This is a genomic window from Pseudoclavibacter helvolus, from assembly GCF_014191305.1.
Taxonomy (GTDB): domain Bacteria; phylum Actinomycetota; class Actinomycetes; order Actinomycetales; family Microbacteriaceae; genus Pseudoclavibacter; species Pseudoclavibacter helvolus.
The window spans coordinates 115344-172269 of sequence record NZ_JACHWJ010000001.1 but is presented as its reverse complement, the minus strand read 5'-3'; the positions used below and the strand labels follow the sequence as shown (position 1 = coordinate 172269).

At 66.6% G+C, this 56926-nt stretch carries 53 protein-coding genes (2 of these 53 only partly in view); 15 read left to right on the top strand and 38 right to left on the bottom strand.

The genetic code is table 11. The annotated features are described in order from the left end of the window. Positions 1-226, bottom strand: partial view of a tRNA (adenosine(37)-N6)-dimethylallyltransferase MiaA gene (gene miaA / locus FHX72_RS00730; RefSeq protein ID WP_183623914.1) — the start only. Its footprint begins 692 nt before the window's first position; the window shows 226 of its 918 coding nt (coding positions 1-226); it begins with the start codon at positions 224-226; its stop codon lies off the left edge, out of view. Then, entirely contained in the window at positions 223-1746 is a 1524-nt protein-coding gene (gene miaB / locus FHX72_RS00725; protein WP_183622442.1) for a tRNA (N6-isopentenyl adenosine(37)-C2)-methylthiotransferase MiaB, read from the bottom strand. Before miaB ends, miaA begins: the two co-directional genes overlap by 4 nt. A gap of 67 nt (positions 1747-1813) precedes the next feature. Between miaB and FHX72_RS00720 the strand changes: the two genes are divergently transcribed. Then, positions 1814-2755 (top strand): hypothetical protein, encoded by a 942-nt coding sequence (locus FHX72_RS00720; protein ID WP_183622440.1) that lies wholly within the window; start codon positions 1814-1816, stop codon positions 2753-2755. On the opposite strand, the gene FHX72_RS00715 is transcribed toward FHX72_RS00720, so the two are convergent. The 10 genes from FHX72_RS00715 to lepA form a co-directional block, all read right to left on the bottom strand. Beyond that, positions 2717-3421 (bottom strand): regulatory protein RecX, encoded by a 705-nt coding sequence (locus tag FHX72_RS00715; protein ID WP_167349094.1) that lies wholly within the window; start codon positions 3419-3421, stop codon positions 2717-2719. The two genes, FHX72_RS00720 and FHX72_RS00715, sit on opposite strands and share 39 nt — an antisense overlap. Before the next feature lie 185 nt (positions 3422-3606). Then, a complete protein-coding gene (gene recA, locus FHX72_RS00710; protein WP_068481172.1) occupies positions 3607-4686 on the bottom strand; it encodes a recombinase RecA in 1080 nt (359 codons plus the stop codon). Positions 4687-4944: 258 nt separating this feature from the next. Then, entirely contained in the window at positions 4945-5175 is a 231-nt protein-coding gene (locus FHX72_RS00705) for a DUF3046 domain-containing protein (RefSeq protein WP_068481405.1), read from the bottom strand. Positions 5176-5269: 94 nt separating this feature from the next. After that, positions 5270-5581, bottom strand: a complete 312-nt coding sequence (locus tag FHX72_RS00700; RefSeq protein WP_068493112.1) for a helix-turn-helix domain-containing protein — start codon at positions 5579-5581, stop codon at positions 5270-5272. A gap of 170 nt (positions 5582-5751) precedes the next feature. Then, entirely contained in the window at positions 5752-6291 is a 540-nt protein-coding gene (locus FHX72_RS00695) for a CinA family protein (RefSeq protein WP_082775395.1), read from the bottom strand. Beyond that, complete coding sequence (gene pgsA, locus FHX72_RS00690; protein ID WP_068481178.1) at positions 6288-6920, bottom strand: CDP-diacylglycerol--glycerol-3-phosphate 3-phosphatidyltransferase; 633 nt, start codon at positions 6918-6920, stop codon at positions 6288-6290. The genes FHX72_RS00695 and pgsA overlap by 4 nt, the downstream gene beginning before the upstream one ends. Positions 6921-6934: 14 nt before the next feature. Then, on the bottom strand, positions 6935-9787 hold the full coding sequence (locus FHX72_RS00685) for an FtsK/SpoIIIE family DNA translocase (RefSeq protein WP_183622438.1): 2853 nt from the start codon (positions 9785-9787) through the stop codon (positions 6935-6937). A gap of 85 nt (positions 9788-9872) precedes the next feature. Continuing rightward, complete coding sequence (locus tag FHX72_RS00680) at positions 9873-11546, bottom strand: ribonuclease J (protein ID WP_183622436.1); 1674 nt, start codon at positions 11544-11546, stop codon at positions 9873-9875. Between the two features lie 47 nt (positions 11547-11593). Then, positions 11594-12568: a 4-hydroxy-tetrahydrodipicolinate synthase gene (dapA, locus tag FHX72_RS00675; RefSeq protein ID WP_068481187.1), complete on the bottom strand. Its 975-nt coding sequence runs from the start codon at positions 12566-12568 to the stop codon at positions 11594-11596. A gap of 46 nt (positions 12569-12614) precedes the next feature. Then, positions 12615-14459 carry a translation elongation factor 4 gene (gene lepA, locus FHX72_RS00670; protein ID WP_104286130.1) on the bottom strand — a complete coding sequence of 615 codons (1845 nt, stop codon included), beginning with the start codon at positions 14457-14459 and terminating at the stop codon, positions 12615-12617. A gap of 109 nt (positions 14460-14568) precedes the next feature. On the opposite strand from lepA, the gene FHX72_RS00665 reads away from it, so the two are divergent. The 3 genes from FHX72_RS00665 to FHX72_RS00655 all read left to right on the top strand — a co-directional run bounded on the left by FHX72_RS00665 (position 14569) and on the right by FHX72_RS00655 (position 17174). After that, positions 14569-16170, top strand: coding sequence for an ABC-F family ATP-binding cassette domain-containing protein (locus tag FHX72_RS00665; protein ID WP_068493105.1), 1602 nt, complete (start codon positions 14569-14571; stop codon positions 16168-16170). A gap of 142 nt (positions 16171-16312) precedes the next feature. Further along, positions 16313-16573, top strand: coding sequence for a 30S ribosomal protein S20 (gene rpsT / locus FHX72_RS00660; RefSeq protein ID WP_068493103.1), 261 nt, complete (start codon positions 16313-16315; stop codon positions 16571-16573). 10 nt (positions 16574-16583) lie between these two features. Further along, entirely contained in the window at positions 16584-17174 is a 591-nt protein-coding gene (locus tag FHX72_RS00655) for a DUF1697 domain-containing protein (RefSeq protein ID WP_082805588.1), read from the top strand. Between the two features lie 133 nt (positions 17175-17307). On the opposite strand, the gene holA is transcribed toward FHX72_RS00655, so the two are convergent. From holA to FHX72_RS00615, 8 genes are all read right to left on the bottom strand, one after another. After that, on the bottom strand, positions 17308-18321 hold the full coding sequence (holA, locus tag FHX72_RS00650; protein WP_082805587.1) for a DNA polymerase III subunit delta: 1014 nt from the start codon (positions 18319-18321) through the stop codon (positions 17308-17310). Further along, positions 18231-20804, bottom strand: a complete 2574-nt coding sequence (locus FHX72_RS00645; protein WP_183622433.1) for a ComEC/Rec2 family competence protein — start codon at positions 20802-20804, stop codon at positions 18231-18233. Before FHX72_RS00645 ends, holA begins: the two co-directional genes overlap by 91 nt. After that, positions 20801-21475: a ComEA family DNA-binding protein gene (locus FHX72_RS00640; RefSeq protein WP_338109984.1), complete on the bottom strand. Its 675-nt coding sequence runs from the start codon at positions 21473-21475 to the stop codon at positions 20801-20803. Before FHX72_RS00640 ends, FHX72_RS00645 begins: the two co-directional genes overlap by 4 nt. A 465-nt stretch (positions 21476-21940) precedes the next feature. Then, positions 21941-24490 (bottom strand): leucine--tRNA ligase, encoded by a 2550-nt coding sequence (gene leuS / locus FHX72_RS00635; RefSeq protein WP_183622431.1) that lies wholly within the window; start codon positions 24488-24490, stop codon positions 21941-21943. Positions 24491-24637: 147 nt separating this feature from the next. Further along, on the bottom strand, positions 24638-26317 hold the full coding sequence (gene cydC, locus FHX72_RS00630) for a thiol reductant ABC exporter subunit CydC (RefSeq protein WP_183622430.1): 1680 nt from the start codon (positions 26315-26317) through the stop codon (positions 24638-24640). Then, a complete protein-coding gene (cydD, locus tag FHX72_RS00625) occupies positions 26314-27984 on the bottom strand; it encodes a thiol reductant ABC exporter subunit CydD (RefSeq protein ID WP_068481213.1) in 1671 nt (556 codons plus the stop codon). The genes cydC and cydD overlap by 4 nt, the downstream gene beginning before the upstream one ends. A 3-nt stretch (positions 27985-27987) precedes the next feature. Next, positions 27988-29016 (bottom strand): cytochrome d ubiquinol oxidase subunit II, encoded by a 1029-nt coding sequence (gene cydB, locus FHX72_RS00620; protein WP_068481216.1) that lies wholly within the window; start codon positions 29014-29016, stop codon positions 27988-27990. Then, complete coding sequence (locus FHX72_RS00615; protein WP_068481219.1) at positions 29016-30443, bottom strand: cytochrome ubiquinol oxidase subunit I; 1428 nt, start codon at positions 30441-30443, stop codon at positions 29016-29018. Before FHX72_RS00615 ends, cydB begins: the two co-directional genes overlap by 1 nt. Positions 30444-30692: 249 nt before the next feature. Here FHX72_RS00615 and FHX72_RS00610 point away from each other — a divergent pair, with 249 nt between their 5' ends. Together FHX72_RS00610 and FHX72_RS00605 are read left to right on the top strand one after the other, a co-directional pair. Further along, positions 30693-31433, top strand: a complete 741-nt coding sequence (locus tag FHX72_RS00610; protein WP_183622428.1) for a DedA family protein — start codon at positions 30693-30695, stop codon at positions 31431-31433. Positions 31434-31437: 4 nt separating this feature from the next. Beyond that, positions 31438-32586, top strand: coding sequence for an App1 family protein (locus FHX72_RS00605; protein ID WP_235812744.1), 1149 nt, complete (start codon positions 31438-31440; stop codon positions 32584-32586). 8 nt (positions 32587-32594) lie between these two features. Here the strand turns inward: FHX72_RS00605 and FHX72_RS00600 are convergent, their stop codons facing one another. Both FHX72_RS00600 and FHX72_RS00595 read right to left on the bottom strand, forming a co-directional pair. Next, positions 32595-33101 (bottom strand): HtaA domain-containing protein, encoded by a 507-nt coding sequence (locus FHX72_RS00600; RefSeq protein ID WP_068481226.1) that lies wholly within the window; start codon positions 33099-33101, stop codon positions 32595-32597. 53 nt (positions 33102-33154) lie between these two features. Next, entirely contained in the window at positions 33155-34084 is a 930-nt protein-coding gene (locus FHX72_RS00595; RefSeq protein WP_183622426.1) for an AEC family transporter, read from the bottom strand. Positions 34085-34334: 250 nt separating this feature from the next. Between FHX72_RS00595 and FHX72_RS00590 the strand changes: the two genes are divergently transcribed. Next, on the top strand, positions 34335-34679 hold the full coding sequence (locus FHX72_RS00590) for a histone-like nucleoid-structuring protein Lsr2 (protein ID WP_183622424.1): 345 nt from the start codon (positions 34335-34337) through the stop codon (positions 34677-34679). A gap of 116 nt (positions 34680-34795) precedes the next feature. Here FHX72_RS00590 and FHX72_RS00585 read toward each other — a convergent pair whose 3' ends face one another. From FHX72_RS00585 to FHX72_RS00550, 8 genes are all read right to left on the bottom strand, one after another. After that, entirely contained in the window at positions 34796-35638 is an 843-nt protein-coding gene (locus FHX72_RS00585) for a universal stress protein (protein ID WP_183622422.1), read from the bottom strand. A gap of 31 nt (positions 35639-35669) precedes the next feature. Beyond that, entirely contained in the window at positions 35670-36842 is a 1173-nt protein-coding gene (locus tag FHX72_RS00580; protein ID WP_068481236.1) for a hydroxymethylglutaryl-CoA synthase, read from the bottom strand. Positions 36843-36868: 26 nt separating this feature from the next. Then, on the bottom strand, positions 36869-37915 hold the full coding sequence (locus tag FHX72_RS00575) for a hydroxymethylglutaryl-CoA reductase (protein WP_183622420.1): 1047 nt from the start codon (positions 37913-37915) through the stop codon (positions 36869-36871). Further along, positions 37912-38997: a type 2 isopentenyl-diphosphate Delta-isomerase gene (fni, locus tag FHX72_RS00570; RefSeq protein WP_068493086.1), complete on the bottom strand. Its 1086-nt coding sequence runs from the start codon at positions 38995-38997 to the stop codon at positions 37912-37914. The genes FHX72_RS00575 and fni overlap by 4 nt, the downstream gene beginning before the upstream one ends. Next, complete coding sequence (locus tag FHX72_RS00565; protein ID WP_068493084.1) at positions 38990-40078, bottom strand: phosphomevalonate kinase; 1089 nt, start codon at positions 40076-40078, stop codon at positions 38990-38992. The genes fni and FHX72_RS00565 overlap by 8 nt, the downstream gene beginning before the upstream one ends. Beyond that, positions 40075-41064 carry a diphosphomevalonate decarboxylase gene (gene mvaD / locus FHX72_RS00560; protein WP_282856185.1) on the bottom strand — a complete coding sequence of 330 codons (990 nt, stop codon included), beginning with the start codon at positions 41062-41064 and terminating at the stop codon, positions 40075-40077. Before mvaD ends, FHX72_RS00565 begins: the two co-directional genes overlap by 4 nt. Beyond that, positions 41061-42008, bottom strand: a complete 948-nt coding sequence (gene mvk, locus FHX72_RS00555; protein ID WP_167349095.1) for a mevalonate kinase — start codon at positions 42006-42008, stop codon at positions 41061-41063. The genes mvaD and mvk overlap by 4 nt, the downstream gene beginning before the upstream one ends. Before the next feature lie 144 nt (positions 42009-42152). Next, positions 42153-42563: a VOC family protein gene (locus FHX72_RS00550; protein WP_183622416.1), complete on the bottom strand. Its 411-nt coding sequence runs from the start codon at positions 42561-42563 to the stop codon at positions 42153-42155. Between the two features lie 113 nt (positions 42564-42676). Between FHX72_RS00550 and FHX72_RS00545 the strand changes: the two genes are divergently transcribed. Further along, positions 42677-43105 carry a YdeI/OmpD-associated family protein gene (locus FHX72_RS00545; protein WP_183622414.1) on the top strand — a complete coding sequence of 143 codons (429 nt, stop codon included), beginning with the start codon at positions 42677-42679 and terminating at the stop codon, positions 43103-43105. 35 nt (positions 43106-43140) lie between these two features. Here FHX72_RS00545 and FHX72_RS00540 read toward each other — a convergent pair whose 3' ends face one another. After that, on the bottom strand, positions 43141-43713 hold the full coding sequence (locus FHX72_RS00540) for a TetR/AcrR family transcriptional regulator (RefSeq protein ID WP_183622412.1): 573 nt from the start codon (positions 43711-43713) through the stop codon (positions 43141-43143). A 70-nt stretch (positions 43714-43783) separates the two neighbouring features. On the opposite strand from FHX72_RS00540, the gene FHX72_RS00535 reads away from it, so the two are divergent. After that, entirely contained in the window at positions 43784-44377 is a 594-nt protein-coding gene (locus FHX72_RS00535; protein ID WP_183622411.1) for an NAD(P)H-dependent oxidoreductase, read from the top strand. Here the strand turns inward: FHX72_RS00535 and FHX72_RS00530 are convergent. After that, positions 44341-47109, bottom strand: a complete 2769-nt coding sequence (locus tag FHX72_RS00530) for a phosphatidylglycerol lysyltransferase domain-containing protein (RefSeq protein ID WP_183622409.1) — start codon at positions 47107-47109, stop codon at positions 44341-44343. The genes FHX72_RS00535 and FHX72_RS00530 overlap by 37 nt on opposite strands. A gap of 231 nt (positions 47110-47340) precedes the next feature. Beyond that, positions 47341-48235, bottom strand: a protein-coding gene (locus FHX72_RS00525; protein WP_183622407.1) for an IS5 family transposase whose coding sequence is annotated in 2 segments (ribosomal slippage) — positions 47341-47883 and positions 47885-48235 — 894 coding nt in all. Because the reading frame shifts where the segments join, the coding sequence is not laid out codon by codon here. Between the two features lie 111 nt (positions 48236-48346). Here FHX72_RS00525 and FHX72_RS00520 point away from each other — a divergent pair. The 3 genes from FHX72_RS00520 to FHX72_RS00510 all read left to right on the top strand — a co-directional run bounded on the left by FHX72_RS00520 (position 48347) and on the right by FHX72_RS00510 (position 50293). Then, the gene (locus FHX72_RS00520) at positions 48347-49147 is read left to right on the top strand and encodes an ABC transporter permease (RefSeq protein ID WP_183622405.1); all 801 of its coding nucleotides are present in this window, start codon (positions 48347-48349) and stop codon (positions 49145-49147) included. Then, positions 49144-49908, top strand: a complete 765-nt coding sequence (locus tag FHX72_RS00515) for a 4'-phosphopantetheinyl transferase family protein (protein ID WP_183622403.1) — start codon at positions 49144-49146, stop codon at positions 49906-49908. Before FHX72_RS00520 ends, FHX72_RS00515 begins: the two co-directional genes overlap by 4 nt. Before the next feature lie 115 nt (positions 49909-50023). Next, entirely contained in the window at positions 50024-50293 is a 270-nt protein-coding gene (locus FHX72_RS00510; protein ID WP_208596787.1) for an acylphosphatase, read from the top strand. 39 nt (positions 50294-50332) lie between these two features. On the opposite strand, the gene FHX72_RS00505 is transcribed toward FHX72_RS00510, so the two are convergent. Further along, entirely contained in the window at positions 50333-50986 is a 654-nt protein-coding gene (locus FHX72_RS00505; RefSeq protein ID WP_183622401.1) for a TetR/AcrR family transcriptional regulator, read from the bottom strand. 71 nt (positions 50987-51057) lie between these two features. Between FHX72_RS00505 and FHX72_RS00500 the strand changes: the two genes are divergently transcribed. After that, positions 51058-52011: an NAD(P)-dependent alcohol dehydrogenase gene (locus FHX72_RS00500; RefSeq protein ID WP_183622400.1), complete on the top strand. Its 954-nt coding sequence runs from the start codon at positions 51058-51060 to the stop codon at positions 52009-52011. 38 nt (positions 52012-52049) lie between these two features. Here the strand turns inward: FHX72_RS00500 and FHX72_RS00495 are convergent, their stop codons facing one another. Then, the gene (locus tag FHX72_RS00495; protein WP_167349097.1) at positions 52050-52814 is read right to left on the bottom strand and encodes a DUF1345 domain-containing protein; all 765 of its coding nucleotides are present in this window, start codon (positions 52812-52814) and stop codon (positions 52050-52052) included. A 541-nt stretch (positions 52815-53355) separates the two neighbouring features. Here FHX72_RS00495 and FHX72_RS00490 point away from each other — a divergent pair. Together FHX72_RS00490 and FHX72_RS00485 are read left to right on the top strand one after the other, a co-directional pair. After that, positions 53356-54381 (top strand): PDDEXK family nuclease, encoded by a 1026-nt coding sequence (locus FHX72_RS00490; protein WP_017885399.1) that lies wholly within the window; start codon positions 53356-53358, stop codon positions 54379-54381. A 96-nt stretch (positions 54382-54477) separates the two neighbouring features. After that, positions 54478-54831, top strand: coding sequence for a hypothetical protein (locus tag FHX72_RS00485; protein ID WP_152424352.1), 354 nt, complete (start codon positions 54478-54480; stop codon positions 54829-54831). A 252-nt stretch (positions 54832-55083) separates the two neighbouring features. On the opposite strand, the gene FHX72_RS00480 is transcribed toward FHX72_RS00485, so the two are convergent. The 3 genes in view from FHX72_RS00480 to FHX72_RS00470 are tightly spaced (each overlapping or abutting the next) and all read right to left on the bottom strand, a layout consistent with a single transcriptional unit that may run on beyond the window. Next, positions 55084-56016, bottom strand: coding sequence for a sce7725 family protein (locus FHX72_RS00480; RefSeq protein WP_183622398.1), 933 nt, complete (start codon positions 56014-56016; stop codon positions 55084-55086). After that, entirely contained in the window at positions 56009-56878 is an 870-nt protein-coding gene (locus FHX72_RS00475; RefSeq protein ID WP_152424354.1) for a sce7726 family protein, read from the bottom strand. Before FHX72_RS00475 ends, FHX72_RS00480 begins: the two co-directional genes overlap by 8 nt. Beyond that, positions 56875-56926, bottom strand: the 3' end of a protein-coding gene (locus FHX72_RS00470) for an SIR2 family protein (protein ID WP_183622396.1). Its footprint extends 1487 nt past the window's final position; the window shows 52 of its 1539 coding nt (coding positions 1488-1539); its start codon lies off the right edge, out of view — the gene reads right to left on this strand; the stop codon is at positions 56875-56877. Before FHX72_RS00470 ends, FHX72_RS00475 begins: the two co-directional genes overlap by 4 nt.

The following is a 56926-nucleotide window of genomic DNA, read 5'->3' as shown; positions in this document are numbered from 1 at the left end:
CATCCTCGTCGACATCGAGGACATCGAGGAGGTGGTGCGGCACTTCCTCGCGTTCGTCCTCAGCGAGTTTCGCCGTGCCGACGTCCATCCCCCTGTACAGCTGCATGGCGTCAGCATTGATGATCTGCGCCCCACGCCCTGATGTTCGAAGCCGGGATGCGACGTCAAGCGAGAGCTGAGACTTCCCCGTTCCCGTCGCTCCCCCGATGGCGATGAACACCCTCAGCCCCGCCGGAGCGTCGGGAGGCCAAGGGATACGCGAGCAGGGGCGCCCCCTGGTGCTGGCACCGCGCAACTCTCCGCGAGGGAGCGGTCCCAGGCATCCCCTGCCCGAGTCCGACGGATATCGAGGTGCGGCGACTGGGCGTCGGCCACGAGATGGAACGAGGCCGCTGCAGTGATCGCCGCGGTGACCACGTCGCCGGGGCGCGGACGATCTGCCCCGTCTGGCACCGAGAAGTGCACGAGCCTGTTGTCCTCGGATCGTCCCGACATCCGGTGCGTCGCGTCGTCCTTCTTGCCTTCAGCTGCGCTCACCAGAATTCGCTGTACCGAGCCGACAAGCTTCTCGTTCTCTTCGCGGCTGATCCGGTCCTGCAGCTTCATGAGCCGTTCGTAGCGCTCCTGAACAACGGCCTTCGGCACCTGGTCCGGCATCGTCGCGGCAGGCGTCCCCGGCCGAATCGAGTATTGGAACGTGAACGCGCTCGCGAACCGGGAGGCCTCGACAACGCGCATGGTCTCCGCGAAGTCCTCTTCTGTCTCCCCCGGGAAGCCGACGATGATGTCCGTCGTGATGGCCGCCTGCGGCATCTGCTCCCTGACGCTGTCGAGGATGCCGAGGAACTTCGTGCTGCGGTAGGAGCGCCTCATGGCTTTGAGGATGCGGTCTGAGCCCGACTGCAGGGGCATGTGCAGCTGCGGCATGACGTTGGGCGTCTCTGCCATGGCGTCGATGACGTCTTGCGTGAAGGCGGCCGGGTGCGGGCTCGTGAAGCGCACGCGTTCGAGGCCCTCTATGGCACCGGCCGCGCGCAGCAGCTTGCTGAACGCCTGCCGGTCTCCGAACTCGACGCCGTAGGAGTTGACGTTCTGCCCGAGAAGCGTGACCTCGATGGCTCCGTCGTCGACGAGCGCACGGATCTCACCGAGCACGTCTCCTGGCCTGCGGTCCTTCTCCTTGCCTCGGAGTGACGGCACGATGCAGAACGTGCAGGTGTTGTTGCACCCCACCGAGATCGACACCCACCCGGAATAGGTCGAGTCTCGCTTCGTCGGCAGCGTCGAGGGGAAGACGTCGAGTGATTCCAGAATCTCGAGCTGTGCTTCGTCGTTGTGGCGCGCGCGTTCGAGCAGGCTGGGGAGGGCTCCCATGTTGTGGGTGCCGAAGACCACGTCAACCCAGGGTGCCTTCTCCAGGATGGTGCCCCGGTCCTTCTGGGCGAGGCACCCTCCGACAGCGATCTGCATGCCTTCGTGCTCGCGCTTGATCGCGGCGAGCTGACCCAGATTGCCGTACAGCCGGTTGTCGGCGTTCTCGCGCACGGCGCAGGTGTTGATGACAACGATGTCGGGTTCACCGCCGTCTGCCGCGACGTAGCCGGCGGCGCGGAGCGAGCCTGACATGCGCTCGGAGTCATGGACGTTCATCTGACAGCCGAGTGTGCGCACCTCGTAGGTTCGTGGTGACCCGTCTGGCTTCAGTGCCGCTGGAGAGGACGCGATGGGTGTGGCTGTCTCGCTCATGATCCGCCAATTCTACGTTCGCTTCACGAGGGGGCACTCCCACCGCTACGCTGGCGGGATGCGAGCCATGACCACTGATGACGGCGTCACGCCGGCGACTTCTCTTGCTCTTCAGCGAGGTCTGCTGCAGACCGATGGCGGCCGCGTCGAGGCGCACGGGGCACGCGTGGCGTCGATCTCCGCGCCGAGCGGCGCACTCTATGTGGGCCCGGCCGGTGGCGAGAACGGCGTAGACGGCCTCGTGTTGAGGGTCGGCGGCGGCCTGTTGGCTGCGACGACGACGTTGGTCTCGGATGACTCTGGCGCGTCCCGACTCGAGGCTCTGACGATCTCCACGAACGACGAGCCGGAGCGGTGGCGCGATGCGCCAAGGGACGAGTCGTACTGGCATTCGCTGCCCAGCGAGCTTCAGGGCGAAGTACCGGTCGTGGAACCGCGCCACGGGGTGCTGATCGTCTGCGACGCTGGCTTGCGTGACCAGTACCGGCAGAGCGACTTCGCGTGGGATCGGTGGGTCGAGGAAGTGGTGGCCCCGACATCCGCTGCAAGCGGTCAGGCCGTGGTCGCCGTTCCGTTCGCAGGCCGGTCCGAGTCGCTGCTTACGCTCGCGTCGAGCGCATTCCCATCGGGTGCCGCGCTGTTCGCCGGCTTCGACGCGAATCTGCAGATTGCGGCCCTGCATCTGGCTCCCGTTGCTGAGCGTGAGCAGGAGGCCGCGATTGTCGGCGTTCGTCGGGCCCGCGCCGCGCTCAGGGACGGCCACCCCACAGCCGCGGCGGCGCTGGCTATGGCCGCCATCTCTGCGCTCGAAGCAGAACGCGACCTGCGTGCTGCAGGTCGCGTCGGCTTCGTGCTCGCCGAGGCGCACGACCGCGCCGGTGCTCCTACTGCGGCGCGGCGAGCCCTCGAGGAGGCGCTGGTCCGACTCGAAGTGACTCGCGATGTCGAGGGGCAGCGCGTTGCGCTGGCCCTACTCGACGGGAGTGGCGCCGAAAAACACGCCGGTTGACCCGCTCGATGGCCGACTGCTCGGCCTCGAACTGCCGTTGACCGCTTCGCGTGCTGCCGTGAAGGCGACCCCGGAGGAATAACCACGCCTCGAGAGGAACCCGGCGATCCGCCGGATCGCGGCGTCCGGCTCCACGCCCTTGACACGCCGCGCGCGCTCGACGGCGAGCTCCTTGGCCCGCTCGAGCTCGTCGTCTCGGTCAACCTCAGCAAGCACTTCCTGCATCGCCTCGGCCGAGATGTGGCGGTCACGGAGCGCCCGCTCGACTCCCTGAATCCCCGACCGCTTCTTGTCTCGTGACTTGTGCACGACGAGCTCGGCGAGGCGGAGGTCGTCGAGGTAGCCGAGCTCGGTGCACCGGTCGATGACTTGCTCGATCTCGTCGTCGTCGAGCCGGAGGGACTCCTCGTACTCGGCGGCTTCGTCCGTGCCGTCCTCGGGGGCCTGCGCCCCCTTGGGGTCCTCGCCTCGCCAGTCGCGGAGCAGGCGACGTGCCTCTTCCGTCGACCGGTCGCTGCGAGCAAGCGCACGGACCAGCGTCTCCTGCGCTTCGCTGACGAGTCGCTCTCGCGATTCCGCGTCCATCCCAGCGGGCACGACGGCCGTGAAAGCCTGTGTCTCGCCTTGCCCGCCGGGGATGGATACGAGTCTTGGGCTGCCGCTCACCGCGCGGCACCGGGCTTCCGGCCGCTCCGCACCCGGAGCGACCGATTCCGGAAGCTCAGTGCTCGTCGCCGTTTCGCCAGCAGCTGCGCCAGCGCTAGCGTCAGGCCCAGCGTGAGCGCCCACTGATCGAGGACGCCCCGCGGGTGACGCGCCGAACAGGGGCGTCACCGGAGCGAGCTCCTCGGTCATGCGCCGCGCCGCTGAGCGACCTTCGCCTCGGCTACGGGCGAAACGGGTGCCTCAACGGACTCCGGCGCGGCCTCGGCAGGCTGGCCCACACCGAGCTTGGCGAGGATCTTCCGCTCGATTTCCTCGGCGATCTCAGGGTGCTGGATGAGGAAGTTACGCGCGTTCTCCTTGCCCTGCCCGAGCTGGTCACCCTCGTAGGTGTACCAAGCGCCCGACTTGCGCACGAGCCCGTGCTCAACTCCGAAGTCGATGAGCGAGCCCTCGCGGGAGATGCCAACGCCGTAGAGGATGTCAAACTCGGCCTGCTTGAAGGGCGGGGCCATCTTGTTCTTGACCACCTTGACGCGTGTGCGGTTGCCGACGGCTTCCGTGCCGTCCTTGAGCGTCTCGATGCGGCGAATGTCAAGGCGGACCGAAGCGTAGAACTTCAGTGCCTTTCCACCAGCGGTCGTCTCGGGGCTGCCGAAGAAGACGCCGATCTTCTCGCGAAGCTGGTTGATGAAGATCGCGGTGGTCTTCGTCTGGCTGAGGCCACCGGTGAGCTTACGGAGTGCCTGGGACATGAGGCGCGCCTGGAGACCGACGTGGCTGTCGCCCATCTCGCCCTCGATCTCGGCCTTGGGCACGAGTGCCGCGACGGAGTCGATGACAACCAGGTCGACGGAGCCAGATCGGATCAGCATGTCCGTGATCTCCAGCGCCTGCTCACCCGTGTCGGGCTGGGCAACGAGGAGTGCGTCGATGTCGACACCGAGCTTCTTCGCGTACTCCGGGTCGAGCGCGTGCTCAGCGTCGATGAAGGCAGCGATACCGCCGGCACGCTGCGCGTTCGCGATGGCGTGGAGCGTCAGCGTCGTCTTACCCGACGACTCAGGGCCGTAGATCTCGACGATGCGACCGCGCGGGAGTCCGCCAATGCCAAGAGCCACGTCGAGCGCGACGGACCCGGTTGGAATCGTCTCGACTGGGGCGCGCTCGTCGCTTCCGAGGCGCATGACCGACCCCTTGCCGAACTGGCGGTCGATCTGGGCGAGTGCGGCGTCAAGTGCTTTTTCGCGGTCTGCTGGGTTTGGCATGGTGATGGTCCTCTCGGAACGTGGCGGTCGCCTCTCGGCTGTCGCGCGCTGATGGAGAGCGCTGACGACAAGGCGGATCGGCTTCCTTGGCTACTCGACATTCACGGTAGAGGCGACCACCGACATTCGATGATCGAGCCTCTTCACCTGTGGACAAGTCTCCGAGGAGTCCGACGTGGACACCCTACGCGCTTAGAACACGACTTCGAACATTCGTCAGGCGTGTCGGACGAAGATACGAGTCCGCGACGCCCGAACTCAGCCTCGAGTGCGAGGGTCGATCGTGCCGACGCCGTGTCGCCTCGACTCGGGAACACCCGTATCCACGCAGAGCGCGACCCAGATCTCGCGTGGCTCAACGCCGTCATCAAGCGCCTGCTGCGCCGTACGGTCGCCGATCGCGCCGAGCACGAGATCTCGCATCAGCGAGCGCCCGTAGGCGTCACCGAATTCATCGACCACGGCCCTGTCGAATTCGCTCTTGCGCATCCCCCAAGCGTACGCCGACGGCGCCGCAGCTGATGCTGCTGCGGCGCCGTCGGCCACTCCTCTAGACGAAGGGCAAGCGTATGAAACCGTCTCGCTAACGCGTGACGAGCGGCTTGCGCATTCCGAGCAGGAGGTCGTCCGGAACCGTGTCCGGGATGCTCGTGTCGAAGCGTTCATGGACGGCCAGGCGGTCGCCCACTTCGCGATAGATGGTTGAGAGGGGGGTCTCGAGGGCTTCGGCCACCGAAGCGAGGATCTCGCTCGAGGCTTCCTTCTGCCCGCGCTCGACCTCACTCAGGTACCCGAGTGCAACCGAGGCGCGACCCGCGACCTGCCGGAGCGTGTGCCCCTTGCGCAGGCGCACATCGCGCAGGACTTCACCGATCTCTTGACGCGCTAGGACCATAGCGGGGTCCTCCTTACTGCCGTGTGCCAAGAACTGTAACTTACGAGACTTCGTGGAGACTTCGTCACGCTGAGAACAACCAAGCAAACATCGATGGTATTCCTGAAAGAAAGCCGAATGTTGAGGCGATTCGACTCAACCTTCGAAGCGGCTCGGTTCACGATACCGGGTCAGTGTTCCGCGAGCATTTCCAGCACATTGTGAACGGCCGCCTCAACGGTCGCCCCTCGCACACGCTGGCGACTCCCAGCGGGGTCATCGAGCCGCACCAACGATGAGAAGTCGAGCTCGATGACCTTGTCGCCGAAGAGCGAGGAGATGCCGACGAACACGAGACCAGGCGCTCGTCCCGCCTGCGCCTGCGGCCCGGCCACACCCGTGGTCGAGAGTCCGATATCGAGGCGCTCACCGCGCTCGGACGAGAGGGCGGTCCTGATTCCGAGCGCCATGGCCGCGGCGACGTCTGGGTCGACGGGGCCTCGCTCGGCGAGGAGGTCTTCGTCAACGCCGAGCAAGGTGTGCTTGAGCTCAGTCCGGTACGCGACGATTCCGCCAGCGAGGGACGCGGAGATGCCCGGGATCTTGACGAACTCGGCGACGAGAGCTCCGCCGGTGAGCGACTCCGCGACGCCGATACTCAGGCCAGCTTCCAGGAGCACACGCCCCAGCTCGACGGTCTGTGGGAGTGCTGGGGTGATTCCGCCGGTCATCGCTGGGTGCTCCCGTCGTCGGCCCGAAGCCCGGGCGCCTGCTTCTTCTGTGGGCGGTAAGCCTCCCACAGGTAGTCGATTCCCGACCACACGGTGAGGATGAAGGCCGCGGACATCAGGACGATGTTGAGCCAGTGCACCCAGTCCCCGAAGACGACCCAGAGTGGCAGGAGGGCCAGCGAGATCGCGATGGCCTGAACGAGCGTCTTGAGCTTGCCGCCTCGCCCAGCGGGGAGGACACGCTTCTTGGCCACTGCGAGGCGCCAGAAGGTGATGCCGAGCTCGCGCACGAGGATGATGATTGTGACCCACCATGGGAGCTCGCCGAGCACCGAGAGCATGACAAGGGCCGTCCCAGTGAGGGCCTTGTCGGCGATCGGGTCGAGCAGCTTGCCGAGGTCGGTGATCAGGTTCCGACTGCGCGCGATGTGCCCGTCGAGGCTATCTGTCGCGATGGCCACGATGAACAGCACAGCCGCCGCCCACCGCCACGGGCCGTCGCTGTTGCCATCGAGCAAGAGGAACCAGACAAACACTGGCACGAGCAGTATGCGCGCGATCGTGATGAGGTTCGGCACGCACCAGTTGCTCACCGGCCCGTCGCCACCGCGGAGTATTCGACCGGTCATCGTGTTGCCTCTCGCTAGTCGCGCCCTGTCAGACCCCAGGCGTCTTCGTCGCCGCTCTCGCCTTCGACTTCTTCCAGGCCATCGTATTGGGCGGCGACGGCGTCGAAGGACGCGGCCATACCGTCGTGCTCTGCAACCGGAGCCGCGCTTGGCGCCTGGGCGCTCGCAGCCGGGTCCTGACCGCGGATGCGCGCGAGCACGCCGGGAAGCTCCTCGGCCGTGACCAGCACGTCGCGAGCCTTGGATCCCTCGGAGGGCCCGACGATCTCGCGCGACTCCATGAGGTCCATGAGGCGCCCTGCTTTGGCGAAGCCGACGCGCAGCTTGCGCTGCAGCATGGAGGTCGAGCCGAACTGAGAGTTCACGACGAGTTCAGCCGCGGCGAGCAGAAGCTCGAGGTCGTCGCCGATGTCGGCGTCGATCTCTTTCTTCTCCACGACCTGCGCGACGTCGGCCCGGTACTCGGGCTGCGCCTGGCGCTTGACGTGGGCCACGATCTCCGTGATCTCCTTGTCATTGACCCAGGCGCCCTGCACGCGGGCGGCCTTGTTCGCTCCCGAAGGCAGGAAGAGCGCGTCTCCCTGGCCGATGAGCGACTCAGCACCGACCTGGTCGAGAATGACGCGTGAGTCGGTGGAGCTCGTTACGGCGAACGCGAGACGGCTCGGCACGTTGGCCTTGATGAGGCCCGTGACGACGTCGACGCTCGGGCGCTGGGTCGCGAGCACGAGGTGGATTCCGGCGGCGCGCGCGAGCTGCGTGATCCGCACGATCGAGTCTTCGACGTCGCGCGGCGCGACCATCATGAGCTCTGCGAGCTCATCAACCACAACCAGCAGGTACGGGTATGGCTTGAGCTTCCGCTTCGACCCCTCAGGCAGGATGATGCCGCCGGAGCGGATCGCCGCATTGAAGTCGTCGACGTGGCGGTAGCCGAAGCTCTCCAGGTCGTCGTAGCGCATCTCCATCTCCTTCACGACCCACTGCAGCGCCTCGGCTGCCTTCTTGGGGTTCGTGATGATGGGTGTGATGAGGTGCGGGACGCCGCTATACGGGGTGAGCTCGACTCGCTTCGGGTCGACGAGCACCATGCGAACCTCCGCGGGCGTCGCCCGCATGAGGAGGGAGACGATCATCGAGTTCACGAAGCTCGACTTACCGGCTCCGGTGGCACCGGCGACCAGGAGGTGGGGCATCTTCGCGAGGTTGGCGAGCACGAACCCGCCCTCGACGTCCTTGCCGACGCCGATCGTCATGGGGTGGCGGGCAGCGATCGACTCTGGCGACTGCAGCACGTCGCCGAGCGACACCACCTCTCGGTCGGAGTTGGGGATCTCGACCCCGATCGCGCTCTTGCCTGGAATCGGCGAGAGGATGCGCACCTGGTTGCTCTTGACCGCGTACGCGATGTTGTTCGAGAGCTGGGTGACCCGCTCGACCTTGACGCCCGGCGCGACCTCGACCTCGTAGCGGGTGACCGTCGGACCCCGCGAGAACCCGGTGACCTTCGCATCCACCTTGAACTGGGCGAAGGTGGAGTTGAGCGCCTCGACGATGAGGTCGTTCGCCTCGGTGCGGGCCAGTGCAGGCGCACCGCGCGAGAGCATCGTCTGGACGGGGAGGCTGTAGCCCTGTCCTGATGCGTCCGCGTCGCGGGAGTCCCACTGCTCGCCCTCGTCTTCGGCCGCTGCAGGAGAAACGTCAGCAGAAGGCGCCGCAACGGGCGCCGACGCCGGAGCGGCCGAAGCGCCGAAGAGATCGGCGAACTCGTCGGGATCGGTCGGCGAGGAGTCGTCCTGGATGCCCGTGGCGGAGAACAGCGTCGGCTCGGCGACATCGATGACGTCGGTGGCGTCGTCCATCCGGAGTCCCGGGAGTACGGCCGTGGGCTGCGGACCCGTGACGATGTTGTCCGGGTCCTCCGAGGTGAGTCCCCGCAGCACGGTTGTCGTCGCTTCCGGGTCGATGCGGTGGTGCTCGTGCTTCTTGGTGTCAGTGACCGCCGTGTCGTACGGCTGTTCTTCGTAGTCGACGTCCTCTTCGCGCCCGGATTCGTTGCGACGCCACCAGGGCAGACGCTCCGACTCTGCTGCACGGCCGCGGTCGTCGTCGCCGAGCAGGCTCTCGTCGTCGCCGCCGGCCGCTTTGTTCGGCTTGGCCGAGCGAACGTGGGCGGCGGACTCCTCGTCGATGCCGAACATCCATGCCCACAGCTCGCGAAGTCGGGAGACGACCTTGTGTGGCGGGGTCTTGGTGATGATGAAGATGGAGAGCAGCACGAGCAGCCCGGCGACGATAGCCGCGCCGATCGGGGTGATGACAAGCCCGAGGGTTCCCCCGAGCAGCCAGCCGAAGACTCCCCCGCCGAGTGCAAGAGCAGGCATGCCGTTGGCCGGGTCTGGATTTCCGGCGATGACGTGGCAGATCGCCGAGCTCGAAACGAGCCCGAGGAAGAGGCCGACGCCGATGCGACCGTTGTCGCTCACCGAAGACGGGTGCCTGAAGAGCCACAAGGCGAAGAAGGCGAGCACAACGGGGAGCGCGTAGGAGACGCGTCCGAACAACCCACCGAACGTGAAGTCGTTGAGGCCCATCGCAACATTGTTGCCAGGGAAGAACCAGACGACGACGCCACCGATGACCGCGAGGAGGAACAGCAGGAACGGGAATCCGTCACGCCGCTGGTCTTTCTCCAGCGTCTCCGGTCCGAGCGCGCGGGCGGTCTGGCCTGCGACATTCGCCGCGGCCATCCAGGCCCTCGTCGCGATGCCGGGCTTCTCGGTCTCCGCCGGAGCCTTCGCGGCTGCCGCGCTCGCCCGCTTCTTGGGCGCGGGGGTTCGCTTGGTGTTGGACGGAGTTGTGGCCATGGTGCCCAAGGTACCTGCGGCCACCGACAGGATCGAGGATGACGCCCCGAGAGCCGCCGAGATCGACGGCCCTCGAGGTCGAGTGTCAGGCTTCGATGACCACCGGGATGATCATCGGGTGACGACGGTGCTTCGTGTTGACCCAGCGGCCGATCGTGCGTCGCACGACCTGCGAGAGCTGGTAGGAGTTCGAGTTGCCCGCCTCGACAGCTTCCTTGAGCGCCTTCTGGATGCCAGGGATGATGTCATCGAAGACGGCCTCATCCGGTGCGAACCCACGCGCGTGGATCTCTGGGCCGACGAGGATGTTGCCCGTCGCAGCCTCGACCACGGTGAAGATGGAGATGAATCCCTCTTCCGCGAGGATCCGGCGGTCCTTGAGGTCAGCATCGGTGATCGTGCCGACAGTCGAGCCGTCGACGTAGATGAAGCCGATGTCGAGCTGCGCGACCTGGCGTGCGATGCCATCCTTCATGTCGATGACGGCACCGTTCTCGACGACAAGCACGTTCTCGTCGGCGATGCCCGACTTCTTCGCGATCTCGGCGTTGGCGACGAGGTGGCGGATCTCACCGTGGACGGGCATGACCTGTCGTGGCTGCAGGATGTTGTAGCAGTAGAGCAGCTCGCCCGCGGCGGCGTGACCCGAGACGTGGACGTTGGCGTTGGCCTTGTGCACGACGTTCGCCCCGAGCTTGATGAGCGCGTTGATGACGCGGAACACCGAGTTCTCGTTGCCCGGGATGAGGCTCGAGGCGAGGATGACGGTGTCGTCCTCCCCCACCTCGATGGCGTGCGTCTTCGACGCGATGCGGCTGAGGACTGCCATCGGCTCGCCCTGCGAGCCCGTCGACATGAAGACGATCTGGTCGTCCGGGAGCTTCAGCGCCTTCTTGTGGTCGATGAGCACACCCTGCGGCACGTTGAGGTAGCCGAGCTCGGATGCGATGCCCATGTTGCGCACCATCGAGCGCCCCATGAGCGCGACGCGACGACCGTTGGCCGCTGCCGCGTCGATGACCTGCTGCACACGGTGCACGTGGCTCGAGAAGCTCGCCACGACGACCTTGCCCTTGGTCCGGGAGATGACGTCCTCGATGACCGGGCCAATGTTGCGCTCCGTCGGCGTGAAGCCGGGAACCTCAGCGTTGGTCGAGTCGGCCATGAAGAGGTCGATGCCCTCCTCGCCGAGGCGCGCGAACGCGCGGAGGTCGGTGAGGCGGCCGTCGAGCGGCAGCTGGTCCATCTTGAAGTCACCCGTGTGGAGCACGGTGCCGGCGTCCGTCGTGATGTGGACGGCGAGCGCATCCGGGATCGAGTGGTTGACGGCCACGAACTCGAGCGAGAACGGGCCGAGTTCCTCGACCTGTCCTTCCGCCACCGTGAGCGTGTACGGCTTGATGCGGTGCTCCTTGAGCTTCGCCTCGACGAGCGCGAGGGTCAGCGTGGAGCCGATGAGCGGGATGTCCGGCTTGAGTCGGAGGATGTACGGCACTGCTCCGATGTGGTCCTCGTGGCCGTGGGTCAGCACGATGCCGACGACGTCGTCCAGACGAGCGCGGATCGAGTCGAAGTCGGGGAGGATGAGGTCGACGCCCGGCTGGGTCTCTTCGGGGAAGAGCACACCGCAGTCGACGATGAGGATCTTGCCGTCGATCTCGAAGGTGGCCATGTTGCGGCCGACCTCGCCGAGGCCACCGAGCGGGATGATCCGCATGGAGCCTGCAGCGAGCTTGGGAAGGTGTTCGGACTTTGTCATATGTGCCTTAGGGATTCAGCGTTGCCGCTGGTGAGGTGAGGGTCGAGTCAGCGGGTTGTGCCTGGGATGCGCGGGAGCGCACCACCCGCGGCCGCGTTGCGGTCAGGCCGGAAGTTCGTGAAGCTCGCGCCTTCGACGTCGCGAACCAGGTCGAGCTCGTCCTCGATGAGGGCGGCTTCCCACTCCTCCGGTCCGACAAGCGGGAGCCGGACACGTGGGGACTGGATGCGGCCGAGGCCGTGCAGGATGTACTTGGTCGCCACGGTGCCTGGCACGTGGGTCATGGTCGCCCGAACGAGCGGCTCGAGGCGCTTATGCGCATCCGTCGCCGTGCGGAGGTCGCCCGCGTTGACCGCGTCGACCATCATGCGGTACGGCTGCGACGCGATGTTCGCAGTCACGCCGATGAGGCCGGTTGCGCCGATCGAGAGGAGCGGCAGCGTGTTGGCGTCATCGCCCGAGAAGTAGAGCAGCTCGGTCTGGTTGAGCACACGCGACACCTGCGCGAGGTCGCCCTTGGCGTCCTTCACGGCGATGATGTTCGGGTGCTTCGCGAGGCGCAGGATCGTCTCGTACGTGATCGGGATGCCGGTGCGGCCAGGGATGTCGTAGAGGATGAGCGGCAGATCGGTCGCGTCGGCGATCATGCGGAAGTGCGTGAGCACACCGGCCTGCGTCGGCTTGTTGTAGTACGGGGTGACGGCCATGACGCCGTCCGCACCTGCATCCGCCGACTGCTTCGCGAGCTGGATGGCATGCGCCGTCTCGTTCGACGGGCCGCCGGTGATGATCTTGGCGCGCCCTGCCGAGACCTCCTTGCCGACCACGACGAGCTTGAGCTTCTCGGCGTCGGTGAGGGTTGACGTCTCACCGGTCGTGCCGGTGACGACGATGCCGTCAGCACCCGCCGAGATGACGTCGTCGATGTGCTTCTCGACGCCCGCCCAGTCGACTTCTCCGTCGTGCGTCATCGGGGTTACGAGCGCGACCAGCACCTGGCCGAAAGGGTTGTCCTGTTCCATCACGTCTCTCAGGCTACTTCCACTAGGTAAAGACTGCTTCTGCTTGCTACTTTTTCTTCTCTACATCGCCGCTCAGCGCGGCGATAAACGCTTCCTGCGGCACTTCCACGCGACCGACCATCTTCATTCGCTTCTTGCCGGCCTTCTGCTTCTCGAGGAGCTTGCGCTTGCGCGAGATGTCGCCGCCGTAGCACTTCGCGAGCACGTCCTTGCGGATGGCACGGATGGTCTCGCGGGCGATGATGCGCGCACCGATCGCTGCCTGGATCGGCACCTCGAACTGCTGGCGCGGGATGAGCTTGCGAAGACGCTCGGTCATGAGCAGACCGTACGCGTACGCCTTGTCCTTGTGGATGACGGCGCTGAAGGCGTCGACGCGCTCGCCCTGCAGGAGGATGTCGACCTTCACGAGATCGGCGACCTGGTCGCCCATCGGCTCGTAGTCGAGGGACGCGTACCCCTGCGTCCGGCTCTTGAGCTGGTCGAAGAAGTCGAACACGATCTCGCCGAGCGGCATCGAGTAGCGGAGTTCGACGCGCTCCTCGCTCAGGTAGTCCATGCTGATGAGCGTCCCGCGCTTGCTCTCGCAGAGCTCCATGATCTTGCCGACATAGTCCTTCGGCGCGAGGATCGCAGCGCGCATCATCGGCTCGCGTACCTCGAGGATCTTGCCCTCCGGGTACTCGCTCGGGTTCGTGACCGTGTGCAGCTGCTTGTCCTCCGTCTTCACCTCGTAGACGACCGACGGCGCGGTCGTGATGAGGTCGAGGTCGAACTCGCGCATGAGGCGCTCGGTGACGATCTCGAGGTGCAGGAGGCCGAGGAAGCCGACCCGGAAGCCGAAGCCGAGGGCAACGGACGTCTCTGGCTCGTAGTTCAGGGCGGCGTCGGAGAGCTTGAGCTTGTCGAGCGCCTCACGCAGCTCCGGGTAGTCGCCGGCATCGATCGGGTAGAGGCCCGAGAAGACCATGGGCTTCGGCTCGGTGTAGCCAGGCAGCGGGTCCTCGGATGGGCGGGTGCTGCCCGTGACGGTGTCGCCCACCTTCGAGAGGCGCACGTCCTTCACTCCCGTGATGAGGTAGCCGACCTCGCCGACGCCAAGGCCCTTGGCCACGGTCGGCTCCGGCGACGAGACACCGATCTCGAGCATCTCGTGGGTCGAGCCGGTCGACATCATCTTGATCTTGTCGCGCGCCTTGAGCTCGCCATCGACGACGCGGACGTAGGTGACGACGCCGCGGTAGGCGTCGTAGACCGAGTCGAAGATCATCGCGCGAGCAGGCGCATCCGCGACCCCGACCGGGGCAGGGATGCGCTCGACCACACGGTCGAGGAGCTCCTCGACCCCCATGCCCGTCTTGCCGCTGACCCGGAGTACATCGTCGGGGTCGCCACCGATGAGGTTCGCGATCTCGGCGGCGAAGCGGTCGGGGTCAGCCGCGGGCAGGTCGATCTTGTTGAGGACCGGGATGATCTCGAGGTCGTTCTCCATCGCGAGGTACAGGTTCGCGAGCGTCTGGGCTTCGATGCCCTGAGCCGCGTCCACCAGCAGGATGGCGCCCTCGCAGGCGGCGAGCGAACGCGAGACCTCGTAGGAGAAGTCGACGTGGCCGGGCGTGTCGATCATGTTGAGCGCGTACGTGTCGCCCTCGACGGCCCACGGCATGCGGACGGCCTGGCTCTTGATCGTGATGCCGCGCTCGCGCTCGATGTCCATGCGGTCGAGGTACTGTGCACGCATGGCGCGCTCGTCGACGGAGCCCGTGAGCTGCAGCATCCGGTCGGCCAGGGTGGACTTGCCGTGGTCGATGTGAGCGATGATGCAGAAATTGCGGATCCGGGCGGGGTCGGTCTGAGCCGGCTCGAGCGGAGTGGAGGCGCGTGGTGACATGGTGTCGCCTATTCTCCCATGAGCCGCGAGCTGAGCGTTCATCGCTCGGTGCCCGAGAGCGCAGCCACCACACGCACCGCCGGAGAACGGCCCAGGAAGGCACAACTGCATGAGTCTCATCCGCCTCAACGACGTCGAGGTCGGCTTCGGCCCCTCCCCCGTACTCAAGGAGGTCTTCCTCACGCTCGACCGGGGCGACCGGGTCGGGCTCATCGGACAGAACGGCTCGGGCAAGTCCACGCTGCTGAAGCTCATCCTCGAGCAGGTGTCGCCCGACACCGGAACCGTGTCGATCGACGACGGTGTGCGCATCGGCTACTTCTCGCAGTTCTCCGAACTCGACGGATCGGCCACGATCCTGGAGACGCTCGAGACGCTGTTCTCGCACGTCCACGAGATGGAGGCGGAGCTCGCCGAGATCGACGCCGCCATCGCCGCCGAACCGGACGCCGGCACGCTCGACCGCCTCATCCTTCGCCAGTCCGAGCTCTTCGAGGAGATGGACCGCGCGGACGGCTGGGACTACAAGCGCCACATCGACACCGCACTCACGAAGCTCGGCTTCAACGACGCCCACAGGACGAGCCCCATCGAGAAGCTCTCCGGCGGCTGGCGCAACCGCGCGGCCCTCGCCAAGCTCCTCCTCGAGCAGCCAGACGTGCTCCTCCTCGACGAGCCCACGAACTTCCTCGACGTAGCCGGCGTCGAATGGCTCGAGACCTGGTTCCGCTCGTTCCGCGGCGCCGCGATCATCGTCTCGCACGACCGCACGTTCCTGGATGCTGTTGTCACGCGCATCCTCGAGGTCGAGAATCTGCACCTGCACGAGTACCCGGGCGACTTCGGCGAGTACGTGATCCAGAAGCAGTTCAGGCTCAAGACGCTGCAGGCGCAGTTCGTGCACGAGGCCGAGCTGCTCGCATTCGAGGCTGAAGGCATCTCCGACCGCCGCGAGGCAGCGAAGGCGGGCGGCAACGGGCTCGGCAAGCGACTCTCGAGCATCAAGAAAAAGCGGGCGCCTCGTCCCGTCGACGAGATCGTCACCGAGATCTACGGCTCGCTGCACGTGAAGGACGTGCTCGCTCGCGTCTCGGGCCTCGGCAAGAGCTACGGCGAGCGCACGCTGTTCGACGACGTCACCTTCGAGGTGCACCGCGGCGACCGCATCGCCGTCATCGGCCCGAACGGCAGCGGCAAGTCGACGCTCCTGCGGGTCCTGACGGGCGAGGAGAAAGCCGACATCGGCCGCGTCGACTGGCCGAACGGCGTCAAGGTCGTGTCCTACAACCAGGTGCTCGCCGAGCTCGACGAGTCGGACACCGTCTCGCATTCGGTGAACGCCATGCCGGACAGCATCGCGCTCCGAGCCACGAAGAAGTCCGTCGCCCGCTTCCTCAGCATGTTCCGCTTCAGCGAGGCTGAACTGAAGTCCCGCATCGGGACCCTCTCAGGCGGCCAGCGGGCCAGGGTAGCGATGGCCCAGTGCCTGCTGTCTGGCGCATCCGTACTCGTGCTCGACGAGCCGACGAACCACCTCGACCTGCCGAGCACGCAGGTTATGGAGCGCGCGCTTGTGCACTTCCCCGGCGCCGTGATCGTCGTCAGCCACGACCGGTTCTTCATCGAGAAGGTCGCCACCGGTACCGTCGTCTTCGGCACGAACGTGGATGCGCCTGCCGAGCTCGAGATCACCATCGCGGATTCGGTATAAAACGCTGCCGGGTACCGACCTCGCCTGAAGCCTGGTAGAGTTTCTGTTTGGCTTACGCGTCGCCCACTCGGCGCGGATTGGCGGCACGGCCCTCTTCCGTGCGGCACCGTTCCAGTACACCTTCCTGTAAGAAAGAAGCAACGTGGCAAATATCAAGTCGCAGATCAAGCGCATCGGCACCAACCGCAAGGCGACCGAGCGCAACCGCGCCTACAAGAGCGAACTCCGCACGGCTATCCGTCGCGTTCGTTCGGCTGTCTCCGAGGGCAACAAGGAGCAGGCTGAGCTCGCGCTCACCTTCGCTGCCAAGAAGCTCGACAAGGCCGTCTCCAAGGGCGTCATCCACAAGAACCAGGCAGCGAACCGCAAGTCGGCTATCGCCAAGACGGTCGCAGCGCTCTAAGCCTCCCGTCATGCCGACATCGACCCCCGCGTCCTCTCCCGAGGTGCGGGGGTCGATTCGTCGTATCGCGCTCCTGCAGAGCATCAACCTCGGGCAGCATCGCAAGTTGCCGATGGCCGACCTCAAGGTCGCGCTCGAGGCCGCAGGGCACACGAATCTCGCGACGGTGCTGCAGACGGGCAACGTGCTGTTCGACGCGCCGGCCCAGGTCACGAACGCCGAGCTCGAGACGGAGCTCCGAGCAGAGATGGCAGCAGCCTTCGACCTCGACGTCCCCACCCTCGTGCGTGACGCCGACGAGTGGCGGGCGGTTGTCGAGCTGGACCCGTTCCGGGAGCTCGACCCGCACTCGAGCCGCTACGTCGTCGTGTTCTGCGCCGAGCCGCCGGAGGAACGCGTGGTTGCCGCACTCGACGGCGTCGACCTCGAGGAGGATCGCTGGGCCGTGCACGGTCGCGAAATCTACGTCTCCTGCCCGAACGGGCAGATCCAGTCGCCCGTGCTGCAGCGCCTCGGCCGCCCGAAGAGCTCTGACAAGTCGAGCGGACCGGCGACGGTCCGCACCTGGGGCACCGTCCTGCGGGTCGCCGCGAAGCTCTAGGCTCTCGGTGTCACCGCGTCCTCCGTGCCCGTGACCCGGTGGCCAACTTGCGTGATCAGAAGCGCTCCACGCGACGCTGATAGCCCGCGGGTGCCGTTCCATCACGGAAGTTGGCCAGGGCGCGCGGCTGAAGTCAGACGTCGCGGAGGGCGATGCAGCGCAGCATGCGCTCGACGGCAAACTGCGGGTCCTTGCCTGCGCCCTTGACGGCGTGATCGGTCTCGGCGACGAGCGTGATGGCGCGGCCGAGCGACGCGTCGTCCCAGTCGCGCAACTCGCGGCGGGCCTGCCCGACCTGCCAGGGCGAGGCACCTGCTCGGCTCGCGATCTGCGCGTCCGAGCCGCTGAGGCCCTGCACCTTCGCCATGATGCGGAGCTTCGAGGCGACGGCCGACACGATGGGCACCGGGTGGAGTCCCGTCGAGAAGCCGTGCCGCACGAGAGCGAGGGCGTCGCGGACGCGGCCGGCGAGCGCCGCATCCGCGATCTTGAAGCCCGTCGTCTCGACGCGGCCGCCGAAGTATTTGTCGACGTGCTCATCGGTGATGGTGTCGCTCGTGACGGTCAGCAGCTGCCGCGCGGCGCCGATGAGCTCGGCGAGGTCGGTGTTGAAGGCCGCGACGAGCAGCGCGGCCGCCTGCGGTTCGATGCGCCTGCCCGCGTTGCGGACCTCGGCGACGACGACGTCGACGAGTTCGCTCGGTTTGGGTTTCTGGCAGTCGATCTCAATGGCGACGTCCTTGGCCGCGCGCACGGCGTCGAGCAACTTCTTGCCGCGGACTCCCCCGCCATGCCTGAGGACGAGCGTTGCGCCCTCGACGGGCATCTTCGTGTAGTCGACGACGTCGGCGATGAGCGCGTCCGTGCACTGCTGCACGCCGCGGATGATGACAAGCCTCGGCTCGAAGAACAGCGACGGGCTGACGAGTGTGGTGAGGTGGCCGCTCGAGTACCCGGATGCGTCGATCTCGGTGATCTCGAGGTCCGGTGACTCGGCGCGGAGTACGTCACGCAGCCTCGTGATCGCAGTCTCCGCGAAGTAGTCCTCCGGACCGCTCACGAGCACGATGCCCGCCGGCCGCACTTCCCGATGGGTGAGGACGGGGATCGCCCTCTTGGGGGTGCTCGCCCGTTTCGCCTGTGCCATGTGGCAATGCTAGCGATGACTGGGGCGTCGGGCTGGCCGCCATCCTCAGCGCCGATCACGATGGTGCCGAGCTCGTCGGTGCGCAGCGCCCGCGTACCGGCCTCTGCGAGCATCCCGAGGGCCGCGTCTGTCGGGTGTCCGTAGCCGTTATCGGCGCCAACCGAGACGAGCCCGAGCGACGCCCCGAGTTCCTGGTACAGCCGCGCGCTCTGGTCGCGCGAGCCGTGGTGCGCCATCTTCACGACGTCGGCCCGGAGATGCGGATGCTCGCGCAGCAGGTCCCGTTGGGCTTCCTCCCCGAGGTCGCCGAGCGCCGCAAGCGACAAGCACGCTGACACACACGACACGGCAGGCTCGAGAATTGTCACGAGGCTCCCATCATTGCCGCCGATGCTTGCCGGCTCCCCCGCGGGGCCACGCTTCGGCCACAGGGCACTCCAGCTGAGGTCGCCGAGCGTCCAGGAGTCTCCGCTCGCGGCGAAGTGCACCTGCGCCCCGGTGGCGCGAAGATCGTCCACCAGGGGTTCCCCTCGGGCTTCGCTCGTATCCGGCACGACAAGGGCCGCGACGCCAACGCCGGACTCCACCATCGCCATCGCCGCCCCGGTGTGGTCCAAGTCGAAGTGCGAGAGCGCAAGAAGCGTGAGGTGGTCGACGCCGAGCGTGTCGAGGCAGGCAAGCAGAGCCTCCGGCTCCGCACCCGTGTCGATGAGAGCTGCGCCCGCGCTTGTGCGAACGAGCAGCGCGTCCCCTTGCCCGATATCGCACGCCGCGTATCGCCAGTCGTTCGGGATGCTCCGCCTGAGGTACACGGCTTGACCGACGAGGGTGCCGAGGTAGGCGACCAGCGCGACGCAGAGCAGTACCGCGAGCCACGTCCTCCAGCGTCGAATCAGCACGACAAGCGCTACGACCGCGATGAGGCAGAGGACTGCGCCCAGGAGGCCTCCCACCCACGGCAGCAGAGCCCCGGGCCAATCGCTGACGGACGCCGCGACGAGCCCGATCCACTGCGCAGGGAGCCAAGCCAGCCACAGGAGTGCGTGCCCGAGCCACGGCGCGGCTCCGAGGAGCAGGCAGCCGACGAGGCCGACCAGCGTCGCGACGGGCGCGGCTGGTGCCGCAAGGACGTTCGCGACAATCCCGTAGAGGGGCAACTCCGGTGCAAGGAGCAGGAGCACAGGCTGGCAAGCGAGCTGCGCCGCGGCCGGCACCGCGAGGAACAACGCGACCGGTCGCGGCATGAAGCGCGCGAGGCGATCGCCGATGGGGTTCGCGAGCGTGAGGAGGCCGAGCGTCGCGAGCACCGACAGGGCGAAGCCGTAGTCGCGACTGCGCCAGGGGTCGCCGACCAGCACCACAAGCACCGCGAGCGAGAGGAGAGCCAGCCCACTCGCTCGTCGGGACGTGGCCTCGAGCGCCAGCACGACCGCAGCCATGATGCTCGCTCTGATCACGCTCCCCTCCGGAGTCACCAGCGCCACGAAGGCCGCGAGCAGCACAGAGGCGAGCGCGAGGCGAACCCCGCGCCGCGCACCGAGCAGGCGCCCGATCACAAGCACCGCCGCGACCACGACGGCGCAGTTCGCCCCGGAGACGGCGGTGAGGTGCGTGAGCGCTGAGGTCTTCATCTGCTTGTCGAGCTCTGGCGTCACGAGCCGAGTGTCGCCGACCGCGAGGCCGGGCAGCAGCTGCGCGCCGGGCCCCGGCAGCTCTTTCGCTGCTTCCACGAAGGCGTCCCGAGCCCCAGCCGTGACGCCGAGGAGGCCGCCCGGGGCCCCGACAACCTGCGCCGGCTCCTCGAGGAAGAGCATGGCAGCAACGCTGTCCCCGGACTCGGCCGGGCCGAGTTCGCCCGCGAGGACAACCCGGGAGCCGATCCCAGGGATGGCCCCGCCCGCTTCGGCCGTCGGACTCAGGTGGCCGAAGACCAGCAACGACGCGCCGCCACCTCCTGGCACACCTTCGATCTCGAACGCGTCGAGGCGCACCTCGAAGTGCGGCGGCTCTTCGAGCTGCGCCCCAGACCACCCACGGCCTTCGTCGTCCCCCACTTCCGCGACGGCACTCTCCCCCACGAGGGTAGTCAGCGTGCCGGTCGCTCGCACCGAAGCGCCCTCAGCCGACGCCGCGAGGAGCGCCGCTGGTGCCCTGACCGGGAGCTGCGCACCCGCGGTGACGGCCACGAGGCCCCCTGCCGCGCAGAGGACGGCGAGGGTTGCCAGCACACCGCCCACTCGGGTCGCGGGCCGTTGGCGGGCGACGATGGCGCCAGCGAGCAGGGCAAGGGCAAGCACCGACCCTGCGACCGCGAACCCCCAGGCAGACTCGGGGTAGGTCACGCACAGCCAGGCGACGCCCCAGGCGCCACACGCGGCAGGGACGAGGCGAGCATCGCTCATCCCAAGGCGCTCGGCCGCTCGGGGCGGCAGGAGCTCGGTGCCACGCCCGGCGACCGCATCACGAGCGCTGCCCCCGCTCACACTGTGACCAGGTCGACGAGGCCCTCGTACGTCGCGTCCCCCACCCCCGCGACCTCCTTGAGGTCCTCGACAGAGCTGAACCCGCCGTTCTGCTCTCGGTAGTCGATGATGCGCGAGGACATCGCGGGCCCAATGCGCGGCAGTTCTTCGAGCTCAACCGCAGTCGCCGTGTTGAGGTTCACGAGCCCGCCCGCCGCGGATGCTCCCCCGGCGCCCGGCGGGGCGCCTCCCGTCGCGACGGGCGCGGTCGGAAGCTCGCCGACGCGTGGGACCCGCAGCTGCTCGCCGTCGACCAGTGTGCGGGCCATGTTGAGGAGCGAGGGGTCGGCGTCAGCCGCGAGGCCCCCAGCCGCGGCGATGCCGTCAACCACGCGTGCACCAGGGGAAACCTCGTAGACACCAGGGTTTGCAACCGCCCCGACAACGTGGACAAGCAGCGTCGCGCTGCTCGTGGCCGCTCCCTCTGCGGGCGCTTGCCTCGAGTCGAGCTCGATGCCCGCCGTCGGGGAACCCTCTCCGATGGCACCGAGGCTCGGCGTCGGACGGAAGGCCGCGATCGCAATCGCGGTCGCGAGCACCGCGAGCACCAGCACGACGGCGGCCCCGACCCCGATCCGCACGCGCGGTCGGGGCGGACGTTCGAAGAGGTCGGCCAGCTCGGATTCGGACACCCTCGGACGCTACGACGGCACGCGCATCCGCTGGCCCGCGAAGTCGCCTCCTGTGGAGAGCGACTCTCACGCGAGGCCGGTGACAACAGAGTGGGCCCTCAACAGCCAACAACCAACACCCAACGCCCGAAAACTGACACCCGAAAACCGAAATCTGGCGTCCTTCAACCGACAATGCCGCTTAAGCCGTCGATCGTCAGTCTCGGGATGGCTTTCTCACTTCGGGATGGGTTGCAACCCATCCCGAAGTGAGAAAGCCATCCCGAAACGAGAGAAGAAGCCAGACGGAGGAAGAAGGCAGGAGGAAGACGTCGAGCAGCGCCTACGCGAGCACACACGCGCACGCGCACGGACGCGGGCGCAGACGCCGGTGCACGCGCCAACGCGAACGCTGACGCCCACGCAAATGCAAACGCGCCCCGCTCTTGGAGCGGGGCGCGTCTGCGTGTGGGCGGCTGGCTGAGGCTAGCCCTTGACGGCGATGTTGACGAGCTTCGGGGCGCGCACGATGATCTTGACGATCTCCCGCCCGTCGAGTGCGGCCTGAACCTTCGGTGACGAGATCGCGAGCTGCTCGAGCGACGCCTCGTCGATGGTCGGCGGCACGTCGAGGCGGTGCCTGACCTTGCCGTTGATCTGCACGACCGCCGTCACCTGGTCCTGTGTGAGCAGCGAGCGAGCCGCAGTGGGCCACTTGACGTGCGAGATGCTGCCCTCGTGGCCGAGTCGCCCCCACATGTCCTCCGCGGTGTGCGGCGCGTACATGTCGAGGACAACCGCGATGGCCTCTGCAGCCTCGCGCACGGCGGGGTCGGCTGGACCTGCGCCAGAGTCGATGGCCTTGCGCGTCGCGTTCGTGAGCTCCATGAGGCGCGCGATGACGACGTTGAACTTGAAGCCGCTCGCGAGCTGCGGGATGTCGGCGAGGAAGCGGTGCGTCTCGCGGCGCAGTCCCCGGTCGCCCTCTCCGAAGTCGACGCCCACTGGGCTCGTGACCTCGCCGGAGATGCGCCAGGCACGTGCCAGGAACTTGCCGGAACCGGCCACGGACACGTCCGCCCAGTCGACGTCGTCCTCCGGCGGGCTCGCGAAGAGCATCGTCAGACGAACGGCGTCGACACCGTACTGGTCGAGCTCCGCCGAGAGGCTGACGACGTTGCCCTTCGACTTCGACATCTTCTTGCCGTCCATGACGACCATGCCCTGGTTGAGCAGCGCCGAGAACGGCTCCGTGAAGTCGACGTGGCCGAGGTCGTACAGCACCTTCGTGATGAAGCGCGCGTAGAGGAGGTGCAGGATGGCGTGCTCGACGCCGCCCACGTACTGGTCAACTGGCGCCCAACTCGAGGCGGTCTTCTCGTCAAACGCCGCCGTCTCGTTGTTGGGCGACAGGAAGCGCAGGAAGTACCAGGAGCTGTCGACGAACGTGTCCATCGTGTCGGTGTCGCGCAGCATCGGCTCGCCCGTCTCCGGGTCGACCGTGTTCACCCAGTCGGAGGCACCACCGAGCGGCGACGCACCCTTCGGGCGCAGGTCGAGGCCCTCGGCCTCCGGCAGGCGCACGGGCAACTGGTCGAGCGGGACCGGCACTTCCTTGCCACCCTCACCGTGGAGGATCGGGATGGGGGTACCCCAGTAGCGCTGGCGGGAGATGAGCCAGTCGCGCAGTCGGTAGTTCTTCGCGGCGCGACCCGTGCCCCGCTCGTCGAGGAGCTCGATGGCGGCCTGGATGCCGGAGCGCTTCGAGAGCCCGTCAAGTGGTCCCGAGTTCGTGAGACGCCCGTCGCCCGACAGCGCCACGCCGGTCTTGGCGGGGTGCAGGTCCTCGAACTCTGGCATCGACCCGTCTTCGGGGATGATCGGGATGACGCCGGTGACGGCCTGGGTGACGTCGACGACCACCTTGACCGGCAGGTCAAAGGCGCGCGCGAAGTCGAGGTCGCGCTGGTCGTGGGCGGGCACGGCCATGATCGCGCCGGTGCCGTAGTCGGCCAGCACGTAGTCGGCTGCCCAGATCGGCAGTCGCTCGCCGCTCAGCGGGTTGATGGCGAAGCGGCCGAGGTCAACGCCCGTCTTCGGACGGTCGCTCGACTGGCGGTCGATGGAGTCGAGGGCGCGAGTGTCCGCGAGGTACGTCGCGAAGCGTTCGCGCACCTCGTCGCTGGCGCCCTCGGCCAGCTCGGACGCCAGGTCGGAGTCTGGAGCGACGACCATGAAGGTCGCGCCGTAGAGCGTGTCTGGCCGCGTCGTGAAGACCGTGACGGGAGCATCGCGGCCTTCGACGACGAAGTCGACGTCTGCACCGAGCGAGCGCCCGATCCAGTTGCGCTGCATCGTGATGACCTTCTGCGGCCAGTGCCCCTCGAGCTGGTTGAGGTCGTCGATGAGACGGTCGGCGTAGTCGGTGATCTTGAAGTACCACTGGTTGAGCTTCTTCTTCACGACGATCGCGTCGCAGCGCTCGCAGTGGCCGTCGATGACCTGCTCGTTGGCGAGCACCGTCTGGTCGTTCGGGCACCAGTTGACGTCGGAGTACTTTCGGTACGCGAGGCCCCGCTCGTACATCTGCAGGAACAGCCACTGGTTCCAGCGGTAGTACTCAGGGTCGGAGGTGTGGATGACGCGGTCCCAGTCGAAGGACGCCGCGTAGCGCTTCATGGACGCGCGCTGCTGCGCGATGTTCTCGTACGTCCAGTCCTTGGGGTCACCACCGTTCTTGATGGCGGCGTTCTCGGCGGGCAGGCCGAAGGAGTCCCAGCCGATGGGGTGCAGGACGTTGAAGCCCTGGTGGCGCCAGTAGCGTGCGACGGCGTCGCCGAGCGCGTACTGCTCGGCATGGCCCATGTGCAGGTCGCCGGACGGGTACGGGAACATGTCGAGGACGTACTTGCGGGGGCGGTCGTCACCCTCGAGGTTCGTCGCGAAAGGCTGAAGCTGGTCCCACTCAGCCGACCACTTCGCTTCGAGAGCCTTGAAGTCGTATTCCTGGGGCTCAGCGCCTGTCGCTTCGGTCACAGATTTCCTCTTCCAATTTCTTGCAGGTTGCTCGGCGGTGGATAGGTCTCACCGCGTCGCCTTGCTGCACGGAGGGCGGACCCGCCGCATTCGACGGGCATCTTCGCGAAGCACGGGGCTCTTCGCGTTCCACACCAACGCCCAAGACTACTCGCCGCCGAGGCGAAGCGCGCGTGTGACGAGCGCCGGGTCGACGGGGGTGTGCGAGATGATCACGACCGATCGTTCGGCACCGGATGCATCAAGCAGCTCCGCGACCAGTTGGTCGGCGAGCCCAGGGTCGACATTGGCCGTTGGTTCGTCGAGCACCAGCACAGGGAAGCCCGCGAGGAGGCCCCTCGCGAGGGCGATGCGCTGTGCCTGTCCGCCAGAGACGAGGGAGCCGTGTTCGCCCACTCTGGCCTCGAGTCCACCTCGCTCGTCGAGCCACGACCCAAGCCCGACGCGGCCGAGCACCGCTTCGAGTTCACCGTCTTCGGCGTCTGGCTTCGCGAAGAGCAGATTCTGTCTGATGCTCTCGTCGAAGATATGGGGCCGCTGCTCGATGAGTCCGACGGCTGCGCGCACCTGTGCCGGCGCAAAGTCCTTCGCCTCGACACCGTTGAGCCGGTAGGACCCTTCGTAGTCGAGGAACCGCACGAGCACGTTCGCGAGCGTCGTCTTACCCGCGCCCGATTCTCCTTCGACAAGCAGTCGGTCGCCGGGTGCCAGCTCGAGGGAGATGCCCCGGATCGCAGGTTCGACCGCGCCCGGCCAGGAGGCGGAGACGTTGTCGAGGGTCAGCGTTACGGGCCGACTCACGTCGGCGCGCTGTGCGGGCAAGGGCTGGGCGTCTGGCAGGCTGCTCGGCGCTTCTCCGGGGGCGACGTCGGCGACGCGGGCCGCACTGGCCCGAACCTGGCGCCATGCCGCTACCGCCTGGGGCACCTGGGCGAAGATCTCGAACAGCGCCATCGGCACCAGCGCGATGAGCGTGAGCATGGGCGCAAGCAGGCTGCCGTCGACCGTCGGGTTGATGCCCACGGCGAGCGCACCGGCGGTCGCGAGCCCAGAGAAGAGCATCACGAGTCCCGCGACGGCTCCGCTCCCCCTGGCCCTGGCGACGAGTGCGTCGCGCAGCCTCGCATCGGCGGCATCGACCTCGGCCAGCTTCGCGCCGAGCGCTCCGTAGGCTTCGAGCGTCTCGAAGTTGGAGACGGTCTCGTAGATGCGGTCGTTGAGGGCCGCGCGCAGAGGGGCCGCCTCGCGATCGGCGCGCCCCGAGATCGCGAGGTTGGTCGTCGTGGCGACGATGCCGGCAATCACAAGGCAGATGGCGAGCACGATCGCAGCCGGTGCGCTCACGAGCCAGATGCCGATGACGGAGAGCGCGGATGTGAGCCCAGCGATGATGAGCGGTTGCGCGACGCGCAGCGGCAGGAACTGCAGCTCGTCGACGTCGCTCACGAGCCTGGTCAGGAGGTCGCCGCGGCGATGCGTGGCGAGCCCGGCAGGGGCGAGCGGGATGAGTCGTTCGAGGACGCCGACTCGCAACTCCGCGAGCTGCCGGAATGAGGCGTCGTGCCCGAGGAGTCGCTCGACGTAGCGGAAGACGGCCCGCCCGATAGCAAACGCGCGGACCCCGACGATGGCGATGCCAAGCAGCAGGATGTGGATGATCTCCGATGCCCGCGTGAGCAGATAGGCACTCGTCGCCAAGAGGGCTACCGCGCAGATGGCGCTGAGCAGCCCGATGGCGATCGACGGCCACAGGCGTCTGGCGGAGGGCATCGCGAGACGGAGGATGCGGCGCTCATCGGCGGATGGTCGTTCCTGGATTCGGGTCATGCGCGTGCCACCGCCTCGAGCCGCTCGATCGTGTGCACGGAGTCGGCGGACGCGACGAGCGCGCGCCTGTGGCTGACGACGAGGACAACGCGGCCTTCGTCGGCGAGGCTCCGGAAGGCGTCCGCGATTCGCCGCTCGGTCTCGGCGTCGAGTGCTGAACTCGGCTCGTCGAAGAGCACGACTGGGCAATCCAGTCGCCGCGCGCGCAGGAGCGTGCGCGCGAGGGCCACGCGCTGGGACTGCCCGCCGGACAGCCCAGCGCCCGCGACACCGAGCATCCGCTCGCCGTGGAGCGACTCGAGGCCGGCAGCGGTCAGGGCTGCGCGCACTTCATCTTGGCTCGCATCCGGTTGTCCGAGCGCCACGTTCTCGGCGACGGTTCCCTCGATCAGCGACGGGGATTGGCCCATCCAGGCGATGGCCGCCCTTCGGGACTCACCGCCCAGCTGCTCACCGCCGATCGTCACGGATCCCTCGGACTCGACGGCGCCGCGCGCGACCGCCAGCAGGGTCGACTTGCCTGCACCGGACGGGCCGACGATCGCCGTCACTTCGCCGGCGGGGGCGCCGAGGCTGTAGTCGAGCAGGACCGGCCGTCCTTCGTATCCGACCGTCACGTGACGTAATTCGAGGCCTCCATCGGTTCCGCCTGCGCGCTCGGGTGCTTCGGTCGAGCGGCCGGTCGCGAGCACCTGTGGATCCCGCGGCGCCTCCTCAGCCGCTTCGATGACCGAGAACACATCTTCCGAGGCCGCTACGCCATCCGCGGCCGCGTGGAACTGCGCGCCGACTTGCCGCAACGGCAGGTAGACCTCGGGAGCGAGCAGCAGCACGAACAGCCCGACCTCGAGCGTCATGTCGCGGTTGATGAGCTGGATGCCGATGGTGACCGCGATGAGGGCGACGGACAGGCTCGCGAGCAACTCGAGCGCGAACCCGGACATGAACGAGAGCCGTAGGACCTTCATGGTCGCGACCCTGTAGTCGTCGGTGACGCGGCGGATGCGCGCGGGCTGCCGCTGCGCTCTGCCGAAGATCTTCAGCGTCGAGAGGCCCTCGACAACTTCCAGGAACCCCGTGGCGAGCGTCGACAGTGCAGTCCACTGCCGCTGCTGCACCTTTTCAGTCGCCCAGCCGATGAGGATCATGAAGATCGGGATGAGGGGCAAGGTGATGATGACCGTGATGGCCGACGGGAGGTCCCACATCGCCATGACGACGATGAGCACGGGTGTCGCGATCGCCGTCAGGATGAGCTGCGGCAGGTACTTCGCGAAGTAGGTGTCGAGCGCACCGAGCCCAGGCCCAGCGAGCGTCGTCAGCCGCGCACTCGACGTGCCCGCGAGCCAGGCGGGGCCGAGCTTCGCGACCGAGGCGAGCAGCTTCGAGCGGAGTTCGCTCTTGACCTTGGCAGCGGCTCGCGCCGAGATGGCCTCCATACCCCAGGTCGCAGCGCTGCGCACCGCGATCACCGCGAGCAGCGCGCCGAACCACGGGAGCAGGTCTTCAACGCGTTCGCCGGCGATGGCCGACACGATGAGGTGCGTGACCAGCCAGGCGAAGCCGATGATGGACGCTGTCTGCACCGCGCCGAGCGCCGCGCCGAGCACGAAGAAGCTTCGTGCCGACGCGGCGTGGCTGAGGAGTCGGGGGTCGAGAGGTTTCACGTGTTAGGCGGCGACGGCCGCTGGCTCCTCGTGTGCGTCACCGATGATCGTCTTCCGGCTGATGCGCTTGCGGAAGACCCAGAAGGTCCACGCCTGGTAGGCGAGCACAAACGGGACGATGATGAGCGCCGCCCAGCTCATGATGCCGAGCGTGTAGTCGCTCGATGAGCCGTTCGTGATCGTTAGGGGGTTCGACGGGTCGAGCGTGTTCGGCAGCAGGTTCGGGAAGAGCGACGCGAAGAGCGTCAGCACAGCCGCGGCAACCGTGATGGCACCGAGCGCGAAGGCGATGCCGTCGCGTCGCAGCAGAGTGGTCGCATAGGAGCCGACAAACGCGAGGACCGCGAGCAGCGCGAGGATGAGCCCCGCGACCGAGAAGTGGGCGGCAACCGTCCAGCCGAGGAACGCGATGGCGAGCACCGCGACCACCACGCCGACCTTGAGCGCCAGGGATCGTGCACGGTCGCGAATGTCACCTTCGGTCTTCCGAGTGATGAACACCAGCCCATGGTAGAAGAACAGCGTGAGCGTGGTGAGCCCACCGAGAAGCGCGTACGGGTTCAGCAGGTCGAAGAACGAGCCGATGTAGTTGAAGTTTTCGTCGAGCGCGAGGCCCTGCGTGATGTTGGCGAACGCGACACCCCACAGGAGAGCCGGGACTGCAGACCCGACGAAGATCATCCAGTCGAACCACCTGGTCCATTCGACGCCCTTGCCCTGGTGGCGGTACTCGAACGAAACCCCTCGAACGATGAGCGCCAGCAGGATGAGCAGCAAGGGCAGGTAGAAGCCGGAGAAGATCGTGGCGTACCACTCGGGGAAGGACGCGAAGAGCGCGGCCCCTGCGACGATGACCCAGGTTTCGTTGAGGTCCCAGATCGGACCGATCGTGTTGATGAGCACGCGACGGTCGGTGTCGTCCTTGCCGATGAAGGGAAGGGCGATGCCGACGCCGAAGTCGAAGCCATCAAGCACGAAGTACCCGACGAAGAAGAAGGCGACGATCCAGAACCAGAGGACGGGCAGATCCATCAGTAGACGCTCGCTTTCACCTTGACGTCGGCAACGTCGTCGACGGTGCCATCTGCGTTGGAATCGAAACTTGGTGGGTCCTCCTGCGCTGCCTTCAGGAGCAGCTTGACCTCGACAACCGCGAGGATCGCGTAGACAAGCGTGAAGGCGACGAGGGAGATCAGCACGCTGAGCCCGCTCACGTTCGGCGACACCCCCGCCTCGGTCTTGAGCAGACCGAAGACGAGCCAGGGCTGGCGGCCCATCTCGGTGAAGATCCAGCCCACCGTGATGCCGAGCGTGGGGAACAGCACCGTGAGGATCGTGACGTTCCACATCCACTTCTTCGGCGGGTTCTTGGCCTTCTTGCGCGTGACCCAGAGACCGGCAACCGCGACGGCGATGGAGGCCATGCCGAAGCCCATCATCCAGCGGAAGGCCCAGTAGGTGACCCAGATGACCGGTGCGTAGTCGCCGGGCCCGTAGAGCGCGGTGTACTGCGCCTGCAGGTCGTTGATGCCCTCGACCGTACCGTCGAAGGTGTGCGTCGACAGGAACGACAGGAGGTACGGGATGCGGATGGAGAAGAGTTCTGAGGAGCCGTCCGGCGTTCCCCACGTGAAGATCGAGAAGGATGCGTTCGCGCCTGTGGCGGTCGTGTAGAGGGCTTCTGCGGCAGCCATCTTCATGGGCTGCGCCTCGACCATCGCGAGGCCGAGCTGGTCACCGCTGAGCATCGTGCCGACGCCGCCGACCAGCATGAACCAGAGGCCGAATTTCAGGGCGGGCTGCATGACGTCGTGGTTCTGGTCACGCTTGAGGTGCCAGGCCGCGGTCGCGATGATGATGGCCGCCCCGACCATGAGAGACGCGAAGATCGTGTGCGGGAGGGCCGCCATTGCTACCGGGTTGGTGAGGACCGCACCGAAGTCGACGAGCTCGGCCCTTCCGTTGGCCTCGTTCATCTCGTAGCCGACCGGGTTCTGCATGAACGCGTTGGCGGCGAGGATGAAGTAGGCGGAAGTCCAGGTGCCGATCATCGTCAGCCAGATGGTGGCGAGGTGCAGCTTCGGTGGCAGCTTGTCCCAGCCGAAGATCCAGAGGCCGATGAAGGTCGCTTCCAGGAAGAACGCGACGAGCCCCTCGAACGCGAGCGGAGCCCCGAAGACGTCACCGACGAACCGCGAGTAGTCGGACCAGTTCATGCCGAACTGGAACTCCTGCACGATGCCCGTGACGACGCCCATGGCGAAGTTGATGAGGAACATCTTGCCGAACAGCTTCGTCAGGCGAAGGTACGTCACCTTGCCAGTGCGCACCCAGGCGGTCTGCCAGATCGCGATGGCGAGAACGAGCCCGAGCGTGACGGGCACGAAGAGGAAGTGGTAGACGGTCGTGACACCGAACTGCCATCGCGCAAGAATGAGTGGATCCAGCAGGGCGTCCACGAGGCCTCCTGATGCGTCTGGGGTGGGCGCGAGGCCCCGGAATCGCAGCGCGATTCCTGAGCCCAATGCTACGCCGCTGCGACTACTACATCGTGTCGAATAGGCCACCCTTAGTTAGCAGAGTTTCGTACTCAGACCAGGCTTTTCTACATAATGTAGTGCGTGTAACGAAATGATAACGGAGCAGAATCCCCAGGGACACCAAAGTTCGGGCCATAGAGTCTCGGTCATGGATGCGGGGAACAGAGCATGAACGAGCTGATCGAGACTGCGCTCCAGTACATCGAATCCGTGCCACCCGTCTGGCGGATCGTGCTGGTCGGCGTCGCAATCCTGCTCGAGACGAGCGTGCTCATCGGGCTCATCGTGCCTGGCGAGACCGTCCTCCTGGCCCTCAGCACCGGCATCGACGCGCCCCTCCCCTGGGTACTGACGATCGCCGCATCGATCATCGGAGCCCTCCTCGGGGAATCCTTCGGCTTCTGGCTCGGTCACACGTTCGGCCCTCGCATCCACGCCTCCCGCGTCGGCCGATGGCTCGGCGACGAGCGCTGGCAACGCGCCGAACTCCTCATCCAGCGCCGTGGCGGCCCGGCCGTCCTCATCTCACGCTTCCTGCCGGTGCTCCACTCGCTCGTGCCGCTCACGGCTGGCATGGCCGGCATGCCATACCGGCGCTTCCTCGCGTGGACCATTCCCGCGTGCGTCATCTGGTCCACGGCCTACGTCAGCGCCGCGGCAGGGGCCTCTGCGGGCTTCCGCGAGCTCTCTTCGTCGCTGCACTGGGCGGGCTATCTCTTCGTCGGCATCATCGTGGCCTTCCTCTTCATCATGTGGCTCGTGAAGCGCTCGATCGGGAAGGTCATGAACCGCGACCTCGACGAGGCAACCGCCAGCGCCCAGGCCGAGCGGACAGGCGCAGACCAGAGCGACTCGGCCAGCCGAGGCGCCGACAGCACAGACGCCGAGACCGCCGGCGTGCGAGGATGAGCGGGTGACGCCGACCTCCGACGCCCAGTCTCCGCTCGAACGCTGGCTCCTTGGGCTCAGGCCTGTGCGAGCCGTGATTGCGAACGCCTTCCGAATCGAGGACCGCGTCCGCCTCGTGCGCGTCAAGCTGGTCCGAAAGCGCGGCTATCTCACGGTCCTTGAGCCGTACACGGGATACGGGACCACGACGTGGGTTCGCGCGCTCGCGCGGGTCCACATGGCGCCCCCAGGCAACCGACGGAGATTCAGCCTCTCCCGACTCCTGCGCCGCAAGCGGCGCGAGTCCGTCGTGCGCGGGTGGCGCAGTTTCGCGCGGGTCTCTGCGGGCAACGTGCCAGCGACGGTCATCATCGACGGCGTCAGGCACCCAGTCAAGGCCGACCGAGGCGGCATCGTGGATATCAACCTGCCGGCGAACCTCGCGCCTGGGTGGAACACGATCACGTTCGAGAGCTTCGATCGGCAGACCAGCGAGGCCCCTGTCTTCATCGTCGCCGATGACCAGCGCGTCGGCCTCCTCTCCGACATCGACGACACGGTCATGGTGACGGCACTCCCCCGCCCCATGCTCGCGGCTTGGAACACCTTCGTGCTCGACGTGCATGCCCGCACGCCGACGCCAGGCATGAACGTGCTGTCAGAGCGCATCCTGACCTCCTTCGGGCGCAGCGAGACGCCGGTCGTCTACCTTTCGACAGGGCCATGGAACGTGGCTCCGACGCTCGCGCGTTTCCTCGGACGCAATCTCTACCCGGCAGGACCGCTGCTTCTCACCGACTGGGGACCAACGCCCGAGCGCATCTTCAGGTCAGGGCTCGAGCACAAGGTCTCGAACCTCGACCGCCTCGCGCGCGAATTCCCCGACATCAAGTGGATCCTGGTCGGCGACGACGGCCAGCACGACGAGCAGATCTACGGCGAGTTCACGAGCCGCCATCCTGACCGGGTGCTCGCCATCGCCATCAGGCAGTTGTCGACGAGCGAGGCTGTACTCGCCGGCGGGCGTGCCGCGAGTGCTCACTGGCGCAAGAACGCGCCAGTGCCGTGGGTCTACGCTCCTGACGGCGCGGGACTCGCAAAACAACTTACCGAGGGCGGGATCCTCCCCGACCTCACCCAGGCGCCCGACAGGGCCCCGGACGAGACCCGCTAGCCCCCTGGCTAGGCGCGCTCTTCGCGCGGCGACTGCGCTCGACCGAGGGCAAGCGTGAAGTTCAACGAGTCCATCTCCGAGTACGGGCGGTACATGCCGTTGAAGACCTGAGACCCGGCCGGAGTGAGAATCACGCGCACCCCCAGCCACTCGGCGACGTCGTCACGCACGAGCGGCGTGCCGATCTCGCAGCTCGCGAAGTCGATGGGTGCGCCGTCCAGGCCTTGCACAACAAGCCGCGCGTCTTCGCCGTCGAAGACGAGCTGCGGATTGCGGAACGTCACGTCGAGCATGCCACCGTGGCCCGTCAACCGGACGGCGCCGACGAAGCTCGCGCTCCCCACAGGCGCGTCTCCTGCAAGCCACGCTGAGTCTGCGACACCGCGCGGGTAGCCGAACTCCTCGTCGTCGACAAATGCGCCGCCCTGCATGTGCACATCGCCGCCAGAGCGACGAACGTACTCGACGAAGGACGACTTGATCGGCCATCGCAGTTCCCCGCGCCAGAGCTCCATGTCTCAAAGTTAGCCCGCCTCGAATTCGAAGCGCCAGCGGCAATCGCCCCGCGTTACTTCGAAAGGAGCACGGATACGACGAAGATGACGGGCACCGACAGGAACGTGGTGGCCAGGATCGTCTCCCGCGCGACGCGCATCCCGACCCCGTAGTTGCTCGCGTAGGTAAAGACGTTCTGCGCTGATGGGAGCGCCGCCGTCACGACGACGATGAGCAGGGCGGCACCATCGAGCCCGAAAAGCCAGGCGCCGATGAGCCACGCGAGGGCCGGATGCACGAACACCTTGAGGACGGTCGCGACGATCGCAGGCGCCCGGTCCGGTTCGCGGAAAGGGATCGCGTTGCCCCACAGCGACATGCCGAACGCGAGGAGCATCGCAGGGACGCTCATGCCGCCGAGCAGCTCGAGTGGGTCGAGGAGGAACGGTGGGATCGTGATGCCGAGCGCGCTCACAGCGATACCGCCGAGCGCGCCAATGACGATGGGGTTCTTGAACGGCCGCAGCACGATCTGCCACCACCGGAGCCTGGGCGCGTCCGCGTCTCTGGACGCGATGTCGAGCAGCGTCATGAAGATCGGCCCCATGATGAGCTGCTGTCCGAGCATGACGGGCGCGACCAACGTCGCGTCTCCGAGCACGTAGACGGCGATCGGGATGCCGAGGTTGCCCGCGTTGACGTAGCTCGCCGCCATCGCCCCGGAGGTCGTGGTCGCGAGACCCCATTTGCGGAGCGCACCGACCGCGCCATAGATGAGCGCAACGGCGGTCATTGCAATCGCGGTCACGACGAACTGACTCGAATAGAGCACTTCAAGGTGCGCGTCGGCCATGAGCGTGAAGAGCAACGCGGGGGTTGCAACGTTGAATGCCAGCTTCGACAGCCCGGTCTGCCCCGCCTGGCCGAGCACGCCGCTGCGTGCCAGGAACACTCCCACCGTAACGATGACGGCGATGACCGCGAATCCCTGGAGCACATTCATAGCTGTCGTGATCGTATCCTGCCCATCGACGCCGACTTCCGCCTGCAAAGCCCTTCGCCAACCATCCAACCAATTGGAACGCTTCTCGAGCGCCAACCGAAATCCATTCGGGCCTGCTCTAGTCCATCGTGTCGGCACCTAGCCTGAGGGTTATTCCGGGCCTGAACTCGCTCCCCTGAACGAACTTGGATTCAAATCACCGGAGAATCATCTAACATGTATTCGCTCTGCAATTAACGAAGGGGACCTCATGGCCAGGAAAGTCATCTATCAGCTCGTCGACGACATCGACTCGACTTCACTCGCCGAGGGTGAAGGCGAGACCGTTCAATTCGCCCTGGACGGAACCGACTACGAAATCGACCTCTCAGACGAGAACGCCAAGAAGCTGCGCGATGCGCTCACCGACTACGTCTCGGCGGCTCGCACGGTAGCCAAGGCCCGCAAGACCAAGTCGACGGGCACCGCCGCCAACCGCCCCAAGCGTGACCTCGCCGCTATTCGCGCCTGGGCTCGTGCAGAAGGTCACAAGATCTCAGACCGCGGACGCATCCCCGGTTCGATCATCGAAGACTACGAGGCCGCGAACTCCTAAACACGGGTTCGAAAAGTCTCACGGGTTCACCCTGGAGACCGCACGCAGAGAAGAGGGCCAGACGGCAAATGCCGTCCGGCCCTCTATCTGTGTTCCGGAGGTTCGCTGTACTCGGACTACTTCGCGACGATGGTCGGCGTCTCGAGGTGTGCGAGGACACCGTGGCTCACTGAACCGAGCAAGAGACGCACGAAGGCTCCTCGACCCCTGCTGCCGACGACGACGAGCGAAGCCGAGTGCGCAGCATCGAGGATCGCCATATCTGGGATTCCCTCGACAACAACCGGCGTGATCTCGAGATCCGGGTAGCGTCCCCTGAGGCCGGCGAGCGCCAGCGAGAGCGTCTCCTCGGCTGCTAGACGCAGCTCGTCGAAGAAGTCCCCGGTGACGATGACGCCCCCGCCGTACACATTCGGAGCGTGCCAGGCGTGCACCGGAATGAGAGGCTCCCCAAGGCGGCTCGCCTCTTCTGCGGCCACTGCGAGTGCGTGCTCGGAGAGGTCCGAGCCGTCGACCCCAACCACGACACCGCGTCGTGCGGCAAGATCGACGTCGGGGATCACTGCAACAGGCGACTCGCTTGCGGCCGCCACGCGCACGCTGTGGGTTCCGCTGGCCCGCCCGGGGGCGTCTCCCCTGTTGCTGCCGACGACGAGGAGCCCTGAAGACTTCGAGAGTTCCGCGAGCGTCTCGATGATCGCCCCCGTCAGGACGACGGTCTCCACGTCGAGGGCGGGGTCGACCGCAAGCGCGGCCTCCGTCGCCTCCTCGAGGATGCGTGCCGCGGCGCTCTCCGCTTCGATGAGCAGGTCGGGATTACCCGCCCCAGCGATTCTCGGATCGACGATATGCACGAGTCGCAGGCGCTTCTGACCCCGCGACGCACGGGCTGCCGCCCACCGCGTTGCGACGATTCCAGGAAGGTTTCCGGCGACTCCGACGGTGATGTTCTCGCTCATACCCGAATGCTAGCCCCGTGAACCAGTGGAATTACTGCGTGACGGCGTAGTCCCTCTTGAGATCGGTGAAGCCAGCCAAACGGAAAGGCCCTGGCGTCTCATTCGGCAGGGCGAAATCGCCGAGCTCGGTAGGGTCGCGCCGCTCATGCCAGGTGAGATATTCGCTGGCATCGATGGGAACTCGCGCGGCGAGGACGGATCGATTCTCCTCCGAGCGCAAATGCTTGCGATATCCCGGCTGAACGGTGCCGGCGAAGAACTCGGCCACACTTCCAGAACCGTAGCTCAGGAAGCCGATCTTCGTTTCGTCGAGCTCTTCGTCGCTGTCGAGGAGGCTGAGGAGCGCGAGGTAGATCGACGCGGTGTACGTATTTCCTATGACTCTGTTGTACTTCAGCGTCGGCGCGATCTGCGCGTCGAGGACTGCGGGGTCGAGGTCGCCGCCTGCCGTCTTGATGAGGTGGCGGTGCGCTTTCGACGCCATCTTCGTGAAGGGCTGGTGATAGCAGAAACGATTGAATTCGGAGATCGGGAATCCGCCTTGTGCCGAGTAGTCGTTCCAGGCGTTCTCGACGGCCTGAAGGTAGGCGCGGATTGAGTACTTGCCATCCACGAGCGCCGTGACGCGGCCGTTCGGACGCCAGAAGTCCATGATGTCGCTCGTGAAGACCCCGGAGCCAGGCTCGATGACGACAAGGTCAGGATCTGCCGCGACCAGCATGGCAACCGCGCCGGCTCCCTGCGTCGGTTCCCCGCTCGAGCCGAGCTCGTAGCGGGCGACGTCGCTCGCGATGACCAGCACGCGCTGCCGGGGATCGCGGGCGACGAGTGCCGTCGCGAACTGGAGCGCCGCGGTCGCCGAGTAACACGCCTGCTTGAGTTCGACGACCCTGCAGGTCGCCGGCAGCTCGAGCAGCTGGTGCACGTAGACCCCAGCGGCCTTCGACTGGTCGATACCCGTCTCCGTCGCGAACAGGACGGTGCGAATGCCCTCAGCGCCGTGCCGGTCGATGATCTGCTTGGCGGCGGCCGCGCCCATCGTGACGATGTCCTCGTCGGCGGCGGGGATGCTCATCCGCTCCTGGCCGATGCCGATCGTGTACTTCTCGATCTCGGTGCCGAGCCGCTCGGCGATCACCGAGAGGTCGAGCACTCGTGATCCCGTCGCGAACGCGAGGTCGTGGATGCCGATTGGTGTTGTCATAGTGTTCGCTCGTTTCCGCGCGCCGCTCAGTTCGCGGCGCGTTCCAGCTTGATGTGCGAGGCCATGAGCTCGCCCTGGTTCGTCTGAGCTGCCATGAGGGAGAGTTCGCCACAGAGAACGGTTGCCGCACACAGTACGGCCAGTCGCCGAGCGTTTGCCCCGGGCTCGCGGTCTTCCTTGCAGCCGAGCCGCTCGAGGTTCGCCTCGATGAAGTCGAGGCCCTTGCCGTTACCGACGCTGCCGACGATGAGGTTGGGGAGCGTGCACGAGAAGTACAGGTCGCCGTCGCGCACCTCAGCGTGGGTGATGCCCTGCGAGCCCTCCACGATGTTCGCCGCATCCTGCCCTGTCGCGAGGTAGAACCCGAGGAGCATGTTCGCGTAGTGCGCGTTGCCCGTCCTCAGGCCTCCCGCGAGCATCGTGCCGATGAGGTTCTTGCGCACGTTCAGCTGCGCGATCTTCTCGGGTGTCGACCGCAGCCACCGCTCGACGGTGCGTCGCGGGAGCACGAGCTCGGTGACGACGTTCTTGCCGCGGCCCAGAATGCCGTTGACGGCGGTCGCCTTCTTATCGGAGCAGAAGTTGCCTGAGATGGACTCGTAGCGGAGCTCGGGCCAGCGACGGAGGATGAAGTCCATGAGCCGTTCGGACGCGAGGGTCACCATGTTGTGGCCGGATGCGTCACCGGTTGTGAGCTCGAAGCGGAGGAACAGCAGGTTCCCCGCGATCTGGGCGTGCAGGTCGATGAGGCGTGCGAAGCGGCTGCTCGTCGCGACGACCTCCTGGAGCAGGTGCATGTGCGCCTGGATCTCGTGCAGCGCCTCGAGCGCGACTCCGGCGTCGTCGGCCTCGAAGAGCACGGAGCGGCTCATGCGCTCGTCGATGAGCGTCGCCTTGATGCCGTCAGGGACGAGCATCGACATCTTGGCGCCGCGGCCGACCGAGGGCCAGAGCGGCTGCTCGTAGGTTGCGAGCGGCACAAGCTGCTCACCCTCCATGACGTTTCCGGTCACGCGAACAGGGCCGACCCACTTGAGCGGAACTGGTGCGTGGTCGAGGAGCTCGGTGCTCATCGCTGTCCTTTCGATGGGAGGGTGCCGCGCCCGCGTGATCGCGAGACGGCGGCTGGGTCGATGCCGCGGGAGGCGCAGAACTCGAGGAGCGCGCCGTGCAGGATGAGCTCCTGCTGAGTGAGCGCCTCCGTCGTGGTCGCGCCGAGCATGGTCTGCAGTGCGGCGAGTTGCTCCTGCCAGGAGCGGATGTGCTCGACAAGCCCCTCCACGCCGTGCTCGACGAGCACTTCGAGGAAGTGCCCGGAGATGCCGACGGCGCGCGCGCCGAGCGCAAGCGCCCGAAGCACGTCGAGTGACGTGCGCACACCGCCGGAGGCGAGCAAGACGGGCAGCGCCGCAGTGCTTGCATCAGCTTCGATGAGCGCCTCAGGCGTCGACTGACCCCACCCGACAAGCGGCGCGTAATCGCCAAGGCGACGCCTCGAGTTCTCGATCTTCGCGAAGTCGGTGCCGCCGCGTCCGCTCACGTCGGCGAACTGCACGCCGAGCTCGGCGAGGCGCGCAAGCGTGCTCGCGCTGAGCCCGAAGCCAACTTCCTTGACGATGACGGGCACGCCGACTCGCTGCACGATCGCTTCGATGGCCGCTGGCCACGCGGCGAAGTCACGGTCGCCTTCCGGCATGACCGTCTCCTGCACGGAGTTGATGTGAATTTGCAGCGCGTCCGCCTCGAGCAGGTCGACGGCCCGCTGCGCGTCATCAGCGCTGACCGTGGCGTTGACGTTGGCCATGACAAAGCCGCCGGGGTTCTCGTCGCGGATGACGCGGAAGCTGGGGGCCGTCGAAGCATCCTTGAGGAAGGCCGAGAGCGAGCCCGCGGCCATCGCGATCCCGGTCTCACGAGCGGCGACCGCGAGGTCGCGGTTGATGACGCCGGTGCGCTCGCTGCCCCCGGTCATGCCGTTGAGGTAGAACGCCACGGGCCACGTCGCGCCCGCCACCTGCACGGCCGTCGAGACGGACGCGCGATCGACGCCTCCGAGCGCGTGATGCACGAAGCGCACGTCGTCGAAGTCGTTGCGCGTGATCCCTGCCCGCTGAGCGAGAGCCAGGTCGACGTGCTCGTCCTTGCGGTTACCCATGTTCGCGAACTCCAACTCGACGGTGCGGTACAACGTGCAGATCTAGGACTTCGATTCCGGCTGCGCGCCAGGCGGCGTCCAATGCCTCGTTGCGAGCTGGCGCGAGCGCTATACCGCAGTCGCCGCCACCTGCCCCTGAGGTCTTCGCCGGGATGCCGACTTCTCGGGCCGCCGCGATGAGCGCCTGGAGCGCCTCGGTGCGAATCCCGATGCCACTCAGTTGGTCGAGCGCTCCGAGGTTGGCCTCCGCGTCCCGGATGGCGGTGAGCGCGCCATCGGCATTGTCAGCCCGGACCGCGGCGACCAGGGACGCCGTGATGCGGTCGCTCTCGCTCAGGAAGGCCGAGTAGCCGGCAGTCGACCGCCAGTCACCAGCATGGAGGGTACCGACGAGCTCGGCGGTCGAGGCCGGTGCCGAGGTCCAGCCGACGTGCAGCACGATCGAGCTCGGGTCGGGAAGCGCCTCGAGGACGAGCCCCGGCCACGCCTCGGCGAGGCTCGCCTGGACGCCTCGCGAGCGTCGCAGCTCGCGCACGGCGAGGCGATCTGGCGAGGCGTAGTGCACCCATCCCCCGAGCGTGCTCGTCGCGACGTCCGCGCACGAGGCGGCGGGTCGCAGCTCGATGGTGGCGAGGCTCGCGAGCCGGTAGATCGCGTCGTCGTCAAGAAGCAGGCCGAAGTGCTCGGCGACGGCTCTCACGGTGACCACCGCGACGGCGCCGCTCGAACCGAGCCCGAATTTTCTCCCGCTCACGTCGTCGAGCTCGCTCGTGATCTCGAGCGAGAACGGCAGGGGCTCGACGCCGCGCTCGCGCGCGAGCTCCACAACGACGCGGATGCACTCGGCGACAAGCTCAGCGCCAGGCGCGTTAATCGAGACGGAGCCGCCCTCGATCCGCACGGGCACGGCCTGCGCGCCGAAGTGGCGCGAGGTGACGGTGGTGTCGGAGCCGATCTCGGCGGGGCGTAGTGCGGCGCGAAGGAGCCTTGAGACACCGACGACGACCGCGTGCCTGCCGGGTTCGACAACCGCGTACTCGCCGTTGACAAACAGCTTGCCTGGCGCCTCGGCAACGATCACCGCTGGCTCCCGGAGTCGGAAACGGAGACGGAAACGCCCGGACCAGCCTCGGCGATCACGAACTCGATGCCGGGGTTAGCGGCAGCGAGCGCGTCTCGCACCTCGACGGCCTCGGACGACCGGCAGAGCGTCTTCACGTTCGGACCCGCATCCATAGTCGCGTACGCCTCGAGGCCGTTGCGCCTGAGGTCGGCCACGGCGTCGAGCAGCGCCATGCTGCCCGCGGTGAGATAGCGGACGGGCGGCACGGCGCCGAGCATCGCGGCATGCATGCGCAGCGCGTTCCGCTCCGAGATCTCGCCCACCGCGGTGAAGTCGCCCCTGCGAAGCGCCTCGCGCATGAGTGCAAGCTCGCTCGGGTTGGTCTCCACCCACGGCGCGTTGTACGGCGACGTCTCGACGGTGCGTCGCATGGCGTCTCGGCTCGAGATGGGCTTCGCACCGGCGTTGACGATGCCGAGCACCATGGCCGCGTCGATCTTCGCGTCGTCCACGGGTTCCGCGTAGGAGCTGAGGTCGTCGGTGCCGGCGTTCCACACGGCGAAGCCGCCGAAGACGGAGCGGGACGCGGAACCGGAGCCACGCCTGGCGAGGCGGGAGAGGTCGCGCGGCGACAGGTCGAGCCCGTAGGCGGCTGCGGCTGCGGCGGCGAGTGCCGCGAAGCCTGAGGCGGACGAGGCCAGCCCGGCACCGGTTGGTCCGGCGTTGCTCGTCTCGACTCGCGCTGCTCGAGCGCTGCCGGCAAGTTCCCGGACGTGGTCGAGGAAGCGCGAGGCTTTGGCCGCGGCGGCCTGCGGCATGGGAGCTGCGTCCTGCAGGATCTCGTGCTGACCACCATCAGGCAGGAGGGTGACGGTCGTGGTCGTCGGGTAGACGGCGAGCGTCAGCGACAGGCTCGAGGTTTGCGGGATGATGAGCGCCTCGTCGCGTTTCCCCCAGTACTTGATGAGCGCGATGTTCGGGAAGGCGACGGCGGTCGCGCTCACAGCGGTGTGCCAGTGCTGGTGACGCTCCAGGTCTGGATGGCGCCAGCGCTCTGCAGCGCCGATGCGACGGCCGATGCGTTCCCGCGCTCGACGACGGCCACGATGCATCCGCCGAGGCCTCCGCCCGTGAGCTTGGCCCCGAACGCTCCGGCTCCCGTCGCCGCTGCGACGAGTCCGTCGAGTGCTGGGTGGCTCACACCGAGCTTCGAGAGCAGCTCGTGCGCCTGAGACATTCGGGCCCCGAGCGAGCGTGGCTCGTTGGTCTCGAGGTCGGCGATGGCCGAATCGGACAGCTCTCCCAGGGCATCAATGGTCGCCATCGTCGAGTCGTTGTCGCGCTCGAGGGACGTGCGCACGTCATCGACGGCCTGGCGCGTCGACCCGTGCACGCCCGTGTCGGCGATCACGAAGCAAGCGTCAAGCGCGACGGGAACGGGCACGGCGCTGGCGTTCTGGAAGCGGATGGGCGACGGGATCGTCGTGGCGAGCGCGTCAAGCCCGCTCGGCTTGCCGTGCGCCACCTGCTCGGCCAGCTGGACAAGCGCGAAGTGCTCCCCACCGGAGAGCGTCACGTTGTGGAGTCGCGAGACGGCGTCGACGATGGCGCCCGCGGCCGCGGCGCTCGACCCGAGGCCGCGACCAAGTGGAATGTTCCCGCGGACCGCGACCGTCAGGCCTTCGAGATCTCCCCCGATGGCCCGGAGCGTCTCCTCGATCGCCTTCCGCGGCGCCTCGACGATCTCCGGAGCAGCAGCGAGTGGCCCCGTGTAGTGGTCTGACTCGAAGCGGGGCTCAGTGCCCTCGCGCCAGGCAGTCGCACGCATGCGCATAGCGCGAAGCGGTAGCGCGACGGCGGGCTTCCCGTAGACGACCACGTGCTCGCCGAAGAGGATGAGCTTCGCGTGCGCGCTCCCGCGCCCGACAGCTCGTCCGATTCTCGGCAACGCGGAAGTATCGAGAGAAGCAAGCGACGTCACGTCGAAACTCGATGGCACCAGGGTCACTCACCTCGCAGTAGGTCGGCGTCAAGTGTACGGCGCAGTGACGCCGATCGCACTTTCCCCCACACCGGAGGAGGAAAAGCCTCGTCAGCTTCCCAGGATGTTGACCATCCATGCGATGCCGAAGCGGTCGACGAGCATCCCGAAGGTGTCTCCCCATGGAGCCTGGACCAGCGGCTGCTCGATCTCGCCGCCGTCGGCGAGCTTGTCCCAGTAACCGCGCAGTTCGTCGGCGGAGTCTCCGCTGAGCGAGATCTCGATAGTGCGCCCCGGCGAGGGAATGATGTAGGAGGGCGTGTCGGAGGCCATGATCGTGAAACCGCTCGCGGTCGTGAGCTGGCCGTGCATGATCTTCTCCGACTCGGAGGGGTCCATCGGCATGCCGGAGCCGCCGAAGGTGCTCATCGTGCGCTCGCCGCCGAAGACCTCCTTGTAGTACTCGAGCGCCTCGCGCGCGTTGTCGATGAAATGGAGGTAGGGGTTGAGCAGTGCAGCCATGGTTCGGCCTTTCGATCACGGCGACGACGAGCATCGTCGCGCGGTCTGATCGTGGCAAAGACGACCGACATTTCGACTCATTTCGGCGGGGAATCCCGTAGAACAATCTGAGCATGGAATTCACGACGAACATGAGCCTCTCGGGCAAGAACACCGGCATCGAGGTTCCAGCAGAACTCATCGAGCAACTGGGTGGGGGCAAGAAGCCGCCGGTCATCGTGACGGTGAACGGCTACACCTATCGAAGCACCGTCGGAGTGATGGGCGGCCGCTTCCTCATTCCGTTCAGCTCCGACAAGCGCAAGGAGACCGGCATTGAGGGCGGCGACGCCATCACGGTGCTCCTCGAGCTCGACACCGAGCCGCGCACCACGGAGGTCCCGGCCGACCTCGCTGCCGCACTCGAGGCAGCTGGGGCGCGGGCTCGCTTCGATGCGCTCTCCCCGAGCGCGAAGAAGGCCCACGTCACGAAGGTCGAGTCGGCGAAGGCGGAGGCCACGCGCGAACGGCGGATCGTCGCCGTCGTCGAGTCGCTCTCCTGACCCGAGCCTCACTTCGAGGCATCCGCCTGGTCGCTTCAGCGTCGAAGCGACTCGGCGATCGCAGGCTTGATCTGGCCCCGGGTGAGATGGCCCGCGATCACGAGATGCGAGAGCCCCTGCACGGTCGCCCAGAGCGCCGTCGCTCGCGCCTCGATCCTCTCCACCCCCGCTTCGGGGTCGAGCCCGGCCGCCGCGTCCCCGAGCCGCACTTCCAGCTCGCGAATGAGCGGAGCCATCACGGGGCTCGGCGATCCGGGGATGCAGACCTCAGGGTCGTAGATGAGCGTGAACGCGTGCGGGTTGTCGACGGCGAACTCGACGTATGCGACCCCGAGCGCGACGGCGCGTTCGCCAGGGTCGAGGCCCGGCTCATCCGCCGCCGCGAACTGGTCGACCAGCCGCTGCATGCTCACCTCGCCGAGCCGCTTGAAGAGGCCTGCCTTGTCGCCGAAGTGGTGGTACGGCGCATTGTGGCTCACGTCTGCCTCGCGGGCCAGCTCGCGGAGACTGATCGACGTGTGAGCCTTCTGCGCGAGCAGCTCGACACCCGCGGCCTCGAGCACGGGGCCGAGGTTGCCGTGGTGGTAGGACGCATCCGATCTTGACATGCGCAACATTCTAGCTAGGCTGACTCTCGCCACATCTTGACACTGTCCACATCAAGGCCTTGGAGCCAGCATGCACACCCTCGTCATCGACGGCCACCCCAACCCCGACTCCCTCTGCGCGGCCCTCGCCGCACGCTATTCCGACGCGCATGGCGACGCGCGCGTCCTCGCGGTGCGAGAACTCGCGTTCGACCAGAACATGCGCTTCGGCTACACCAGAAGGCAGGAGCTCGAGCCAGACCTGCAGGATGCTTGGGCCGCGATCCAGGAGGCATCGCGCATCGTCGTCGTCACCCCGGTGTGGTGGGGCTCCGTGCCGTCGCTCCTACAGGGGTTCTTCGACAGGCTCCTGCTCCCGCGTATGACCTACGACGCCTCGGGAACCGTGCCGAAGGGCCTCCTCAGGGGGCGCAGCTCGCGGATCATCCTGACCGCGGACAGCCCCGGCTACTACCTTCGGCTCACCGGCAACACGCCCATTCGACAGCTCAAGACGCACGTGCTGGGCTTCATCGGCCTGTCGCCGATCGCGGTGACCCGCTACTCCCCCGTCAAGACCTCGACCGAGCAGCGCCGGCAGCAGTGGCTTGCCGACGCAGCCCGCCTCGGAGAGAAGGACGCGAAGCGCTACTTGCCCGCGCCCAGCCCCGCCCTGATCAGCTGACCAGTCGTGGCCGTCGGCAGGTACGCGCGCGTGAGCCCGATGCCGATGCGAGGCAGGTCGGACTCGTCGCGGAACACCAGGTACATGGGCTCGAAGCGCGGGTTGAACTTCATCTTGAAGTTGTGCAGCGACGAGAAGCCGTAGAGCGGCTCGAGGAGCTCCGAGACCTGGCTCAGCACCTGGTCGAGCGGCGTCGCCTCTGCCTCTCCGGAACCCGCGAGCGGGGCTCCGGACAAGGAGGCGAAGGCGGCACCCTCGTCCCGGAACGCCATGGCTGACGAGATGATGAGGAACTCCATGACGGGCTTGAAGCCGCCGTCACGGCGACGCATGAGGTCGAGGGTCCAGCCTCGGACCTCGCCGTCCTTGCCGTAGACGGGCAGCCACGACGTGACACCGTGCACGCTGCCGTCGTCGTCGATCGCGATCCCGAGGCGAACGGCAGGGTCGAGCGCCTCGTCGACGCCGCCGAGCGTGAAGCCCATCTCGGGGAGCCCCTTGTCGCCGACCCAGTCCTCTGAGATCGCGCGCACCTGCGCGAGCACGGCCCATGGCTCCTCGGCGAGGGTTGTCATCTTGAAGCGGATCCCCTCGCGCTCTGCACGGTTCACGGCCGAGCGGACGGGTTGCCACGGCTTCCCCTTGAGCTCGAGGCCCGGGAGGTCGATGATCGTGTCCTCGGCGACCTGCACGCGCTGCCAGCTCGCGGGAGCCGCATCCACGGTCGCCTGAGTGGCTGAGAAGAACGCGGGCGTGTGCCCGGCGAGCTCGGCGCGTGAGGCGAAGTCGTGGATGAGCTCGCTGAGTTCGCTGGCAGGCGCGACCGGGTCGCCGAGCGCGAGCGCGACCCCCGAGTACTCCTGGTAGGCGACGTAGCCGTCCTTCTTCGCGCTCAGCAGGTAATGGTTGCGGGGCCAGAGCGTCATCCAGGAGATGGTGCTTCCCCCGACCTTCGGGAGGATCTCGCGAGCTTCTTCGACCGTGCCACGCCTCTCGCCTGAGATCGAGTTCTTCGACGGACGGACACGGACGGCGAACGAGCGACGGGCGACGATGAGGAAGCCCACGACCAGAACCCACAGCAGGGAGCCCGCGAAGTTCATGGTGAGGCCCTCGTCGAGGCTGCCGGAGGTTGCGACGGCGACCACGATCAGCAGAAGCTCGAGGAGGTTGAAGATGCCGAGGGCGACCGCGACGATCCACGCGAAACGCTGGCCCCGCCTGATGCCGTTGGCGACGAGCAGGATGACGACGACGTCGATCGCGACGCCCACCCAAGTCTCGGTCTCTGCCGTCGACTTGCCGAGCGGGCCGTCGAGCGAGAAGAGCGCGGCGACCACCTGCGCCGTCCCGAGGCCGATGAGCGCGGTGAAGGCGATGAGCCGGTCCTCGCGCGTGCTCGTCGCGAGCCCGGTGGCGCGGTGGCGCTGCAGCGCGTAGATCGTGAAGATGGCGGCGACGGGCAGGAAGTGCTCGATGTCGGCGAGGTCGCCCACGTAGAGCAGCCGGAGGGAGACGAGCGCCCCGAGGGCGAGTCCGAGTCGGAGCCGCCACGGTGGGCGGAGGACCCAGACGAGCGCGGCGGTCAGGGCTGCGATGCCACCGGATGCGCCCACGTCGAGGTCGTCGGCGAGGCGAGTGGCCCATTCCCAGCCGGTCGGCGCGAGGACCGCGACGATGGCGAGCGTGCCGAGCACGGCGAGGGCCTGCCCGCCGAGGAAGACGAGCGCGGTGCGCTTCCAGCCGAAACGGAACTCGAAGATGCCACCCACGATGAGCAGCTGCACGATCAGCAGGGCGTAGTGCCAGGCGCCGTTGCCGAGCAGCGAGCCCGTAATGGGGGTCCACCACATGCCGGCCGCGAGCGGCGGGAGCCCGAAGGCGACGTCGCCGTACCAGGACTGCGCACGCGACAGGTGCCACATCGCGCCGGTGGCGACGCCACCGATGATGATGACCAGCACCAGGATCGTCGTGAACGGCGCGCGGCGCGCGAACGTGACGAGCGGCTTGACGGCCGCGCCGAGGGCGTCGCGGACTGCCGCGCCTCCCGGGTTCGCGCCCTGCGCATCCTGCGCTGCCGGGATGAGCAGGTCGAGTTCCTGCTCGGTCTCGGTCGCCGCATCCGCACCCTCTGGTCGGCGCCGCGCGCGGTAGACCACGATCGCCACGATGACGATGATGAGGACGGCGACGGCCGCAAGCGCCACCCAGCCAAAGGCGTGGATGATCGCGAGCGCGCTCTTGCCGAGGGCGACGGTGATGGCAGTGACGCCACCGGCCCAGGCGATGCCGCCGAGCGCGTTCGCGAGCAAGAAACGCCCGTACGGCATGGCCATGGCGCCCGCGAGGGGGCCGGCGAACACGCGCAGGAGAGCGACGAAGCGCCCGAAGAAGACGGCGTAGGCCCCCCACTTCTGCATGAGGCCGACGGCCGCGTTGATGCGGGCGACGCCGAAGTACTTCGGGTACCGCTGCGAGAGGTAGCGCAGCAGGCGGGCACCCCAACGCTTGCCGATGTAGTAGCCGAGCGAGTCGCCGACGATGGCGCCAACGGCAGCGGCCGCGGCGAGCAGCCACGGGTCGACCCCGGCGCCCCCGAGACTCAGGAGTACCGCCGCGATGAGCACGCTCTCGCCGGGCAGGGGCAGGCCGAGGCTCTCGAGCGTGACGATCCCAGCAACGAGGAGGACGACAAGAATTGGGGGGACAGCTATCAGCCAGTCGAACACGAGTTCAGGCTAGCTGTGAATGGCCCGAGAGGCGCGGGAATGTTGCCAAACCGCCGCCGGACACGCTCCGAACGACTCCCTGTGACCAACCCGGCACACAGCGAACTGAGGAGCAAAACATGAAGAAGACGACGAGTCGCACGATCGCCAGCCTCTCCACGGCCGCGGCCCTCTCCCTGGGCGCCGTCGCCCTGACCGCCGCTCCGGCGAGCGCGGCCGACCTCGCGCCAGCTAGGGCATGTCTGACAAAGCCTTGGTCCAGGCAATCACCGCGTTCAGGACGGCGGCTGCGCGGTAGACGAGGGCGAGTTTGTCGTAGCGCGTGGCGAGTCCACGCCATTGCTTGAGGTGACAGAAGCGACGCTCGATGACGTTGCGACCGCGGTAGTGGTCCCGGTCGTAACCGACGGGGCGACCGCCGCGGGAACCGCGCCGTTTCCGGTTCCCTTGCTGGTCGGCGGGCTCCGGAATCACCGACCGGATCCCGCGCTCACGCAGGTGCGCGCGAATCGCCCGCGAGGAGTAGGCCTTGTCGCCTCGGACTGCGTCGGGTCTCGTCCGAGGACGCCCGAGCGGGCGAGCGACGCGCAACTGTTCGAGCAGCGGCAGGAACATCGGGGAATCACCCGCCTGCCCTGGCGTGACCTCGATCACCAACGGCAGCCCGGACCCATCCACGAGCTGGTGGATCTTGGTCGAGAGCCCGCCTCTGGAGCGGCCGATCGCGTGATCAGGCGGCTCGACGAGCGGATTCTTGTAATTCGATGAAGCCCCCTGTGAGACGGGTGACGTTCGTTGCGTGCTGGTGCGCGCGAGCGATCGTCGAGTCGACCGAGATCGACCAATCGATGACCCCCGCGCTGTCAGCGGCCGCGGTCAGCTTCGCGAGCACGCGATCCCAGCTCCCATCCGCAGCCATACGACGATGCCAGGTCCACACCGTCTGCCACGGACCGAACACCTCGGGAAGATCACGCCACGCGATTCCCGTCCGATACCGGTACGCGATCGCCTCGACCATCGTCCGAGCATCAGAAAACTTCCGCCCGGGCCGCCCAGTCGGGGCGGGCAACAAACCCTCGATCAACGACCACTGCACATCCGAAAGCAACTGAAACCTCGACACCCAGCAAGCCTCTCAACGAAGACCCTCAACCTTTGTCAGACATGCCCTAGCCGACTCGGTCGCTCCCGCCGATGAGACGAACGCGCACGACAACCGAGAGAAGGTCTCCGCATGAGCGCCATCACCGCGGCCTTCCGCGACGGCAGCATCGTCGCCCGCAGGAACGTGCTCAACGTGCGGCGCACCCCGGGGGCGCTCGTCACGGGCATCGCCCAGCCCATCATCTTCGTGCTTATCCTCGCGTTTGTCTTCGGCGGGGCGCTCGGCGGTGCCGACTACCGGCAGTTCCTGATCGGCGGCATCCTCGCTCAGACGCTCACGTTCAACTCCTCCTTCACCGCGGTGTATCTCGCCAAGGATCTCCAGTCAGGCCTCATCGACAGGCTCCGCACGCTGCCCATGTCGCGCGTGGGGGTCATCCTCGGCAGAACGAGCTCCGACCTCGTCACGAGCATCATCTCGATCGCCGTCATCCTCACCTGCGGGCTGGCCATCGGCTGGCGCGTGGAGTCCGGCCCCCTACAGGTGCTCGTGGCGTTCTCGCTGCTGCTCCTGTTCGCCTTCGCGACGTCATGGATCGGCGCCACGATCGCCCTCACGGCGAAGAGCGTCGAGGTGGCGCAGAACCTTGGCCTGCTCTGGCTGTTCCCCGTCTGCTTCATCTCGGGCGCCTTCGTCTCGGCAGACATGCTGCCTGGCCCATTGCGCGCCTTCGCCGAGTGGAACCCGGTGACCGCCGTCGCGAGCGCCGTGCGGGAACTCTTCGGCAACGCGGCCTCCAGCGGCTTCACTGCCGCTGGAGGCTGGCCGGCGGAGAACGCCGTGCTGTACGCCTTCCTGTGCAGTGTCGTCATCATCGCGATCTTCGCCCCGATTGCCGTGTGGCAGTACCGCCGCATCAGCCGCCGATGATCGCCGTGCTCGCAGCTGGTGTCGACGAGGTGCTCGACGTCGCGACCCAGTGTGCCAGCGACGACGATCGCGCCGCAGCCAGCGCCCGACGGAGCGAGGAGCTGCGTCGGCGAACACTTGCCGGGCGGGCTGCCCTCCGCCTCCTGGCTGCCTGGGGCCGCGGCATCCCGCTCGAGCGGGCCGGCGAACTCGAGATCTCCCGCCTGTGCCCCGACTGCGGCGGCCAGCACGGGCGCCCGACCAGCGCCGACCTCTCGCTGAGTTCCTCGACGAGTGCCGGAAGGGTGCTGGTGGCAATCGCGGACCCCGCGGACTCGATCGGCGTCGACATCGAGACCGTGCCGCGACAGCTGTGGCCGGAGTTCGACACCTACGCGCTGCACCCGGAAGAGCGTCTGCGGATGCTCTCGATCGGCGCTCCGTCTGGCATCGGCGCCCGGATCGGCGCCTGGACCGCCAAGGAGGCCGCGCTCAAGGTGTCAGGCAGCGGCCTGCGAACCGAGCCCTCCTCGCTCCGCGTCGACGAGCATCCTGACCCCGAGCACGCCGGCTGGCACCGGGTGCACGATGCCCCTGCCCTCAGCACCGCGGCTCCATCCATGTGCGTGACGGCGCTCGCAGTCGGCGGCAACGCGAGGGCCTCGCTCGCCTCGAACCGCCCGCAGGAGGTGCGCCTCTGGCGCATGCCAGAGCTATTCACCGCGCTCGGCTGCCTCCCCGAGGCCGGCTACGACGGCGGCGAGCTCGCCCACCTCGCCTGATCCGCGGCTCCGCGCCCCTCTCGCGAGCGTGTTCCAGGTGGGAAAACCCTGTGCTTCGTGTCCCGCACCGTCGGGAGTCTTCACGTATTCCGAACCTGCGGAGCACAATATGGCCATGCGCAGAGTCAACGTCATCGTCGGCGGGAACGTGCAGGGCGTCGGCTATCGGTTCACTGCCGCGCAAGAAGCCGAGTGCCTCGGTGTCAGCGGCTGGGTACGAAACCTGCACGACGGCAGAGTCGAGGCTGAGATCGAGGGCGAAGAGGAGCAGGTGGATGCGCTCCTCGCCTGGATGGCGAGGGGCCCGCAGTTCGCGGAGGTGACCTCGTCGCGACTCTCTGAACGCACCCCGAAGGGGACGAAGGGCTTTCGGGTTGTCCGCTGACTCCGGTCGTCTGCTGACTCGGTTGTCCGCTCACTCCTGCTACGCGCGGTTCTCGAGCCGCAGCCGGGTCGCAAGCTGGTCGAGGATCATCTCGAGGCCGACCGCGAACTCGTCTGCGAAGTCGTAGCTCCCGCCGACGATCAGCTCCCCCATGAACGCTGCGAGGTGCGGGAACTCGTCGGCCGGCATCTCGAGGCCGACAACGAAGTCCTCAGCGTCTTGCCCCTCCTCGAAAGGGAGGTTCTGCTCGGTGAGCACAAAACCGAAGACGTACGCATCCAGCAGCGAGTAGGCGTGCGCGGCGAGCCACAGCGAGAATCCGCCGGCACGCAGCGCACCGATCGTCGCGTCGTGGTGGGCCAGCACGGCGCGGGCCGGGTTCGAGCGCGACTCGAGGAGGCCAAGCGCCCAGGGATGCGCGCCGAGCACCTCGCGGGACGCGCGCGCCCGAGCCCCCATCTCCGCGCGCCAGTCTCCGCCGCCCTCTGGCAGAGGGATCTGCTCGAACGCCCAGCCGGCGAGCGCGTCGAGCACTGCCTGCTTGTTGGCGACGTGGTGGTAGAGCGACATCGCCTCGACGCCGGCCTCTCGCGCAACACTTCGCATGCTCACGGCCGCCAGTCCGCCTCGGTCCGCGACGCGCACGGCTGCCTCGAGGATGCGCCCTCTGCTTAGCGGTGTCCGGTTTGCCATTATTCCTCCTTGCGGGCTTACAAGCGTAAGGCTACTCTGAGGCCACCAGGCTTACAGGCGTAAGGAATCTCATGAGAGCTGCAGTTGTCACCAGGTACGGTCCACCAGAGGCCGTCACGATCGCCGAGGTGCCGGATCCCGTCGCCCGCCGCGACGAGGTGCTGGTGCGTGTTGAGGCCGCCGCCGTCACCTCGGGCGATGCGCGGATGCGAGCCGGGAGGTTCCCCGCGGGCTTCAGCCTGCCCGCCCGGCTCGCCATCGGGATCCGCGGCCCCCGGAAGAAGGTGCTTGGCATCGCGGTCGCTGGCACGGTGGAGTCTCCCACCTCAGCCGACCACGAGTTCCCGCACGGCGCCAGGGTCGCGGCCATGATCGGCACCAACCTCGGTGCCCACGCGGAGCTGGCGAGGGTTCCCATCGCACGGCTGGCCCTCATCCCCGACAGCGTCTCGTCCGAGGCCGCAGCCGGGCTGCTCTTCGGCGGCGGCACCTCCCTCCAGTTCCTCCGCGAACGCGCCAGACTGCAACCAGGCGAGCGCGTGCTCGTCAACGGTGCTTCAGGGGCCGTCGGCTCCAGCGCCGTCCAGCTCGCGAAGCACCTTGGCGCCCACGTCACCGCGGTCTCCAGCGCCCGCAATCGAGACTTCGTGCTCGGCCTCGGTGCGGATGAGCACCTCGACTACGCCACCGCCCCGCTCACGGGCGCCTCGCCGCGCTACGACGTCGTCTTCGACACCGTCGGCAACCTCGGAAGGCAGTCGGGCCGCGAATTGCTCACGTCGACTGGGCGGCTGATCCTTGCCGTCGCCAGCCTGGGAGACACGGTCGCCGCACGCGGCAACGTCATCGCGGGCCCCATCCCCGAACGCACCGCTGACGAGGCCGAGTTGCTCGCGCTCACTGCGGACGGCGCACTCGATGCGGTTACGACCGTCGCGGGCGGCTTGGAGAGTATCCGCGACGCCTACGCCGTCGTCGACTCGGGCCGCAAGGTCGGCAACCTCGTCATCCTCCCGAACGCCTGACGAGGCCGGCGACCTCACCGTCGCGCAAGCGGCATCCGCTAGCCCGCAAGCCCTCCGAAGAGCACGGATACCATCATCGCCACGATGACGGAGTTGAACGAGAACGCCAGCACGACGTTGGTGCGCGCAACGCGCCAGCCGCGGCGCGAGGTGATCTCGGCCGACGCCGTCGCGGCCATGGTGGACATCAGCACGGCAAGCGTGAGGTAGTCACCGAACCTCGGCTCCTCAGGGAACGGGAACACAATCTCGGAGCGACGTGGCGGGCGAACCTCCGCAGCGGGGGCCGCGCCCGACTCGGTCTCCCCCTGCTGCGCCGCCTCGGGCGTGGCGTCGAGGCGCAGGTACTCGAGCGCAAACGAGTAGACCATGAGCGCCCAGGACGCAGCGACCGTCGCGAGGCCGAGCACCACGAAGATCGTCTGGTCGCGGAAGGTCGGGTCCTGCGCGATCGCGATCGTGAGGCCGACGGCGACCATGGCGCCCGCGGTCGTCCAGTCCGTGGCGCCTCCGTAGCCGACGAACTTGTGCCACCAGCGGCGCCGCGTGGCCCGCTCGCGGCGCGAGGCGACCCGGAGCGCCACCGTGTCGGCATTGCGGTAGGCGAGGTGCGTCCAGACGAGGTACACGGTGCCAAAGAGTGGCCAGAACACGATGAAGATGCTCACGAGGTAACGCCAGTAGTCGTTGATCTCGACGCCGAGCCTCCTCGCCACAAGCAGGTAGAAGGCAACCGCTAAGGGGACCGCGATGAGCGTGCTCCAGTTCGCCCGCGCATTGTCGCTCGTGATGCGTCTCGCCATGCGGCCCATCCTCCCCCATCGAGCTGCCGGCAGCGGCGTTATGGTCGTCAAGACCGCCTTGAAGCGACCACAAGCCTGCCCCGCGGCCAAGCACTTCGCGGCGCCGCGAGAGAACGAGAAAGCCCCGATCAGCAACTGCTGACCCGGGCTCCTTGGTGGACGCGGGTGGACTTAAACCGAACACCTGGCAGCGGTTCGAGCGGCTGAGTTCCGCGTGGAATCAGGCGAAACTCCGTATCGTTCACGAGCCAGACGGTGCCACTGACGACGAGCCGGGAGTCGTCTCGAACCCTAGGAGACGAGCTAGAACACCCCTGACCGAGAGGCAAGTGGACGCTATTCGAACTGCACGCGCGAACGGCGAGAGCGTGGTCTCGATCTGTCGGCGGTTCGACGTACATCGGATGACCGTCTGGACGCACACGAGAGACTTGCTCTAACGTCCCCTCGTGCTGCACACCCGAAGTGCCCCGTGCACGAGTGCGCACACGAGCGTTGCTGAGTCCGGAAGCTTGTCGGCTTCACTTGCGATAATGGCACCGTGAAGTTCAAGCGCCGCAACCTCGAAGCCCTTGCTGACCTCATCGTGGGCAACACGGGCCGCGACGACGCTGAAAATGAGGACGAAGCCAAGTACTTCCCCTACCGGTCCAGCATGTACATCACCGAGTTCTTCCAAGAGCTGGAGACGGAGTACCAGCATGACGGTTCAACTCGCCACCGCTGGGTGGCAGATGTGTTGGAACAGATGCTGGCCGAACCGCACGACGGACCCAACCGCCCGCCAGAGATCTTCTGCCGCCTCATCGACCAGCTGATGAGCCCGGCCGATCGGCTCAACGAAGGGTCCGACCGTCCTCGGGCGCTCGCGCAACTCAATGAGGTACTTGGCCGCGAAGGTTTCGAGGCGTTCTATGGCGAGGACAACCACTGCTACCTCCGTCATGTCGGCACCCAGACCGTGACCATCCTTGCCGCCAACCCCCACCGCCCCTTCAGCAAGGCTGAGCTGGAACGGCGGCAGCTCCTGACGGCGTACCTCGACCAGTGCAGCGAGGATGACCTCATCGAGGAGGTGCTACTCCCGATGTTCAGGCAACTTGGCTACCACCGCATCACCGCCGCCGGGCACAAGGACAAGGCCCTGGAGTACGGCAAGGACATTTGGATGCGCTACACCTTGCCGACGCAGCACATTCTCTACTTCGGCATCCAGGCGAAAAAGGGCAAGCTCGACGCTTCGGGGGTAACCAAGACAGGTAACGCCAACATGGCTGAGATCCACAACCAGGCGCTCATGATGCTGGCACACGAGATCTTTGACCCCGAGACCAACCGTCGCGTCCTGGTCGATCACGCCTTCATCGTCGCGGGTGGTGAGATCACCAAAGCGGCCCGCAACTGGCTCGGCAACGCTCTCGACGCCCACAAGCGCAGCCAGATCATGTTCATGGATCGCGACGACATCTTGAACCTCTACGTCGTCGCAAACCTACCGCTGCCAGAAGGCGCGTTGCCACCAACGCCAAGCAGTCCGTGGTCAACGAACGCCGAGACTCCGTTTTGAATCTCGACGGCGTTCGCCAGCGGAATCGGCGCGACGAAGGCAAATTGACCTATTCTGGCAGCCGCTGCGGGCTAGCAGAATCGAGGAAGGAGTGCGGTGAGCGGTCACTTTCAAAAGGCAGGTGAGTTCCTGCGAGATGCTGCACAAGAGTCTGCTCGACAGGTACTGAGCGATCATCATGATGACGGCCACATAAGGGGTTTCAGCAGCGCTGCTGGTATAGCCTTGCGCCGAATTCAGGAGAAGCTTGATGCGTACAGAGAACAGATGAAGGGTCCAGGTCTGTCCAAGTCTGAGCAAGCGAGTTACGCTCAATTGGACGAGCTGAAGTCTGAGATCGAGGCGGAATATGACCGCTATTGGCGAGGCAGCGGCATTGACTGGAGACCTCTGAAGCCGGTCGCCAAGGGCATCGTTAAGCGAGTAAGCGAATCACAGTCTGACGACTGAAGTGATGTCTCATTTCTAGTTGAGAGGGCTGGGATCCCCCGAGCCCAGTCGTCCGCTGGCATCTCTGTGTCCTCTTCGCGTGCACCTCCAGAAGGGAAGCCAACTCGGCCACCCTGACGGGTTCATCTGCACGCGCACTCCCGAGCAAATGGTGTTAGCGTTCCGTCCATCGACAGACGATTCGAGGTACACCGGAAGACGGTCTAGCAAAACACTAGACGCAACTCCGACTGTGTCGTCTCGGCACGAAATCTAGATAATCGCGTCCTGCATAACCAACATGTGATTCATGATCGACAACTCCTTGGCCTTGCCAAGCCCGGGAAAGTGCTGACGCTGATACAGATCGCGGAACCCGTCGATTCCTAGGTTTGTTGGGAGCGACCTTTCGTCAACGAAGTCGATGAGCTTCTCAAGGGCCTCGAAGAACTTCCCAGCCGGGTCATCCTGAGTCTCGTTGCTGTCAGAGCAGAAGTGCTTCAGGCGGACGACATTACCTGATTCATAAGTGAAGTGGATAACTACCGCATAGGCTGGACCGCCGCCTGGTTGATATCCCCTTCCAAGGGTGAGGAAGTCGCTGACGCCGAGGTAGCCTGCGCTCTTGTAGCCGGCAACGCGAGTGCTGAAGATCCCCTCTTCACGTCCGACATACTCTCGATTGCGCGGCAAAGAAGGAAACGGGTCGTTCGCCCAGACCACCGGAAGGCCTCCGAGTGGCAGACCATATGACGCCGGGACCGTCCGATCCTCGGCAATGTTCCATCGAACTCCGTGATACGTCGCCCCTTGCAGAGTCACGGAGAGATCCAGCTCATGAACGATATCGAGCGTGAACTGGTGACCAGCGCCCCTGGCTTCACTGATCCAACGCGACATCGCCGCGTGATCAGCGTCGGCATTGGAGAGGACGGCAAGTCCGTGGTGCTTGAGAAGATCGTTCTCAAGGTAGTAGTCGCCAAGTGCTCTCCAGCTACCCTTCGAACGTAGATCACCGACCGAAGGGTTAAGGACGAGGTCACAACTGGCCCCCTCGTCGGCTATCGCTCCCAGCCTGCGGGTGAAGAGATCGTTTGGCGAGGCCACCGGCTCAAGAATCGGTACGACACGCGAAGATGCAGCAAAACTTGAGGCGCAGTTTCGAACAGCAAAGACCTCATGCTGCCGTGCCCTAAGCCTAGGCATATACATTTGCAACCTCCTGGTTCATCCAATCTTGAAGACTGGATATCTGCTGTCTCGTCGGATCGAGCTTTAAGACGGCGGGCCGCACCGGCTCGGGCAATCGAGCGATCAGTGACCGGCCAGCCCGTGGCTTTCGCTCTCTCAGCTGCTCGGCGACCGCGTTGTGGAAAACAAGCGGGTCCAAATTTCGGGAGGCTGCTAGTGCATATGAGAAAACCCGCGTGTTCGGGAGGTCGGGAACAGTAGAACCAAGAGCAGACAGAACTCTGAGATACTCTGCACGACGAAGTGACCGCATCAAGACCTCTGACTCAAGAAGATCACTTCTAAACTTCGCATCGCGGACAGTCTCCACGCGACCGTTCACATCAAGCCAATGAAGACCAATAGTCTGGAACTCCGGGATTGCGAGCACTCGTTCCACTACGCGCTTTGATGCCATAACAGACACCAAGGGTGCGATTTTGCTGTAATCGTGTAGTTGACTATCGAGCCGGGAAGTGTTGTCGAGGTCGCTCTTGATCTCGACGGCGTGCAACGAGTCTGTCACGGCCAAGAAGTCGACGATGGATCGACCGACCCTGAACTCCGGCAGGAGAATGCCGTCGCTCCAAGGAATCATCTGACCGAGAACGGCTCTACGGTAGACAAGATCGTTACGGTAATGGCGCGAGAGCCATCGGTCACAACGCCAGATCAGGGTTCGAACAGTAGATGCGCCAAGGGCTAGACCACTCTCGACAAGACTGGAAATGGTGCGATTCGCCAACTTCGACGCGGGGCCGTCTCGCATCGCAGAGCGGAGGACGGGTGCCGAAAGCAGCGCCGAGGCTGCTGCCGCCTGGCTTTCCACCACGCTCATGATTTGGCCTCGTTCGGGGGTCCGTACATCAGCCAGTCGAGGGTCACG

Coding starts and splice junctions, on each gene's coding strand:
- miaB (WP_183622442.1), bottom strand. CDS start 1,746: ATGAGCGAGACAGCCACACCCATCGCGTCCTCTCCAGCGGCACTGAAG.
- FHX72_RS00720 (WP_183622440.1), top strand. CDS start 1,814: ATGACCACTGATGACGGCGTCACGCCGGCGACTTCTCTTGCTCTTCAG.
- recA (WP_068481172.1), bottom strand. CDS start 4,686: ATGCCAAACCCAGCAGACCGCGAAAAAGCACTTGACGCCGCACTCGCC.
- FHX72_RS00705 (WP_068481405.1), bottom strand. CDS start 5,175: ATGCGCAAGAGCGAATTCGACAGGGCCGTGGTCGATGAATTCGGTGAC.
- FHX72_RS00700 (WP_068493112.1), bottom strand. CDS start 5,581: ATGGTCCTAGCGCGTCAAGAGATCGGTGAAGTCCTGCGCGATGTGCGC.
- FHX72_RS00695 (WP_082775395.1), bottom strand. CDS start 6,291: ATGACCGGCGGAATCACCCCAGCACTCCCACAGACCGTCGAGCTGGGG.
- pgsA (WP_068481178.1), bottom strand. CDS start 6,920: ATGACCGGTCGAATACTCCGCGGTGGCGACGGGCCGGTGAGCAACTGG.
- FHX72_RS00685 (WP_183622438.1), bottom strand. CDS start 9,787: ATGGCCACAACTCCGTCCAACACCAAGCGAACCCCCGCGCCCAAGAAG.
- FHX72_RS00680 (WP_183622436.1), bottom strand. CDS start 11,546: ATGACAAAGTCCGAACACCTTCCCAAGCTCGCTGCAGGCTCCATGCGG.
- dapA (WP_068481187.1), bottom strand. CDS start 12,568: ATGGAACAGGACAACCCTTTCGGCCAGGTGCTGGTCGCGCTCGTAACC.
- lepA (WP_104286130.1), bottom strand. CDS start 14,459: ATGTCACCACGCGCCTCCACTCCGCTCGAGCCGGCTCAGACCGACCCC.
- FHX72_RS00665 (WP_068493105.1), top strand. CDS start 14,569: ATGAGTCTCATCCGCCTCAACGACGTCGAGGTCGGCTTCGGCCCCTCC.
- FHX72_RS00655 (WP_082805588.1), top strand. CDS start 16,584: ATGCCGACATCGACCCCCGCGTCCTCTCCCGAGGTGCGGGGGTCGATT.
- holA (WP_082805587.1), bottom strand. CDS start 18,321: ATGGCACAGGCGAAACGGGCGAGCACCCCCAAGAGGGCGATCCCCGTC.
- cydC (WP_183622430.1), bottom strand. CDS start 26,317: ATGACCCGAATCCAGGAACGACCATCCGCCGATGAGCGCCGCATCCTC.
- cydB (WP_068481216.1), bottom strand. CDS start 29,016: ATGGATCTGCCCGTCCTCTGGTTCTGGATCGTCGCCTTCTTCTTCGTC.
- FHX72_RS00610 (WP_183622428.1), top strand. CDS start 30,693: ATGAACGAGCTGATCGAGACTGCGCTCCAGTACATCGAATCCGTGCCA.
- FHX72_RS00600 (WP_068481226.1), bottom strand. CDS start 33,101: ATGGAGCTCTGGCGCGGGGAACTGCGATGGCCGATCAAGTCGTCCTTC.
- FHX72_RS00595 (WP_183622426.1), bottom strand. CDS start 34,084: ATGAATGTGCTCCAGGGATTCGCGGTCATCGCCGTCATCGTTACGGTG.
- FHX72_RS00590 (WP_183622424.1), top strand. CDS start 34,335: ATGGCCAGGAAAGTCATCTATCAGCTCGTCGACGACATCGACTCGACT.
- FHX72_RS00585 (WP_183622422.1), bottom strand. CDS start 35,638: ATGAGCGAGAACATCACCGTCGGAGTCGCCGGAAACCTTCCTGGAATC.
- FHX72_RS00580 (WP_068481236.1), bottom strand. CDS start 36,842: ATGACAACACCAATCGGCATCCACGACCTCGCGTTCGCGACGGGATCA.
- FHX72_RS00575 (WP_183622420.1), bottom strand. CDS start 37,915: ATGAGCACCGAGCTCCTCGACCACGCACCAGTTCCGCTCAAGTGGGTC.
- fni (WP_068493086.1), bottom strand. CDS start 38,997: ATGGGTAACCGCAAGGACGAGCACGTCGACCTGGCTCTCGCTCAGCGG.
- FHX72_RS00550 (WP_183622416.1), bottom strand. CDS start 42,563: ATGGCTGCACTGCTCAACCCCTACCTCCATTTCATCGACAACGCGCGC.
- FHX72_RS00545 (WP_183622414.1), top strand. CDS start 42,677: ATGGAATTCACGACGAACATGAGCCTCTCGGGCAAGAACACCGGCATC.
- FHX72_RS00540 (WP_183622412.1), bottom strand. CDS start 43,713: ATGTCAAGATCGGATGCGTCCTACCACCACGGCAACCTCGGCCCCGTG.
- FHX72_RS00535 (WP_183622411.1), top strand. CDS start 43,784: ATGCACACCCTCGTCATCGACGGCCACCCCAACCCCGACTCCCTCTGC.
- FHX72_RS00520 (WP_183622405.1), top strand. CDS start 48,347: ATGAGCGCCATCACCGCGGCCTTCCGCGACGGCAGCATCGTCGCCCGC.
- FHX72_RS00515 (WP_183622403.1), top strand. CDS start 49,144: ATGATCGCCGTGCTCGCAGCTGGTGTCGACGAGGTGCTCGACGTCGCG.
- FHX72_RS00510 (WP_208596787.1), top strand. CDS start 50,024: ATGCGCAGAGTCAACGTCATCGTCGGCGGGAACGTGCAGGGCGTCGGC.
- FHX72_RS00505 (WP_183622401.1), bottom strand. CDS start 50,986: ATGGCAAACCGGACACCGCTAAGCAGAGGGCGCATCCTCGAGGCAGCC.
- FHX72_RS00500 (WP_183622400.1), top strand. CDS start 51,058: ATGAGAGCTGCAGTTGTCACCAGGTACGGTCCACCAGAGGCCGTCACG.
- FHX72_RS00495 (WP_167349097.1), bottom strand. CDS start 52,814: ATGGCGAGACGCATCACGAGCGACAATGCGCGGGCGAACTGGAGCACG.
- FHX72_RS00480 (WP_183622398.1), bottom strand. CDS start 56,016: ATGCCTAGGCTTAGGGCACGGCAGCATGAGGTCTTTGCTGTTCGAAAC.
- FHX72_RS00475 (WP_152424354.1), bottom strand. CDS start 56,878: ATGAGCGTGGTGGAAAGCCAGGCGGCAGCAGCCTCGGCGCTGCTTTCG.